57 protein-coding genes, 9 pseudogenes and 1 other annotated feature (1 of these 67 only partly in view) are annotated in these 55,596 nt (G+C 58.7%); of the genes and pseudogenes, 33 read left to right on the top strand and 33 right to left on the bottom strand.

The window, feature by feature from the left end; translation table 11 throughout:
- Together EO99_RS0117380 and EO99_RS0117375 are read left to right on the top strand one after the other, a co-directional pair.
- Positions 1-567, top strand: partial view of an aldehyde dehydrogenase family protein gene (locus EO99_RS0117380; RefSeq protein ID WP_029619879.1) — the 3' portion only. 873 nt of this gene lie to the left of the window's left edge; only the last 567 of its 1,440 coding nucleotides appear in the window; its start codon lies beyond the left edge, outside the window; the stop codon is at positions 565-567.
- 40 nt (positions 568-607) lie between these two features.
- Positions 608-2,200 (top strand): FAD-dependent monooxygenase, encoded by a 1,593-nt coding sequence (locus tag EO99_RS0117375; RefSeq protein WP_029619878.1) that lies wholly within the window; start codon positions 608-610, stop codon positions 2,198-2,200.
- Between the two features lie 208 nt (positions 2,201-2,408).
- Here the strand turns inward: EO99_RS0117375 and EO99_RS0117370 are convergent, their stop codons facing one another.
- Positions 2,409-2,963, bottom strand: a complete 555-nt coding sequence (locus tag EO99_RS0117370) for a hypothetical protein (RefSeq protein WP_029619877.1) — start codon at positions 2,961-2,963, stop codon at positions 2,409-2,411.
- Positions 2,964-3,008: 45 nt separating this feature from the next.
- On the opposite strand from EO99_RS0117370, the gene EO99_RS0117365 reads away from it, so the two are divergent.
- Complete coding sequence (locus EO99_RS0117365) at positions 3,009-3,551, top strand: dihydrofolate reductase family protein (RefSeq protein WP_029619876.1); 543 nt, start codon at positions 3,009-3,011, stop codon at positions 3,549-3,551.
- A 68-nt stretch (positions 3,552-3,619) separates the two neighbouring features.
- On the opposite strand, the pseudogene EO99_RS26380 reads toward EO99_RS0117365, so the two are convergent.
- The 8 genes and pseudogenes from EO99_RS26380 to EO99_RS0117320 form a co-directional block, all read right to left on the bottom strand.
- A pseudogene (locus EO99_RS26380) lies at positions 3,620-4,775 on the bottom strand (hypothetical protein).
- A 222-nt stretch (positions 4,776-4,997) separates the two neighbouring features.
- Positions 4,998-5,489, bottom strand: coding sequence for an MgtC/SapB family protein (locus EO99_RS0117350; RefSeq protein WP_029619873.1), 492 nt, complete (start codon positions 5,487-5,489; stop codon positions 4,998-5,000).
- A gap of 224 nt (positions 5,490-5,713) precedes the next feature.
- The gene (locus EO99_RS0117345) at positions 5,714-7,378 is read right to left on the bottom strand and encodes an ABC transporter ATP-binding protein (protein WP_029619872.1); all 1,665 of its coding nucleotides are present in this window, start codon (positions 7,376-7,378) and stop codon (positions 5,714-5,716) included.
- Positions 7,375-8,292, bottom strand: a complete 918-nt coding sequence (locus EO99_RS0117340; protein WP_029619871.1) for an ABC transporter permease — start codon at positions 8,290-8,292, stop codon at positions 7,375-7,377. Before EO99_RS0117340 ends, EO99_RS0117345 begins: the two co-directional genes overlap by 4 nt.
- Positions 8,293-8,304: 12 nt before the next feature.
- A complete protein-coding gene (locus EO99_RS0117335) occupies positions 8,305-9,219 on the bottom strand; it encodes an ABC transporter permease (RefSeq protein ID WP_029619870.1) in 915 nt (304 codons plus the stop codon).
- Positions 9,220-9,296: 77 nt separating this feature from the next.
- The gene (locus EO99_RS0117330) at positions 9,297-10,805 is read right to left on the bottom strand and encodes an ABC transporter substrate-binding protein (RefSeq protein ID WP_029619869.1); all 1,509 of its coding nucleotides are present in this window, start codon (positions 10,803-10,805) and stop codon (positions 9,297-9,299) included.
- 86 nt (positions 10,806-10,891) lie between these two features.
- Positions 10,892-11,797, bottom strand: coding sequence for a 5-dehydro-4-deoxyglucarate dehydratase (gene kdgD, locus EO99_RS0117325; RefSeq protein WP_029619868.1), 906 nt, complete (start codon positions 11,795-11,797; stop codon positions 10,892-10,894).
- A 62-nt stretch (positions 11,798-11,859) separates the two neighbouring features.
- Entirely contained in the window at positions 11,860-12,612 is a 753-nt protein-coding gene (locus EO99_RS0117320) for a FadR/GntR family transcriptional regulator (protein ID WP_029619867.1), read from the bottom strand.
- Positions 12,613-13,005: 393 nt separating this feature from the next.
- Here EO99_RS0117320 and EO99_RS25880 point away from each other — a divergent pair.
- The 4 genes and pseudogenes from EO99_RS25880 to EO99_RS25875 form a co-directional block, all read left to right on the top strand.
- A pseudogene (locus EO99_RS25880) lies at positions 13,006-13,269 on the top strand (IS21 family transposase); the annotation flags it as partial.
- A 755-nt stretch (positions 13,270-14,024) separates the two neighbouring features.
- On the top strand, positions 14,025-14,318 hold the full coding sequence (locus EO99_RS0117310) for an AbrB/MazE/SpoVT family DNA-binding domain-containing protein (RefSeq protein ID WP_051679932.1): 294 nt from the start codon (positions 14,025-14,027) through the stop codon (positions 14,316-14,318).
- Entirely contained in the window at positions 14,315-14,707 is a 393-nt protein-coding gene (locus tag EO99_RS28685) for a PIN domain-containing protein (RefSeq protein WP_029619865.1), read from the top strand. The genes EO99_RS0117310 and EO99_RS28685 overlap by 4 nt, the downstream gene beginning before the upstream one ends.
- A 71-nt stretch (positions 14,708-14,778) precedes the next feature.
- A pseudogene (locus EO99_RS25875) lies at positions 14,779-16,011 on the top strand (IS3 family transposase).
- Positions 15,064-15,180: a sequence feature (AL1L pseudoknot), on the top strand. It overlaps the preceding pseudogene by 117 nt.
- Before the next feature lie 37 nt (positions 16,012-16,048).
- Here the strand turns inward: EO99_RS25875 and EO99_RS0117295 are convergent.
- The 4 genes and pseudogenes from EO99_RS0117295 to EO99_RS0117285 all read right to left on the bottom strand — a co-directional run.
- A pseudogene (locus EO99_RS0117295) lies at positions 16,049-16,234 on the bottom strand (IS110 family transposase); the annotation flags it as partial.
- Positions 16,235-16,425: 191 nt separating this feature from the next.
- Positions 16,426-16,944, bottom strand: coding sequence for an RES family NAD+ phosphorylase (locus EO99_RS26795; RefSeq protein WP_077067109.1), 519 nt, complete (start codon positions 16,942-16,944; stop codon positions 16,426-16,428).
- Positions 16,941-17,327, bottom strand: coding sequence for an antitoxin Xre/MbcA/ParS toxin-binding domain-containing protein (locus EO99_RS0117290; RefSeq protein ID WP_051679930.1), 387 nt, complete (start codon positions 17,325-17,327; stop codon positions 16,941-16,943). Before EO99_RS0117290 ends, EO99_RS26795 begins: the two co-directional genes overlap by 4 nt.
- A gap of 334 nt (positions 17,328-17,661) precedes the next feature.
- Positions 17,662-18,018 carry a helix-turn-helix domain-containing protein gene (locus EO99_RS0117285; protein ID WP_408002880.1) on the bottom strand — a complete coding sequence of 119 codons (357 nt, stop codon included), beginning with the start codon at positions 18,016-18,018 and terminating at the stop codon, positions 17,662-17,664.
- A 135-nt stretch (positions 18,019-18,153) separates the two neighbouring features.
- Here EO99_RS0117285 and EO99_RS26790 point away from each other — a divergent pair.
- The 3 genes and pseudogenes from EO99_RS26790 to EO99_RS0117275 all read left to right on the top strand — a co-directional run.
- A pseudogene (locus EO99_RS26790) lies at positions 18,154-18,312 on the top strand (integrase core domain-containing protein); the annotation flags it as partial.
- 475 nt (positions 18,313-18,787) lie between these two features.
- On the top strand, positions 18,788-19,006 hold the full coding sequence (locus EO99_RS25870) for a BrnT family toxin (protein WP_328286608.1): 219 nt from the start codon (positions 18,788-18,790) through the stop codon (positions 19,004-19,006).
- The gene (locus EO99_RS0117275; protein WP_029619861.1) at positions 18,990-19,268 is read left to right on the top strand and encodes a BrnA antitoxin family protein; all 279 of its coding nucleotides are present in this window, start codon (positions 18,990-18,992) and stop codon (positions 19,266-19,268) included. The genes EO99_RS25870 and EO99_RS0117275 overlap by 17 nt, the downstream gene beginning before the upstream one ends.
- A 57-nt stretch (positions 19,269-19,325) precedes the next feature.
- Here the strand turns inward: EO99_RS0117275 and EO99_RS0117270 are convergent, their stop codons facing one another.
- On the bottom strand, positions 19,326-19,604 hold the full coding sequence (locus EO99_RS0117270) for a hypothetical protein (protein WP_029619860.1): 279 nt from the start codon (positions 19,602-19,604) through the stop codon (positions 19,326-19,328).
- Positions 19,605-19,877: 273 nt separating this feature from the next.
- On the opposite strand from EO99_RS0117270, the pseudogene EO99_RS25865 reads away from it, so the two are divergent.
- The 7 genes and pseudogenes from EO99_RS25865 to EO99_RS0117235 all read left to right on the top strand — a co-directional run.
- Positions 19,878-20,115 (top strand): annotated as a pseudogene (locus EO99_RS25865) (transposase); the annotation flags it as partial.
- A gap of 162 nt (positions 20,116-20,277) precedes the next feature.
- Positions 20,278-21,318, top strand: a complete 1,041-nt coding sequence (locus tag EO99_RS0117260) for a LacI family DNA-binding transcriptional regulator (protein WP_037112295.1) — start codon at positions 20,278-20,280, stop codon at positions 21,316-21,318.
- 84 nt (positions 21,319-21,402) lie between these two features.
- Positions 21,403-22,071 (top strand): amino acid ABC transporter permease, encoded by a 669-nt coding sequence (locus EO99_RS0117255; RefSeq protein WP_029619858.1) that lies wholly within the window; start codon positions 21,403-21,405, stop codon positions 22,069-22,071.
- Between the two features lie 9 nt (positions 22,072-22,080).
- Positions 22,081-22,737, top strand: coding sequence for an amino acid ABC transporter permease (locus EO99_RS0117250; protein WP_029619857.1), 657 nt, complete (start codon positions 22,081-22,083; stop codon positions 22,735-22,737).
- A gap of 54 nt (positions 22,738-22,791) precedes the next feature.
- Entirely contained in the window at positions 22,792-23,592 is an 801-nt protein-coding gene (locus EO99_RS0117245; RefSeq protein ID WP_029619856.1) for a transporter substrate-binding domain-containing protein, read from the top strand.
- A 60-nt stretch (positions 23,593-23,652) separates the two neighbouring features.
- Positions 23,653-24,396, top strand: coding sequence for an amino acid ABC transporter ATP-binding protein (locus EO99_RS0117240; RefSeq protein ID WP_029619855.1), 744 nt, complete (start codon positions 23,653-23,655; stop codon positions 24,394-24,396).
- Positions 24,397-24,466: 70 nt separating this feature from the next.
- Positions 24,467-24,805 carry an EthD domain-containing protein gene (locus tag EO99_RS0117235; protein ID WP_029619854.1) on the top strand — a complete coding sequence of 113 codons (339 nt, stop codon included), beginning with the start codon at positions 24,467-24,469 and terminating at the stop codon, positions 24,803-24,805.
- A gap of 182 nt (positions 24,806-24,987) precedes the next feature.
- On the opposite strand, the gene EO99_RS28290 is transcribed toward EO99_RS0117235, so the two are convergent.
- Positions 24,988-25,224 (bottom strand): hypothetical protein, encoded by a 237-nt coding sequence (locus EO99_RS28290; RefSeq protein ID WP_235776866.1) that lies wholly within the window; start codon positions 25,222-25,224, stop codon positions 24,988-24,990.
- On the opposite strand from EO99_RS28290, the gene EO99_RS0117230 reads away from it, so the two are divergent.
- Positions 25,135-25,569 carry a 2'-5' RNA ligase family protein gene (locus EO99_RS0117230; protein WP_235776865.1) on the top strand — a complete coding sequence of 145 codons (435 nt, stop codon included), beginning with the start codon at positions 25,135-25,137 and terminating at the stop codon, positions 25,567-25,569. The genes EO99_RS28290 and EO99_RS0117230 overlap by 90 nt on opposite strands.
- Before the next feature lie 13 nt (positions 25,570-25,582).
- Here the strand turns inward: EO99_RS0117230 and EO99_RS0117225 are convergent.
- The 4 genes and pseudogenes from EO99_RS0117225 to EO99_RS27860 form a co-directional block, all read right to left on the bottom strand.
- A pseudogene (locus EO99_RS0117225) lies at positions 25,583-25,774 on the bottom strand (3'-5' exonuclease); the annotation flags it as partial.
- 419 nt (positions 25,775-26,193) lie between these two features.
- The gene (locus EO99_RS0117220) at positions 26,194-26,751 is read right to left on the bottom strand and encodes a hypothetical protein (RefSeq protein WP_051679927.1); all 558 of its coding nucleotides are present in this window, start codon (positions 26,749-26,751) and stop codon (positions 26,194-26,196) included.
- A 138-nt stretch (positions 26,752-26,889) separates the two neighbouring features.
- Positions 26,890-27,585 carry a hypothetical protein gene (locus tag EO99_RS0117215; RefSeq protein WP_029619850.1) on the bottom strand — a complete coding sequence of 232 codons (696 nt, stop codon included), beginning with the start codon at positions 27,583-27,585 and terminating at the stop codon, positions 26,890-26,892.
- Positions 27,586-27,652: 67 nt separating this feature from the next.
- Positions 27,653-27,844: a hypothetical protein gene (locus tag EO99_RS27860; RefSeq protein ID WP_029619849.1), complete on the bottom strand. Its 192-nt coding sequence runs from the start codon at positions 27,842-27,844 to the stop codon at positions 27,653-27,655.
- 17 nt (positions 27,845-27,861) lie between these two features.
- Here EO99_RS27860 and EO99_RS0117205 point away from each other — a divergent pair, with 17 nt between their 5' ends.
- On the top strand, positions 27,862-28,485 hold the full coding sequence (locus EO99_RS0117205) for a plasmid pRiA4b ORF-3 family protein (protein ID WP_029619848.1): 624 nt from the start codon (positions 27,862-27,864) through the stop codon (positions 28,483-28,485).
- A gap of 75 nt (positions 28,486-28,560) precedes the next feature.
- Here EO99_RS0117205 and EO99_RS25860 read toward each other — a convergent pair.
- A pseudogene (locus EO99_RS25860) lies at positions 28,561-29,265 on the bottom strand (SDR family oxidoreductase).
- Positions 29,266-29,289: 24 nt separating this feature from the next.
- On the opposite strand from EO99_RS25860, the pseudogene EO99_RS28285 reads away from it, so the two are divergent.
- Both EO99_RS28285 and EO99_RS0117195 read left to right on the top strand, forming a co-directional pair.
- Positions 29,290-29,442: pseudogene (locus tag EO99_RS28285) on the top strand (Crp/Fnr family transcriptional regulator); the annotation flags it as partial.
- 540 nt (positions 29,443-29,982) lie between these two features.
- A complete protein-coding gene (locus tag EO99_RS0117195; RefSeq protein ID WP_029619847.1) occupies positions 29,983-30,591 on the top strand; it encodes a TetR/AcrR family transcriptional regulator in 609 nt (202 codons plus the stop codon).
- Positions 30,592-31,321: 730 nt separating this feature from the next.
- Here EO99_RS0117195 and EO99_RS28280 read toward each other — a convergent pair.
- Positions 31,322-31,606, bottom strand: a complete 285-nt coding sequence (locus EO99_RS28280) for a helix-turn-helix transcriptional regulator (RefSeq protein WP_029619846.1) — start codon at positions 31,604-31,606, stop codon at positions 31,322-31,324.
- 80 nt (positions 31,607-31,686) lie between these two features.
- Between EO99_RS28280 and EO99_RS0117185 the strand changes: the two genes are divergently transcribed.
- From EO99_RS0117185 to EO99_RS0117140, 8 genes are all read left to right on the top strand, one after another.
- The gene (locus EO99_RS0117185; protein WP_029619845.1) at positions 31,687-34,608 is read left to right on the top strand and encodes a monovalent cation/H+ antiporter subunit A; all 2,922 of its coding nucleotides are present in this window, start codon (positions 31,687-31,689) and stop codon (positions 34,606-34,608) included.
- A complete protein-coding gene (locus EO99_RS0117180; protein WP_029619844.1) occupies positions 34,608-34,946 on the top strand; it encodes a Na+/H+ antiporter subunit C in 339 nt (112 codons plus the stop codon). The genes EO99_RS0117185 and EO99_RS0117180 overlap by 1 nt, the downstream gene beginning before the upstream one ends.
- Entirely contained in the window at positions 34,943-36,571 is a 1,629-nt protein-coding gene (locus tag EO99_RS0117175; protein WP_029619843.1) for a monovalent cation/H+ antiporter subunit D, read from the top strand. The genes EO99_RS0117180 and EO99_RS0117175 overlap by 4 nt, the downstream gene beginning before the upstream one ends.
- Positions 36,571-37,047, top strand: a complete 477-nt coding sequence (locus EO99_RS0117170; protein ID WP_029619842.1) for a Na+/H+ antiporter subunit E — start codon at positions 36,571-36,573, stop codon at positions 37,045-37,047. The genes EO99_RS0117175 and EO99_RS0117170 overlap by 1 nt, the downstream gene beginning before the upstream one ends.
- Entirely contained in the window at positions 37,044-37,325 is a 282-nt protein-coding gene (locus EO99_RS0117165; protein WP_029619841.1) for a K+/H+ antiporter subunit F, read from the top strand. The genes EO99_RS0117170 and EO99_RS0117165 overlap by 4 nt, the downstream gene beginning before the upstream one ends.
- Complete coding sequence (gene mnhG / locus EO99_RS0117160; protein ID WP_029619840.1) at positions 37,322-37,702, top strand: monovalent cation/H(+) antiporter subunit G; 381 nt, start codon at positions 37,322-37,324, stop codon at positions 37,700-37,702. Before EO99_RS0117165 ends, mnhG begins: the two co-directional genes overlap by 4 nt.
- A gap of 327 nt (positions 37,703-38,029) precedes the next feature.
- A complete protein-coding gene (locus EO99_RS0117150; protein WP_029619838.1) occupies positions 38,030-38,272 on the top strand; it encodes a hypothetical protein in 243 nt (80 codons plus the stop codon).
- Between the two features lie 626 nt (positions 38,273-38,898).
- On the top strand, positions 38,899-39,762 hold the full coding sequence (locus EO99_RS0117140) for a universal stress protein (RefSeq protein ID WP_029619836.1): 864 nt from the start codon (positions 38,899-38,901) through the stop codon (positions 39,760-39,762).
- A gap of 169 nt (positions 39,763-39,931) precedes the next feature.
- Here EO99_RS0117140 and EO99_RS0117135 read toward each other — a convergent pair whose 3' ends face one another.
- Entirely contained in the window at positions 39,932-40,339 is a 408-nt protein-coding gene (locus EO99_RS0117135; RefSeq protein ID WP_051679925.1) for a trimeric intracellular cation channel family protein, read from the bottom strand.
- A 377-nt stretch (positions 40,340-40,716) separates the two neighbouring features.
- Between EO99_RS0117135 and EO99_RS25855 the strand changes: the two genes are divergently transcribed.
- Both EO99_RS25855 and EO99_RS26375 read left to right on the top strand, forming a co-directional pair.
- Positions 40,717-41,007, top strand: a complete 291-nt coding sequence (locus tag EO99_RS25855) for a DUF1127 domain-containing protein (RefSeq protein WP_029619834.1) — start codon at positions 40,717-40,719, stop codon at positions 41,005-41,007.
- Between the two features lie 446 nt (positions 41,008-41,453).
- The gene (locus EO99_RS26375; RefSeq protein ID WP_051679924.1) at positions 41,454-41,954 is read left to right on the top strand and encodes a PTS sugar transporter subunit IIA; all 501 of its coding nucleotides are present in this window, start codon (positions 41,454-41,456) and stop codon (positions 41,952-41,954) included.
- Between the two features lie 70 nt (positions 41,955-42,024).
- Here the strand turns inward: EO99_RS26375 and EO99_RS0117115 are convergent, their stop codons facing one another.
- From EO99_RS0117115 to gdhA, 5 genes are all read right to left on the bottom strand, one after another.
- Entirely contained in the window at positions 42,025-42,321 is a 297-nt protein-coding gene (locus EO99_RS0117115; protein WP_029619832.1) for a hypothetical protein, read from the bottom strand.
- Positions 42,322-42,661: 340 nt separating this feature from the next.
- Positions 42,662-42,934, bottom strand: coding sequence for a hypothetical protein (locus EO99_RS26775; protein ID WP_210165088.1), 273 nt, complete (start codon positions 42,932-42,934; stop codon positions 42,662-42,664).
- Positions 42,935-43,175: 241 nt separating this feature from the next.
- Positions 43,176-43,445, bottom strand: a complete 270-nt coding sequence (locus tag EO99_RS0117105) for a helix-turn-helix domain-containing protein (RefSeq protein WP_235776861.1) — start codon at positions 43,443-43,445, stop codon at positions 43,176-43,178.
- Between the two features lie 575 nt (positions 43,446-44,020).
- The gene (locus EO99_RS26770; RefSeq protein ID WP_235776860.1) at positions 44,021-44,338 is read right to left on the bottom strand and encodes a hypothetical protein; all 318 of its coding nucleotides are present in this window, start codon (positions 44,336-44,338) and stop codon (positions 44,021-44,023) included.
- A gap of 71 nt (positions 44,339-44,409) precedes the next feature.
- Positions 44,410-45,771, bottom strand: a complete 1,362-nt coding sequence (gene gdhA / locus EO99_RS0117095) for an NADP-specific glutamate dehydrogenase (RefSeq protein WP_029619829.1) — start codon at positions 45,769-45,771, stop codon at positions 44,410-44,412.
- A 399-nt stretch (positions 45,772-46,170) separates the two neighbouring features.
- On the opposite strand from gdhA, the gene EO99_RS28680 reads away from it, so the two are divergent.
- On the top strand, positions 46,171-46,494 hold the full coding sequence (locus EO99_RS28680; protein WP_051679922.1) for an HPP family protein: 324 nt from the start codon (positions 46,171-46,173) through the stop codon (positions 46,492-46,494).
- A gap of 382 nt (positions 46,495-46,876) precedes the next feature.
- On the opposite strand, the gene EO99_RS0117085 is transcribed toward EO99_RS28680, so the two are convergent.
- The 6 genes from EO99_RS0117085 to EO99_RS0117050 all read right to left on the bottom strand — a co-directional run bounded on the left by EO99_RS0117085 (position 46,877) and on the right by EO99_RS0117050 (position 54,324).
- Positions 46,877-48,055, bottom strand: coding sequence for an MFS transporter (locus tag EO99_RS0117085; RefSeq protein WP_408002879.1), 1,179 nt, complete (start codon positions 48,053-48,055; stop codon positions 46,877-46,879).
- Between the two features lie 1,412 nt (positions 48,056-49,467).
- On the bottom strand, positions 49,468-50,361 hold the full coding sequence (locus EO99_RS0117070) for a CehA/McbA family metallohydrolase (protein WP_029619825.1): 894 nt from the start codon (positions 50,359-50,361) through the stop codon (positions 49,468-49,470).
- 17 nt (positions 50,362-50,378) lie between these two features.
- Positions 50,379-51,467 carry an ABC transporter ATP-binding protein gene (locus EO99_RS0117065; RefSeq protein WP_051679921.1) on the bottom strand — a complete coding sequence of 363 codons (1,089 nt, stop codon included), beginning with the start codon at positions 51,465-51,467 and terminating at the stop codon, positions 50,379-50,381.
- 16 nt (positions 51,468-51,483) lie between these two features.
- Positions 51,484-52,308, bottom strand: a complete 825-nt coding sequence (locus EO99_RS0117060) for an ABC transporter permease (protein WP_029619823.1) — start codon at positions 52,306-52,308, stop codon at positions 51,484-51,486.
- A complete protein-coding gene (locus EO99_RS0117055) occupies positions 52,305-53,132 on the bottom strand; it encodes an ABC transporter permease (protein WP_408002878.1) in 828 nt (275 codons plus the stop codon). Before EO99_RS0117055 ends, EO99_RS0117060 begins: the two co-directional genes overlap by 4 nt.
- Before the next feature lie 55 nt (positions 53,133-53,187).
- On the bottom strand, positions 53,188-54,324 hold the full coding sequence (locus EO99_RS0117050) for an extracellular solute-binding protein (RefSeq protein WP_029619821.1): 1,137 nt from the start codon (positions 54,322-54,324) through the stop codon (positions 53,188-53,190).
- 31 nt (positions 54,325-54,355) lie between these two features.
- Between EO99_RS0117050 and phnF the strand changes: the two genes are divergently transcribed.
- Positions 54,356-55,276: a phosphonate metabolism transcriptional regulator PhnF gene (gene phnF, locus EO99_RS0117045; RefSeq protein ID WP_029619820.1), complete on the top strand. Its 921-nt coding sequence runs from the start codon at positions 54,356-54,358 to the stop codon at positions 55,274-55,276.
- The last annotated feature ends 320 nt before the right edge of the window (positions 55,277-55,596 follow it).

The following is a 55,596-nucleotide window of genomic DNA, read 5'->3' as shown; positions in this document are numbered from 1 at the left end:
CTCGTGCACCGCTCCATTGAGCGGGATTTCACCGCCCGGATGACGGCCGCCTTCTCCGCCGTCCGCACCGGGCCGGGGGCCGATCCGCAGAGCCAGATGGGCTCGCTCATCGATCTGACAAACCAGAGCCGCATCGCCCGAATCATCGAGCAGGCGGCCGACGAGGGCGAGCTTATCCTGCGCGGCAGGACGCTCGACCGGGGCGCCTTCATGACGCCGAGCCTCTTCCGGATCGACAATACGGCATCTGAACTGGTGCAGCAGGAACTCTTCGGGCCGATTGTCTCGATCGAGACCTTCGAGGACGAGAAAGAGGCGGTCACCAAGGCCAACGCCACCCGCTACGGTCTGGCCGCGAGCGTGTTCACGCACGACCTTTCGCGCGCGACGCGCGTTTCACGGGCGATCCGTGCTGGTACGATCTGGCTCAACTGCCATGGCCGGCTGTTTGCGGAGGGAGAGACCGGCGGCTACCGGCATTCCGGCCTCGGCCGGCTGCACGGACCGGAAGGCCTCAACGACTTTCTTGAAACCAAGCATGTCTACCTGGAAGCTGGCGTCGTCTGAGGCGCCCGCGCCCGGCAGTGACGCAAGACGGGAAACGACAATGGAAGAGAATACGGCAGACGTCGTCATCGTCGGCGGCGGACCGGTCGGCACCGGCCTGGCGATCGAGCTCGGGCAACGCGGCATCCGCACCGTCCTCGTGGAACGCTACCCCACGCCGCAGCAGGTGCCGAAGGGCCAGAACCTGACGCAGCGCAGCGTCGAGCATTTCCATGCCTGGGGCATCGAAAAGGAGCTTCGGGCGGCGCGAACCGTGCCGAAGGAATACGGTATCGGCGGGCTGACCGCCTATGGCACGCTGACCGGCGACTATCACTACGACTGGCTGCAGCGGGAGTTGGTGCGGCCCTACTACTTCACCGACAACGAACGCCTGCCGCAGTATCGCACCGAAGAGGTGCTGCGCGAGCGGGTCAAGACGCTGCCATCGGTGGAAGTCCTTTACGGCTGGACCGGAGAGGACGTGCAGCAGGACGAGGATGGCGTCACCGTCACCCTTGCCTGCCGCGACGGCGTCGGCGAGCGCCGCCTGCGGAGCGCCTATGCCGTGGGCTGCGACGGCAGCCGTTCCGTCATCCGCGAAAAGGCCGGCATCACCCAGACCCAGTCCGATCACGACCGGTTGATGGTGCTGCTCGTCTTCCGCTCCACCGGGCTGCACGAACTGCTGAAGCGCTTTCCCGGCAAGTCCTTCTACAATGTCCTGCATCCGGACCTGAAAGGCTATTGGCAGTTCTTCGGTCGCGTCGACCTCGGCAATACCTGGTTCTTCCATGCGCCGGTGCCGCCAGGAACCACCAGGGACAATTTTGATTTCAGCGGATATCTGCACCGTGCGGTTGGTGCCGAATTCGATATCGAGTTCGAGCATGTCGGCTTCTGGGACCTGCGGATCGCGACGGCCGACAGCTACCGCAAGGGGCGCATCTTCATTGCCGGCGACGCGGCGCACAGTCATCCCCCCTATGGCGGCTATGGGATCAACACCGGCTTCGAGGATGCCCGCAACCTGGGCTGGAAGCTTGCAGCGCGGCTGCAGGGCTGGGGCGGAGATAGCCTGCTCGACAGCTATGACGAGGAGCGCCGGCCGGTCTTCGTCTCGACGGCACGCGATTTCATCGAAAAGTCGATCGAAAGCGACCGGGCATTCCTGGAGAATTTTGATCCTGCCCGCGACCGGGTGGCGTTCGAAGCCGAATGGAAGGCGCGGGGAAGCGGCGCACGCGCGGAGGTGAACGCCTTTTCTCCAAACTACCGCGGCTCACCGATCGTCTGCGGGAAGAAGGGTGACAGCGTCAGTGCTGTTGGAACGCATGAATACCGGGCGGTGGCGGGCTGCCATCTGGCTCCGCAACTCCAGTCCGACGGTCGAAACATCTTCGAATGCCTCTCGTCCGGCTTCACACTTGTCGCTTACGACGGCGATGATGTGGTCCTGAAGGAGTTTGCCGCTGCCGCAGAACAGATGGGTGTGCCACTGGACATCGCTTTGGATGATGGCGGGAAAGCCCAAGATAACTATGAAGCGCGCTACATCCTCGTCCGTCCAGACCATTTCATCACCTGGGCATCTGAGGAACCTCCGCTGTCTGCCAGGCGAATTCTGGCGCAGGCAACCGGCTCATCGCAGTGACCGAGGTGGCTTGCGGCGCTTGCGGTTCCTGGGCTGCAATGCGACGTGCCAGATGAGGGGGTCATGTGCCTGTGAATGCGCAAAATTGCCGTAGTAGATGGGGACACTCCGATCGATCCTGCAGTCGCTTCTCGGAACGCTAGAGACGCGCTCCTAGTACTGAGATTTCAGGTTAGGGCCGATTCAAGCCACAATCGACTTCCAGTTTTCAACGCCGTTGCAGCCAAGCCTCTAGGGCCTGTCGGATCGCTCGATCTGCGGGCACCGTCTGATCGAACGCCCACCAGGTGTATGCACCTTGCCAAAGGGCGGCCATTTGCGAGCCTAGCAACTCCGCCTCCGGCGCGTCTGCCGACAGGCGCCGTCCTAAGGCCGAGACCAATGCGCCTCCCCACGCAGCGCCCCTTTCGCGAAGTCTTGGGTTTCGGATGTCTTCTCGCAGTAGAAGAAGACCATCAGTGGCATCACGTTCAGCCGTGTCGGGAGACATGAGGCGCAGCAGAAGCTTGATGGCGCCCTCAGGCGTTAGATCCTCCTCGTTGTCTGCCGCCTTTGTCTCCGCATCCAGGTGATCCCACGCCTGCATAAGGATCGCCTCGACCATGCGCTCACGGTTGCCGTAGCGCTGCACCAGAGTTGCCGCAGCCAAACCTGAGGCCTTCGCCGCACGCGCAAAGGTCAAACCGTCAGGTCCTGTCTTCATCATCAGCTCGAACAAGGTGCCGAGAACCTGTTCATCAGGGATTGTCTTGCGTCTCGTCATGAGCATATATAAACGTACATTCACTTATAAGTCAAGGAGGCATCGATGGCAAAGATCGTTGGTTACATTGCAGCAAGTCTAGATGGCTTCATTGCCGATGAGAACGACAACCTCGACTGGCTGTTCAAGTACGACGGAATGGATCTTGGTGAGCATGATTACCGCATCTTCGCGAAGGGCATACGCACAGTCGTCATGGGTCGCGGCACCTACGACTTCATAGCAAGAGATCCCGCACCTTGGGCTTATGGCGAGCAACGGGTCGTCGTCGTTACTTCCCGACCCATCGAAAATCCCAGAGGCTCGCCTGAGATCAGAGACAATGTGGACAACCTGATAGCTGAGCTTCGGAGACTCAATGATGGTGATGTGTGGATGCTGGGCGGAGGCATGCTGCAGATGGCATTCATGGAACGTGGCGCGCTCGATGAAATCGAGATCTACGTCATCCCCGAGCTGCTTGGCGGTGGTCGTCCTCTTTTTCCGCCGACTGGCTTCAGGTCGAGCCCGGAGTTGATCAGCTCCAAGACGCTCGACAAGGGATGCGTCCGGCTGCATTACCGGCTTTCCCACCATTTAGCCTCCTGAAGCCTTGCATCCGCTCCGGTTAAACCGTGTTCGGTGCGAGATGTTTGAGACCGGTAATCATACTGGGGTTAGGCGGCATTCAGGAGGGGTCGTTTTGGTTTGAATAGCGTTGGCCGGTTCGCTTCAGGCTGTCGGAAAGGTGTCCGCAACCGATCACGAAGCTCGCCATTTGCCTCCGCAGCTCGAACCTGCATGAGCATATTCGCGCCGTGGAGCGACCACCGCATCTGCTGCTTCTTCACCATTCGCTTGCCGACGAGGGAATTTACTGCCGACTCGGCGAGGGTCGTGGCAACGCGGAGCCCGGCTCGGTGGCGCTTTCCATAGTCGACAATCGTACCACGGTTCGAGCGGTTATAGGTCAGGAGTTGCACGCGGAGGCTGTGCAGCCGTGCGGTGCCGTCCGAAATCACCGTCACATCGCCAAAGCCGCGATATCTGACCCCTTCAAGCGCGTGGAGGGCGCGATCGCGAATTGCTTGCTGAGCGGTGCTACCGGTGACGAAATAGCGGCCACCTGGTTCGCCGCGGCCGCATCGGGCAGCGACGAGCTCGAAGCTTCGCGCTGCCTTTGGGTCGGCGCTGCGAACATGAGCGGTATCAATACTGATGACGAATTCCTTGCGGCGATCGCCGGGGAGCTGCATCTCAAGCTGGCCACGGTCATCCGCTTGAGCTCTCGCCTTCGATGTTTCCCGAACAATCTGGTCGTCGAGCCGTTCGACGATCCTGATGGTCCGCTTGCGCATGGTCGCGTACGTCTCGATGGGTTCAATTGGCAAGAACTCGGCCAGGACCTTGGCTGTCTGCCGGTAGGGCATCATGCTTCGCAGACGGGCAGTCAGCTCCAACACTCGGGCGTCGCGCGATCCGGCCAGACTTCTTCCAGCGGCCATGCCCCGATGGCAATCCCGACACAGCACCTAGCGAGGGTTACGGACCTGCACCGTGCCGAGACCGGTTAGGATCCGGCGTGAAGTAGTCCTTGACCGGCCGGAATGTGTGGCAATCCGGGCAGACCCGACGGAAGAGGCAGTAGGTCTCTGCCTCATGGGCTACGACTGCGCCTTGCAGCGCCGTAACAATCGTCTTGCCGTCCTCAATCGACGGGCCAATGCAGCCGTCAAACAGACGTTCCCAACTTTTGTCGATACGAGCGGCCTTTCGACAAATGTCGCCGAATTCGTTCTTCCCATCGATCGTGATCGTCCATTCCACCGCCATCGCTGCCTCTCCGAACAAAGCGATACTGATGGGCCGCACTGAGCTAACAACCCGTGTCCGACCCCAGAGAAATTACCGGTCTCCATCCGTGTGATCCGCGGATCACTCGATGCGATGCGGGCGCAAGTCGCTGCAGCGGCCGCCAAGTTCACCAGTTAAAACGACGTGCCGGAGCATCACGGCCAGCACCGGAAAAGGCATCTCAGATCTTCGCATCCTTCGTCAGGCCTGATCCTGGCCGTCTTGCGGGAGCTTTGGCAGAATGAGAGGAACCGCTGCCAGGATGACGAGGACGACGGCAGTGGACAGGACGGCGGTTGCTTCCAATCCCATCCCGGCAATCACACCAATCCCGGCTGTAGCCCAGATATTAGCCGCCGTGGTCAGCCCCTCCACCTGGCGCTGCCTCGAACGAACCATGATGGCACCGGCGCCAAGGAAACCAATCCCCTGCACGATGCCTTGCAGCACGCGCGATAGGTCGGCGACAGCCATGCCGCTTTGCAACGGCCCTAGAACGAACAGTGCTGCCCCCACAGCGACCAGCATGTGCGTGCGCACCCCGGCACTTCTCCCCTTGCGCTCGCGTTCGTAGCCAAGAACTCCGCCCAGCACCGCCGCGATCACGAGGCGCACCGTAATGCGGGTGATGGTAGATGCGTCTGGAACGTCTGAAAACTCGTGGATCAGTGCCGACCAAATTTCCTCTCCCATGACACGTCCTCACATTGCTTGCATAGTTGGCGTTCCAAGGGACTGCCATACAAGAACTGCACTGGCAAATGAAGGTCCAGAGAGAGAGAGAGGCCTGCCTTGCATCTCGAGACGCCGCAGAATTCTACTTCGTCTGCAGCCTTGGGGCCACAATCCTCTCACGGCAAAGGTGCGTGCAGTTGCCGGGACGAGTCCGGAACAGAAGTCGGGACGGCAGCGGAACGTTAGCCGCGCGGCGACGATAACCCGGTGAGTTGGCTGCTATGCCATTTCGGCCGCGGCACGCAGTCCAGAAGTAACTTCGTATAGGCATGCTTCGGGCTGTTGAAGAGCATCTCCGTAGCGCATTCCTCCACGATCTTGCCCTGCTGCATCACCAGGATCCGGTCGGCAAATTCTCGAACGATCGGCAGGTCGTGCGTGATGAAGACGTAGGACAGCCCCAGCCTGCGGCGCAGTTCAGCCAGGAGCCCGATGACCTGCATCTGGATTGACACATCAAGCGCCGATACAGCCTCGTCGCACACGATCAGCTCCGGCTCACTGGCCAGCGCGCGCGCAATCGCGATGCGCTGCCGTTGGCCACCGGAAAACTGGTGGGGATGCCGCTGAGCATGTTCGGCCTTCAGGCCGACAAGTTCCAGAAGCTCAACAACACGGTCGTTCCAGCGCGCCTTAGGCAGGATATCGCCATGGATTACCCATGGCTCGGAAATGATCGAGCGAACGTTCATCCGTGGGTTCATCGAGCCAAAGGGGTCCTGGAACACCATCTGGACGCGCCGTCGGAAGCCGTTCAGTTCCCTGCCCTCCAGCGCGAAAATATCCTGTCCGGCAAACAACGCCTTGCCTGAGGTCGGCTCGTTGAGCCTGAGCAGCATGCGCGCGATGCTCGATTTCCCCGAGCCGGACTCGCCCACGATTCCGACCGTTTCACCGCGATGGACCGTGAAGCTGACGTCATCAACCGCCCTGAACTCGCGCTTCGGCAAAAATGGACCAGCGCCGAGAACGTAGTGCTTGCTCAGGTGTTGAACCTGCAACAGCGCGTCGCCCTTGGCCTCGGTGCGTGGCCGCTCCGGCCCTGCGCCTCCGACAGGTGCAGCCGACATCAAACGGCGGGTATAGGCATGGACCGGATTGGTGAAGACATCCCGCGCCTTGCCGCTCTCGACCACCTTGCCGCCATTCATGACGATGATGCGATCCGCCATGGCAGCGGCGACTTCCAGATCATGCGTGATCATAATCAGCGCCATGCCGGTTTCCCGTTGCAGATCGCCGAGCAGCTCCAGGATCTGCGACTGAACGCTGACGTCGAGCGCCGTCGTCGGTTCGTCGGCGATGAGAATGTCCGGCTTCAACGCGATCGCCATGGCGATCATGACCCGTTGACGCTGTCCTCCTGAGAACTGATGCGGATAGTAGTCGATCCGCCTTTCCGCATCAGGAATGCCGACACGTTCCAACAGTGTGACGACCCTGTCCCTCACAGAGCCGGCCTCACCGTCGTGATGGGATTCGAAAACCTCTGCAATCTGCCGGCCGACGGTATAGACCGGATTGAGATAGGCCAGCGGGTCCTGGAATATCATCGCGATGCGGCGCCCGTTCAGCGCGCGCCGTCCCTCCTCACCAAGGCGCGACAGATCTGTCCCGTCGAAGATCAGCGAGCCGGCAACGACATCGCCCGGCGGGCAGTCAATCAGGCCCATCACGGTTCCGGTGCTGACGCTTTTCCCCGAACCACTTTCGCCGAGAATGACCAGCGTCTCGCCAGGGCAGACGCTGAAGGACACGTTGTCGACCGCACGGACCGGATCGCCTTCAGAGAGGAAATCGACCGTCAGGTTTTCGACTGTGAGGATGGGATTGTCCGGCGTGGTCATCGCGGGGCCTTTCGCAGCGATTGCAGACGCCAGCGCTGCAGCGGATCGGCAACCGTCCGTGCCCAGCTGGCGAGAATGTTCAGGGAAAGGGTCGTCAGCAGGATCGCCAGTCCCGGCCAGAATGCGATCCACCACGCGGACGAAAGATAGCCACGCCCATTTGCCACCATCGCCCCCCAGGTGAAGTCGGGGGGCTGGATGCCGAGGCCGAGAAAGCTGAGCGAGGATTCCGCCAGGATGACGGTGGCGAAGTCGATCGCCGCGATCGTTCCCAGCGTTGGCAGCACGAGCGGAGCGATGTGCCGGAACAGGATGCGGCCGGAACTCGCGCCCATGGAGCGGGCAGCGCTCACGAACATGCGCTCGCGCAATTCCAGAACCTCTGCGCGCGCCGTGCGGATAAAGATCGGCATGCGGGTGATCGCCAGAACGATCACGAGGTTCGTTATGCTGGGGCCTAGCGTGTAAAGCACGATCAGCGCCAGGAGCAACGACGGAAAACTCATGATCACATCCGCAAGACGCAGGATGACGTGACTGTACCAGCGTTCCGAATAGCCGGCGATCAGGCCAAGCATTCCGCCTGTCGCCATGGAGCAGAGGACGGCGGCGGCGGCGATGCCGAGCGTGTTCTGCGCACCGACGATCAGCCGGGCGAGAATGGGGCGCCCCAGCGTATCCGCACCGAGAACATACATGAAACCCTGTTCGGCGGAAAATGGTGCCAGATTGCGGTGCCGTAGTCCGAGCTTGCTGGCCAGATCGCCCGCCAGCAGAGGCCCGAAGAGAACGCAGGCGAGGAGCACGATAAGGAAGAGTGCCGCGCAGAGTGCCAGTTTGTCGCGAACCAGGTAGATCGCCAGTTGCCGCGCGTTTCCGGGCAACTTCGCGGATTGAACCAACACGTCGGCCATGGTCGTCCTCCCTCAGTAGCGAATGCGCGGATCAAGCGTGACGTACAGCAGATCGATCGCGATGTTGACGATGAAGATGGCGACGGCAGTCACAAGGATGGTTGATTGCACGACAGCGAAATCCCGCTGGATGATGGAATCGATCATCAACTTGCCTATGCCAGGCCACCCAAAAATGGTTTCCACGACAACGGCACCATTGATCAGCCCGGTGGCCAGATCGCCCGCAACCGTGATGACAGGAAGGAGCGAGTTTCTCAGAGCATGACCGAAGATGATCTTGCGACGCTTCATGCCCTTCGCTTGAGCCGTCTTGATGTAGGGCGCGGCGAGCGCCGAGATCATCGTTCCGCGCACCACCTGCACGAGAAGACCGAAGGGGCGCAGCATCAGTACGGCGATCGGCATGATCCAGTGCAGACCGGTGCCCGTGCCGGAAGTAGGCAAAAGCCCAAAGCCCACAGCGAAGACCAGAATGCCGACGATCGCAATCCAGAAGTCAGGCATGCTCGCCCCTGCCAGCGACACGAGGCCGGCGATGCGGTCAAACAGGCTGCGGGGACGAGCCGCGGCCAAGGCCCCGACAATGATCGCGAGCACCGTGGCCAACGTCATGGCGACGGCGGCGAGCTTCAACGTGGCTGGAAAGGCTTCAAGCGCTACGTCGATGGCGGACCGGTTCTGACGCAGCGATTGACCGAAATCCAGCGACAGCAAGTTCTGCAGGTACTGAAAGAACTGAACATAAATGGGCTGGTCAAGACCGTTCAGTCGCGCGAAGGCTTCTCTCGCCTCGATGCTGGAATCAAGTGGCAGATAAAGAGCTGAGGGATCACCCGTCAGACGTGTCAGGAAGAAGACCAGTGTCAGCAGACCGATCAGCGATATTATGCTGTGATACGCCCGCCGGCCGATATAGCCGAGCATCATGCGGAACCTCTGATTGCTTGGAGTTCAGGCGAGCGCGGGAGATCGGATTCCGCGCTCGTCCGGTCTATCTCGACCTAGTTCTTGAGGCCGATATTGGCGAGCGGGATCTCGCTGTTGGTCGTGATGTCCGGCTTCCAGTCCAGACGCGTGCCGACGCGGGTGTAGCCGATCATGTGGAACATCGGGATGTCCAGAGCCAGTTCGTCATGCACCTTGTTGAAGATTGCCTTGAACTTGCTGGTGCGATCCTCTCCGGTGGCCGCCAGGGCATCGGCGACTTCCTGATCCAGCACAGGGTCGCTGACCGTGGAATAGCTGCCTTCCGAGGTGTAGAAGATCGGAATGGTGAAGGCGGCGTCGCCCTTGTTGTTGTCGTGCATCATCTGCAATAGGTTCGGACCACGGCCTTCCGGGAACGGTTTCTGCAGGTAGCGCAGCCAGTCGTTCACATCCAGCATCGTGAGCTTGACGTTGAGGCCGACATCCTGCCACATGGCCATCATCGCTTCCATCGCTTCGGTGCCGTTTGGATAGATGCCGTTGCGACCGATCAACTCGATTTGCGTGTTAACGGGAACGCCCGCTGCCTCTGCCTCCGCAATCAGCGCGCGCGCCTGCTCGGCGTCGAACGTCCAGGGCGCCAGCTCCTCGTCGTGGCCGTTGATCCCCACGACGGCCATTTGCGAGGCCCGCTGGGCATCGTCTCCAAAAAGCTGAGCAAGTCCTTCCCAGTCGACCGCAAGGTTAAGCGCTTTGCGAATACGCACATCATCTAACGGAGCGAACCCGGCATCGATGCGCATCGCGGTCGTTTCGGAGTTGAGATAGGCAAAATCCGTTTCCGGATTGGTTGCATCTTGAATTGCGATAGACGGCGTGAGATCGGCTTCACCGGTCTGCACCATGGCGGCGCGGATCGAGGATTCCGGGCGCCACACATAAGTGGCCTTGGTCACCGCCGGCTTGTCGCCCCAGTAGCCGTCGTAGCTTTCCAGGACCACTGTCTGCTGCGTGAACTCTGCAAGCCTGAACGGGCCGGTACCGACCGGATTGTTGACCGCTTCGTCCATCGGCGTGTTCGGAGAGACGATCATGACCACACTGAGCAGCGTCGGCAGGATCGGCTGCGGCGTATCCGATTTGATCTCGACCGTCAGGTCGTCGACCGCTGTCACTGTGAGCTTGGCAGCGCCGAACTTAGCGATATTGCTGCATGTTACCTGACCGCCGGTCATGCGCTCGATGGAGAACTTGACGGCTTCGGCATTGAAGGGGGCACCATCCTGGAACGTCACGCCTTTGCGCAGCTTCAGCTGCCATGTATTCGGATCTGTCTGCGTCCACTCGGTGGCGAGGCCGGGCACCGCCTGCCCGCTGTTGGGATCAATGATTGTCAGCGGCTCGACGACATTGCGGCTGAGAATCTGGCCGACGTTGGTGATGATGGTGCCGCAGGGCTCGAGGTTTGCCGGCTGCTCCGGCAGTACAATATTGATTTCCGACGCGTCTTGCGCCGTGGCATGGCCGGCGAGACTCGCCGCGATCATCGCGCCTGCGATGAAACGAATAGAGTTGATGGTCATTTTGCACTCCTCCCAAAAGTGAAACATTGATTTGGCATTGCCTCGTGGGTGGGCGCCACTCTCCCGGCACCCGTCCACCGTTCTTCTCAGCCTCGCGCTGCGTTGATCAGACCTTGCAGCATGTCCCGTTCCTCATCCGTGAGATCGACCAGCGGGGGACGAACTGGACCCGGGCCGTAGCCGACCAGGTCGACGCCCGCCTTGATGATCGAGACGGGATAACCCGCCTTGCGGTCGCGAAGTGCTGCAAAGGGGAAGAAGAAGGTGTGAAGAATGGTCTCCATCGCCGCCCGGTCGCCGGCACGCATGGCGCGATAGAAGCGCTGAGCAAGCTCTGGTACGAAGTTGAAGACGGCCGAGGAATAGGTGGTCACGCCTACTCCGTTGAAACCTTCGGCATAGAGTTCGTGGGTCGGCATCCCACCGATATAGCAGAGCCGGTCGCCAAGCTTGGCCGTCACGTGCCGCACGAGGTCTACCCTGCCCGTGCCATCCTTGAAGCCGATCAAGTTAGGGCAGGCATCCGCCAAGCGCGCCACGGTATCGGCACTGGCAACGGAATTGGCTCGATTATAGAGAATAACGCCGAGGCTCGTGGAATCGCAGACGGCCTTCACGTGCGCGTAAATGCCATCTTGCGGCGCCTCCGTCAGATAGTGCGGGAGAAGGAGAATTCCGTCGGCACCCGCCTTTTCCACGATCGCTGCCGTCTCGACGGCCAGGGCGGCGCCATAACCACACCCCGCAATGATAGGCACATCGCCGGAGACGTCCTTGGCGGCTTTCGTCACCTCACCCACTTCGGATGGCGAGAGGGAAAAGAACTCACCCGTACCGCCAGCGGCAAACAGAGCAGCAGCGTCAAAACCCGATAGCCACCCTACGTGGCGACGATAGCTATCGAGATTGAGTTTGTAATCCGAGGTGAAGTGCGTAACCGGAAAGGACAGCAGTCCCGAGCTTATACGCGATTTGATTTCTTCAGGCGACAACGCTTTTCCTCCACGTCATAAGCTTGCGACGGGAGAATTCATATGATGACTTTTAAGATGAGTCAACCAGCATCGTCTTTTTTCAGCCCCTGCCCCCAAGACGTCAGAGAGCGGTAGCGCTTGATACCCGTCACCAGGTGTCGCCGCATCGCCTCGCGTGCCCGATCAGGGTCGCGGGCCATGATGGACTCCGCAATATCCCGATGCTCCTCGAGTATCGGAGCGTCCCGGCTTGGCAAGGGATCAACGCCACCCATGACGGTGCGAAACTTTACGCGTGGGATCATGCGACGCCCGACATGTTCGAGAAATGTGCGAAAACGCGCGTTATTGGTCGCCGTCGCAATGGCCATATGGAAGTGAAAGTCCGCCTCATCGGTCGGCCTTCCCTCGGCCACAAGCCGCGAAAAACGCTCGACCTGCGACTGTATCTCGGCCTCCTGCGCAGGCGAGCTTCTTGCAGCCGCCAGCCCGGCTGCCTCGACCTCTATGCCAATTCGCAATTCTAACTCCTCGATGATATCGGATATCTTGTCAGTCTCGCCGGTAAACAGCCGAAGCCCCGTATCGCCCTGCTGGGGACCGGTGACAAAGACACCCGAGCCCTGCCGCGATTCCACCAGACCGTCTGCCCTCAGGGCGGCGATGGCTTCACGGACGACCGTTCGGCTGACCCCGAACTTTTCGATCAAAGCGGGTTCAGTTGGCAACTTGTCTCTCGGCGCATAATAGCCAGCCTCAATCTGCGCCCGAAGCGCGTCCACAACCCCTGCCGATAAAGATCTGCGACCAAGCGAGCGTTTCGGCTCAGACATTACCACCTCTGCATCCTAATTCATTCCATACTCATAGCACACATACCGGCGGATTACGATCAATTAAGACGAGTCCTAAGGCTTTCGTTGGAGACGCAGGCCAGGCCAGCGTCAAGATCCGGACAGGCCGTCACTGGGGAAATTACATTTTCTTGCCTGACGAACTTCATGGGACCACGACTTTCTTTAGTTTGGAGGCTGCGGTGAGAAGCCTCCTCTCAGAGGGCGGAACACTCTCCTGAGCCAAAGGTGATCAAGTCCATCGCCTTGATAAAATTCGAACCGCGTACCACCTTGGCTGGCAAGCCGACGCGAAAGAGACGGATGGCGGGGGAGTTGAAGCGAGTGGATAGGATTGCGCGTGTTCGCCGGGCCTTCCACGTGCAGGGCTGATTGGTCAAGAAGATCGTCCGGGAACTGCATGTGTCGCGCAACACCGTCCGCAAAATACCGCGTTCCGACGAAACCGACTTCTCCTATGAGCGAGAACGGCAGCCTTTGCCGAAGACCGGAGCCTGGAAGGTCGAGATCGAAGGCTTCCTGGCGGCCAACGAAGGCAAGCCTTCTCGCGAGCGGCTGACATTGATCCGGATTTACGAGGAGCTTCGGGCCCTCGGTTACGACGGCAGCTATGATGCGATCCGGCGCTATGGGAAGGGTAATCGTCAAACAGGATGGTGCTGTTGTCGCTGAGCACCGACGCAGCTTCGGCCGCGGCGACACGGTCTATGATTCCCGGCCATGTGAGAGACCTCCGTACGAAGCGGGCCGATCCCGCTCGATGGCTCCTCAAGGGGTCGCGATCACCGCGAAGGCGAAGCCAAGCGGCCGCAGCTTGCTAGCGGACCCTCAACGGGTTGATCGACGGAGATCCGGACCTGGTCCAGGACGCCATCGATGAGAGCGGGATTGGGTTGCTTCGGAGGTCACGTGGTGTTCGGCACAGGCCTTCACCTGCACCACAGCTACAGCGTCAATTAGACATGTTTTCCGTCAAGCACCGGGCATGTGTTCAGCGGCGACCGGCACGTTCCTCGTCGGCAATCGCCTTGGCGACCTCGAAGTCCATCTCGGCACGCGGTTCAATGCGGGCGACTTCGCTGGCAACCTAGGCCCAATACCAGTATTCACCGGCATTCCCTTGAGCTCAGCTGCGGGCGGCTCTTCGCTGTGCCTCGTAATAGGCACCAACCGGGTCCGTTGCGGCAAGCGCCTGGCATCTGCCCGCCAACGGCGGCGGATAGCTCGCCGATGTTCGATCCATTGCCGTAAGAATTAAATCACCACCAGCTCAACTCATCATCAAAACGTTTATTGGGTCACCAAAAATAACCTAGTTATGTCGGTGTAGTCATTTATCAAGCCATGGGCTAAAATGGTGGGCAAAGACCCCTTTGAGTGGAGTTGACCGTATGCGCTACACGATACCCTTGCAAGAGAATGGCCGCATGATACTGCCGTCAGACCTCCGTCAAGCGTTGAGGTTGAAGAAGGGAGATAAGGTAATCATCGAGACTCAAGGCGATCGAATCGAACTGACCACGCCACAAAGGGAACGTCGGCGAGCTCAGGAGATGTTTAGGAGGTTCGTTCCAGCAGGTCAGGATCTGGTGGACCAACTTATTGCAGACCGACGCCAAGAGGCGCAGCTTGAGGAGATAGAAGCCTTCGCTCCTGAGGAACAATCGCGCGGCTTGAAGCGATGAGCGCCTGTGTCATCGATACCTCGGCAATTATGGCTTACCTTAATGAGGAGAATGGAGCAGATACGAGTGAGAGCTGGCTTGATCGGGGAGCGTCTATTTCGGCCCTTTGCGTGCAGGAAACAATGGCGAATCTTGTTCGAAGAGGTGTTGATCAAGAATCGGCGCTGGAGATGATTAATGCTCTCGGTCTTGAAACCCACTCCTTGGACTTTGCTCTGGCGATTGACGGTGGAGCGCTTATTCCCCTAACGCAACCGAAGGGCTTGAGTCACGGGGACAGAGCCTGTCTCTCTCTTGCGCGACGGCTTGGTTTGCCAGCAGTGACCGCGGATCGGGTATGGGCCGAGATTGCTGATGACGTTGGTGTCGAAGTGATCCTAGTTCGGTAAACTACCTTCTCGTAAAGGGTGTGAACCGCGCCGGCTTTGCCGGGGACCCTAACTCGTGAGAAGTAGGGTCTATGACAAGCAAAACGACGAACAAATTTCCCCCTGAAGTCCGCGCCCGCGCCGTTCGAATGGTGGCGGAACACGAGGCCGAGCATCCGTCCCGCTGGGCTGCGGTATCTTCCATAGCCTCCAAGATAGGCTGCTCGGCGCATACGCTCCACGAATGGGTTAAGAAGGCCGAGGTCGACAGCGGCAAGCGGGCAGGTCTGCCAAGCGATGTGGCTGAGAAGATGAAGGCTCTGGAACGGGAGAACCGGGAGCTTCGTCAGGCCAACGAGATTTTTGCGCAAGGCGTCGGCATATTTTGCCCAGGCGGAGCTCGACCGCCCACTGAAGCGATGATTTCCTTCATCGACGAACACCGCTCGATGGTCGGGGTCGAGCCGATCTGCAGGCTGCTGCCGATTGCACCGTCCACCTATTATGAAGTCGTCGCCAAGCGCACGGACGTGGGTCGTCTATCAGACCGCGAACGGAATGATATTGCCATGAAAGCCGTGATACGCCGGGTGTTCAACGAGAACTTCCAGGTCTATGGCGTGCGGAAAGTCTGGCGGCAGTTGCAGCGAGAAGGTTACGACGTCGCGCGCTGCACCGTCGCAAGGCTCATGAGAATGATGGGCCTTCAAGGCATCAATCGTGGTAAGCCTGTCAAAACCACCGTGTCGGACAAGTCTGCCCCATGTCCGCTCGACCGCGTCAATCGCCACTTCAAGGCTCCCGCGCCGAACATGCTCTGGCTTTCTGATTTCACCTATGTCGCGACCTGGCAGGGCTTCGTGTACGTGGCCTTTGTCATCGATGACTTCGCCCGCCGTATCGTCGGTTGGCGGGCAAGTCGGACTGCTCATGCCGGCTTTGTGCTCGACGCCCTCGACCAGGCACTCCATGATCGGCGGCCCGTCAAACGTGGCGGGTTGGTTCATCATTCCGACCGCGGCTCGCAATATGTGTCCATTCGCTATTCCGAACGGCTGGCCGAGGCGGGCATCGAGCCGTCTGTCCGAAGCGTTGGCGACAGTTACGACAATGCTTTCGCCTAAACGATCAACGGTCTTTACAAGGCCGAGGTAATCCATCCGCGAAGACCATGGCGCCACTTCGAAGCCGTGGAGTTCGCCACGCTCGAATGGGTTGACTGGTTCAATTATCGGCGTCTTCTGGAGCCCATCGGGAATATCCCGCCGGTCGAAGCCGAAGAACGATACTACGCCATGCTGGACGCGCCAGCCATGGCCGCATAGCTTAAACCAAACGGTCGCCGGCAAACCCGGCGCGGTTCAACCCCTGGGGCGCGACATAGCCGAACTCATACAGGTACGCGCGCAAGGCGTTGACCAACTCGGTGCGCTGATTGACCAGTTGCTCCCGGCTTCGGAACATTATGGCACGGGACTGTTGCTCCTCGGTTTTCGGCTCGACAAAGCGCATGGTCGGCCGCTGCGCCGCCTCCACGATAGCCTCACTGAACCGTCTGCGTCTATCGGAGGTTCGTTGAGTCCATGTGCCTTAAGAGGAAGCGTTTGATTCCTCATTCCAGATAGCTGCGCTGCCCCCGATTGCAGAAAACAAAAGGAGCGCTGTGACGCGAGTGCTGTAAGCGGCTATCCAGAAAAGCACTCCGGTTTTGCAGGGGCTCAGGAAATGCTCTCGGTGGTTCAACGCCAGGACAATTGATCCCTAGGCAATCGACCGCTCGGATCAAACACCGTAACCTGGTGCGGTAGGTCCGGTCCCCAATCCCAAAGAACCAGATTCACATCATCCTGTTTGGAACCGGGCGCAAAACTCGGCACAAGAATTCCAGCTATGCCCTTGGACACGAGCCGATCGTATATCGCCCAGGATGCAGGCCGCAGCCCTTGCGTTAGAGACAACGCCCAGGCGCAACTTATCTCGCTAAACTCGACCGCATATTCTGCCCTCCCCTCCTCCGTCGTCAGGTCTGCCAGATCACAGCAATCAACCTCGTAGGAGCAAAGCACACATGGGTCTATCCGGTGGGCAAATCCCTGGTTGGCTTCTTTCACAGCAGTCATGATGCTGGCCGCCAGATAGAGAGCGGGGACACCCTTCGGATTAAAACGCGCTCCCCTTATCGCCGCGCCGTCACCCGATATCGGTTTGAAAGCCCATCGCGGGTCATGCGCACGGTAGCAAGTGCCGATAAACCTCACGCAAATCCGCCAAGTGCCATGTGGTCAAGATAATCACGCACTGCAGCCGCTTTGCCTTCCTTCACAAGTGCCTCCGGAGTCCGCCCTCCAAAAGCAGGCAAAGGCTGAGCTCTGTACCAAGCCATGGCCTGCTCCTTGCCCCCGGCCCATTCTGTGACTCGACTAATGATCTCCAGCATTTCACGCAGGCGAAGCTGCGTCCTGGGAGCACCACTTCGCTCTCCGCGATAGAGCGTCTCCCGTGCCAGTCCGGCGGTTTCTGCGAGCTGAGTTTTCGACATTCCAAATCCGTCCGCAAGTCGATTGATGGCGATTTTCCCAGCACTATCCATGTAGGACAAAACCAGAGACTGGTTGCGCATCGACGTGTTCGCCAATTCCATCACCAAAGCCCTTCGTCACTTTCACTGCCGCAAACACTAGGCATAACATATGACATTGGAACGTAGGATACAATGCGCAGCCTCACCAGCTGCGCGATTTTGCCCTAGCGGCGAACGTTTTAGGACGCACCCTCGGCCTCGGCGCCTGAAGCTCGCAGCAGCGCTATTAGCATCACGGCGGCGATCTGGCGCTAGCCGCACGTGACATGGATGAATCCGCAATAGCAGAGGCCGGCAATGCCCTCGGCTAGGCCATCACCGATGTCCTGCTTGAGGTGTTCGACGGACTTCTGGCCGAATAGTCGGCGGGCAAATCAAACATCGGGATGCCGCGTCAGCAATCGAGCGATCTAATCGCGCCGGGCGGCGTCTCGAAACGAACCTCGTGTCCTTGGTGTGCAGCGGGTCGCACATCGCGAGGAAAATCCGTGACCGTCGTGTAGCCGCCCGTATAGCCTCGCTCCTTGAGCTCTCGTAGCAGCCGACTGCCGGTCAGGCCTGGATAGGTCTTCACCCGCTCCCGCAGGTAAGAAGCAAACGGATCGATCACCGTTGCCCGCGGCTTCCTGGGACCATAGGCCGGAGCCTCAAGGCCTCGCTCTATATATTTGCGCACCGTCTTGCGATCGATGCCCGTTTCTCTGGAAATGGCCGATACCGTCAGCCCCTGCTGATGCAGATCCAGGATCATGATTGTCTCCCTCAGCTTGATCACCAAAATCCCCCTTCCGACCATCGGAAGGAGTATCGGCGATGACGCGCCGCCGGAGCACCTGGGGAAGATTCAAACGGCACTATTGGCGAGTATTGCTTCGGTACTGACACCCATTGCGCCATTGCGGAATGGGCCGACGATTACAACAATTTCCGGCCACACTCATCGCTCGGATACCAGACCCCGGCGGATTATGCCGGGATCATCGCCGCAACCGGCTCCAACGCTACGCAATGTGGAAGCTTCGCGTTTTCGCCAACTATGTCGACCGGCTCTACGTCAACCACTCTGAAACCACCCAGGATGACTTGCCAAGCTTCAGGACTCGCAGGATTTCTGGCTGACGAACTCCCGCTAAGGCGGCGTCGCCCCACGCTGTCCTCGACGGGGTGGGGCAATCTTCCAATGAAAAAACTATTACCAGACCGAGGTACGACCAGTTCCTACGCAGCCCGGGTTCCTTTTCCGTCTTCTTCTCGAAGCCCCCCCCGACCCGCGGAGCGGACGGGCCGGAGCACCCTGCGGACGAGCATCCCTGCTCGGCAGGCGAGCGGCGCGGCTGAGCGGCCCGCCCGATCTGAGATCAGGTCTTTTCCTATTCTCCTCCTCCCAGCTTTGTCACCCTCTCTTGCAATGCTTGTATATCCTGAAAACATACGGGTATGATCGCCTGGGACAAAATTCTCGGCCTCGACTGGGACGACGGAAACGCGCGCAAGAGCGCGATAAGCAGTTTGTCAGCCAGATGGAAGCCGAGCAGGTGTTCTTCAATGAACCCCTGCTGACGGTTCCGGACGTGAAGCACAGCAGTGCCGAGCGGCGCATCCATGTCCTCGGACGCACCGATGACGGGTGGCTGCTGCACATCACCTTCACGCTTCGGGACGATGGGAAGAAACCGCGGGTGATTTCAGCCCGCGATATGAGCGGCAAGGAGCGGAGCTGTTATGAACAGGGCATCTGACACGATACCGACATTCACGAGCGAGGCTGAAGAACGGGCTTTCTGGGAAAGCCATGAATCCAGCGAGCACATCGATTGGAGCAAAGCCGAAAAGGTGCGGTTGCCCAATCTGAAGCCTTCGTCGACTTCAATTTCGCTGCGACTGCCCAATACCCTTCTGGAGCGGATCAAGGTTGCGGCTGGCAAATGGGATGTCCCGTATCAGTCGCTTATCAAGGTCTGGCTTGCCGAGAAGCTCGATACGGCCGGTCCGCAACGCTGATCGCAACCACACGGAACTCGTCATCAGCATAATACCGCTCATATTCGCAGCGCCGTCCTAAATGCAGCGCGAAACTTCGAGCTCGTCGTTGCCCGATGCGGCCGCGGAGGACGAGGCGAACCAGGTGGCCGCTATTTCGTCTCCGGTAGCACCGCTCAGCAGGCAATCCGCGATCGCGCCCTCCACGCGCTTGAAGGAGTCGGATATCGCGGCTTTGGCGATGTGGCGGTGATTTCGGACGGCGCAGAAGTTCTCAAGCAGATGCCCCGGGCCATGCCGAAGCCGACAGCTCACATCAGCGACTGGCTCCAGCGGAGGCCCGATGGAAGGAGCCATGGCCCTGCTTCTGCCGATACTGCTCAATGTCAGCGTCGGATCACGCCCAGTAACGCCATGTCGATCACTCCAGAGCCCCCGCTGAAAACATGCGAGGGACAGTTGAAACATGGGCCAATTCTCAATGAAAATATCAGGCTACGCCGGGTAAGCTCTGTGGAAATCAACATCCAGCGCCATCAGCTTCTGTTGCGCACGCTTGTTTCAAGGATCGAGCTGGTCCCGGATGGCGAGGAACTAGCGATCGTGCAGCGCAGCGACCTGGCCGCGATCCTGACCTTCGCCTGCGGCAAGAAGAACCCGACCTTCCGCTGCCAGTATAAGCTTGAAGCGGTTAAGCTGGTCAGGGAACGTGGGGGCACCGTCGCCCAGGCGGCCCGTGATCTTGATGTCCACGAGAATATGTTGCGCAAGTGGGTTCGGAATAAGGCGACGATTCCCCCAGTCCTATCCTGGAGAAGGGCAGATGAAGCTGGAGCAGCTTGAGATCGAGCGGCTCCGTCGTCAAGTCGCATGATCCGGCTAAAGCCCAATGGAGCGGCAAGGAGATCGACCAGCTCGCCGATAAATTCGCGGCGTAGATAATAGCGGCTACAAATTATCCACACGAAGCCGCCGGTTGCGGTTCTCGCCGCTCGCCGATATCGCTGACAGCTAGGATTGCTGGAACTCAATCGTGAAAAACGATCACAAGCGCACCAAGGTCACGTTACTGGACGTCGCACGACAGGCAAACGTCTCGCGCGCTACCGCGTCCCTGGTGATCCGCAAGAGCCCGCTGGTCGGGGCGGCCACCCGCAAACGGGTGGAAGAGGCGATGCACGCCCTTGGCTATGTCTACAACATGGGCGCGGCGCGGCTGCGCGCGAAGCGCAGCCACACCATCGGCGTGATCATACCGAACCTGACCAATCCTTTTTTTGCCGAGCTCCTCGGCGGCATCGAAGCGGCTATCGATGACGCGGGCCTGGTGATGATCATTGCCAACAGCGGCGACCTCGTCTCCCGACAATCGGCTGTCATGCAGCGGATGCGAGAGCATGGCGTCGATGGCATCATACTGTGCCCCGCCGCCGGCACAGGGCACGACCTCCCGTTACTGATCGCATCCTGGACCCTGCCCGTGGTGCAGGTGCTACGCCATGTGACGTCGGACCTGGACTACGCCGGGGCCGACTATGCTGCCGGCATGCATCAGGCCGTCGACCATCTTGCCTCGCTGGGCCACCGGTCTGTGGCATTGGCCGTACACGGGCCGCTTCACTCCGCCTATCAGGAACGCGTCGAGAGCTTTCGCCAGGCCATGACGGATCAAGGGCTGCAAATGGCGATTATCCGCGTCCCGGACGAGCTTGCTCAGATCGCTGATGCGATGCACCTCTTCGTTGATCGTCCGGAGCGCTTCACCGCGATCGTCTGCTTCAACGATCTTGTGGCACTTGGCATGGCCGCCGGCATCCACGACTGCGGTCTGGTTGTCGGCCGCGACATCTCGCTCGTCGGGTTCGATGACGTCAGCGACGCGGAAGCAATGCGCCCTCGCCTGACATCGGTTTCCACAGCACCGGTGACGATCGGCAGGAACGCCGCAACCTTGCTGGTGGAGCGGATAGAACGACCGGCTCTGCCCCCTCGCCGCATCATCAGCCCGACCTATCTTAAAGAGCGTCAGTCGTGCCAAGCTGTCTCGCCTTTGGCAACAAAGACTGGATGACTGCGGGTTGACGGAGGTCCGCAATGCTTTTAGATCGATCTAAACGGCTGTGCGGTGGCACGCCGGGACTGGGAGGGTCCGCCCGTGTACGCTTTCAACTTCGCGCCAGTGTTTGCGTCCTTCGATGAACTGCTGGTCGGCGCCTGGCTGACGGTACAGCTGTCCTGCGCTGCCATGCTGCTGGGCCTGATCGTCTCGATCGTCTGCGCCTGGGGCAAGACCGCCGGGCCATTTCCGATCCGCTTCGTGATCAACGCCTACATTGAGATCATCCGCAACACCCCGTTCCTGATCCAGATCTTCTTCATCTTTTTCGGATTGCCGTCGCTCGGCCTTCGGTTCTCGCCCAATAGCGCAGCCCTGCTGGCATTGGTGATCAATTTCGGGGCCTATGGTACCGAAATCATCCGCGCCGGCATCGAATCGATCCAGAAGGGGCAGATCGAGGCGGGTACAGCGCTTGGTCTTTCGAAGCTGCAAATCTTCCGCTACGTCATCATGAAACCGGCCCTGCGGACGGTCTATCCGGCGCTCACCAGCCAGTTCATCTACCTGATGCTGACATCCAGCGTCGTCTCGGCGATCTCGGCCGACGATCTCGCCGCAGCGGGCAACGACCTGCAGTCCGCGACGTTTGCAAGCTTTGAGGTCTATATCGTCATCACCCTGATGTATCTGGCGCTGTCGATCGGATTCTCCGCCATTTTTGCGGCGGTGGAGAAGATGGCCTTCAAATATCCTTTGAGCCGATAGGGATGCATCATGATTAGACCCTTCGGCTGGAATGAATTCCTGATCATCGTCATGGCGGCGCAGTGGACGATTGCGCTTTCGGCAATTGCCTTTGCGGGTGGCGGTATCGGCGGCCTTCTTGTCGCCCTGGCGCGCGTTTCGGATATCCGACCACTGCGCATCCTTGCTGTCGGCTTTATCCGTGTCTTCCAGGGCACGCCGCTGCTGATGCAGTTGTTCCTGGTCTTCTTCGGCATGAACATCTTCGGACTGGCCATCAATCCCTGGGTCGCCGCCAGCATTGCGCTGACGCTGCACGCCAGCGCCTTCCTCGGCGAGATCTGGCGCGGCTGTGTCGAAGCGGTGCCGCCCGGTCAGCGCGAGGCGGCGACCGCGCTCGGGCTGAAATATTTCAACCGCATGCGCTACATCATCCTGCCGCAGGCGACGCGTATTGCCGTGGCGCCGACCGTCGGCTTCCTCGTGCAGCTCATCAAGGGGACCTCCCTTGCGGCCATCATCGGCTTCACCGAGCTGACGCGCCAGGGGCAGATCATCAACAATGCCACCTTCAGTCCCTTCATGGTCTTTGGAACCGTGGCAGCCATCTACTTCGTGCTGTGCTGGCCGCTATCGCTTCTGGCCCGCCGTATGGAAGTGAGATTTTCGCGCTCCACGCAGCGCTGACGTAATCCCAGCCGGCGGGAGGCCGGTTCAACCGAAAGGGTAGGAAACATGACCATCAACATCACCAGGAGAGTTGCACTGGCACTCGTCGGCGCCGGCTTCATGGCGGCGACGGCGTCGATGCCGGCCACGGCGCAGACGGTCGAGAGCATCAAGTCTGCAGGAACCGTGAAGATCGGCATGCTGGTCGACTTCCCGCCGTTCGGGATCATGAATGAAAGCAACCAGCCGGACGGCTACGACGCCGATGTTGCCAAGCTTCTCGCAAAGGAGTTCGGCGTCGAGGCGCAGATCGTGCCGGTGACCGGCCCCAACCGCATTCCCTATCTGCAGAGCAACCAGGTGGATCTGCTCGTCGCATCACTCGGCATCACCGAGGAACGCGCCAAGAGCGTCGACTTCTCCGATCCCTATGCCGGCATTTCGATCGGGATCTTTGGCGCCGAGGACGTGGACATGTCCAAGCCTGAGGATCTCTCCGGAAAGACCATCGGCGTGGCGCGCGCCAGCACGCAGGACACGGCTGTCACCGCCATTGCGCCGCAGGACGCCACGATCCAGCGTTTCGATGACGATGCCAGTGCCGTTCAGGCCCTTCTCTCCGGCCAGGTGGAATTGATCGGCGTCTCCAACGTCGTTGCCGCCCAGATCGAAGCCGCGGCCCCCGGCCGCTTCAACCAGAAGCTTGAGCTCACCCAGCAGGTGCAGGGCATTGCCGTGCGCAAGGGGTCTTCGGAGCTTCTCGAGGCTGTGAACGCCTTCCTCGACAAGGTGAAGGAAAACGGCGAGCTCAGCGCCATCCACGAGAAATGGCTGGGCGCTCCGCTGCCGAGCTTCATCGCCGACGCCAACTAAGACCGAATGAAAGGAGTTCCTGGCATGACCGAGGTCACCACAACTGCATCGACAGCGGGCATGCCGGGAACATCCGATCTCGCCGTAACGATGAACGGCGTCAACAAGTGGTACGGACAGTTCCACGCCTTGAAGGACATCACCCTGACGGTCGCGCGCGGCGAGCGGATCGTCATCTGCGGCCCATCGGGGTCGGGAAAATCCACGCTCATCCGATGCATCAACAGGCTTGAAAGCATCCAGAAGGGGCAGATCGTGGTCGATGGCCATGATCTGGGCGCCGGTGCCAAGAGCGTCGGCATCGTGCGCCAGGAAACGGGCATGGTGTTCCAGAGCTTCAATCTCTTTCCCCATATGACTGTCCTCGAGAACTGCACCCTCGCGCCCATCAAGGTGCGCGGTGTCTCCAGGGCCGAAGCCGAAGCGACGGCGCGCAAATTCCTGGAACGCGTGCGCATCCCGGAACAGGCGGACAAATATCCCGCGCAGCTGTCTGGCGGGCAGCAGCAGCGCGTTGCCATCGCCCGAGCGCTCTGCATGAACCCGAAGATCATGCTGTTCGACGAACCGACCTCGGCGCTCGATCCGGAGATGGTCAAGGAGGTTCTCGACACGATGATTGATCTGGCCAGCGAAGGCATGACGATGCTGTGCGTGACCCACGAGATGGGCTTTGCCCGCCAGGTCGCCGACCGCGTCATCTTCATGGACCAGGGCGAGATTGTCGAAGAGGGTGCGCCAGAGGCGTTTTTCTCCAGCCCCAAGCACGAGCGTACGCGCAACTTCCTGGGCCAGATCTCCTGAACCGACGGGCACCCGGTTCCGGCGTCTCCCGTCGACATCCAACCGCAAGCACCAAACCATTGGACATATCATGATTGTTCGGCAGGCCTTCTTCGACGGCAGCATCCACCCCGGCAAGGAAGCCGAGTTCAAGGCCTATGTCAGGGATCACCTGATCCCGATGTGGCTGCAGCTTCCGGGCGTGAAGGAAGTGCGCGTGCTTTATGCGATCGAGCGCGACGACGGCGCGCCGGCCTATCCTATGGTCCTGTCGACAATGTACGACAGCCGCGAAGCGCTCGCGGCGGCGCTGGATTCACCCATTCGCTTCGCGAGCCGGGAGACGACGCAGGGCTTGCTCTCCATGTTCGAAGGCCGGATCCACCATCACGTCTTCGATCTTGCGGAGCCGGAGACACGTGACGCCTGAGCAAGGGACCTCTTTCTGCGCGCAAAAAGGCCCGGTCCATGCTGCGTGGCTTGGTTTTTCTCGCAAACGAGCGGAGCCAGCGTTGGCCACCTATGGGGGGTGAAAAACGCCACCGAAACCCATAGGCTGATTATCTTCAGATCTCGGCGGCATAGACAGTCGGATCCGGTTTCCCATCCCGCTCACGGTTTGGCCCGACACCGGACCAAAGCCAGGAATTCAGTGTGAAAACCCGTCACCCGCTCATTTTGACTGCAAGGGTCGCAGACAAGGACATTGAGCCGTTCGATCGCCTCCGAGAGGCGCATTTCCCGCCGGATCGCAATGTTCTGTGCGCTCACCTGACGATGTTTCACCGACTTCCGGGCGAATATTCGGAAAGGATTATCGAACGCCTTGAGCGGGTCGCCGATGGACATGGTGTGGTCGCAGCCGAAGTCAGTGGGCTGCGGCACCTCGGCGGCGGGGTTGCCTACTCGGTCTTGAGCCCGCCGCTGCAGGAAATCCACGCCAGGCTGACGGCGGAGTTCCTGACATGGCTTGGCCCGCAGGACAGGCAGACATGGCAGCCACACATCACGATCCAGAACAAGGTGTCGAAATCGAAAGCGGACGCGCTCTACCATGAGCTCAGCCAGAGCTTTCAGGCCCATTCGATCCAGATCCTCGGGCTCGACCTGTGGGACTATCTGGGCGGACCCTGGCGACATGCGAAATTCGCCCCGTTCCATGGCATCGATCAACCCGCGGCAGCGACACCGTAACGCGGGAACGGGCTCAGGCCCTGAAGCGTTCGACGGCCGTCAGATACCGGGTTGGCGGATCAGCTTCCGGATACTGATAGATCTCGGTGCGCAGATAGCAGAGCTCTCCCTCCAGGTCCGGCTCGTCTACCTCGATCCACCAGGACTTCGGCCGACCTTCGCTTCCGTCGGACCAGCGATAGCCGCGTGCCTTGAGATGGTGTCGCGGCGACCCGTCTAGGCGATCGCACACCGCCTCGATCATTCGCATCAACCCAAGGCTAGCTGCAGGTCTAGACATAGATCCTCACATTCAGAGAACTCGTATGCCCGAATTATCCCACCCACCATCAGCAGCGCCAGATGGGGTCTCCTTGCCGCTTACGGTATACCGCATTAGATTTTGCGGCTAAGCATGGTGCCAGCCTGACCCCGACCCACTGTGGTACGGCTTCTTGCAGGCTGCGACCGTTCGCTTGTTACAAGGTTGCAGCCTGAAAGCCTGTCCAGTTCCACCGCCTTGATGGCATACGAACCTACGGCCACCAGCAGCCCGCAGAAGTCCTTCGTTCCCGCAGTGATCTCCCCGAGGCTCTGTAAATAAGGTACTGCGTTAGGAAGGTTCAGGCGAACAAGAAGAAGACGCTACCGTTCGAACCTTTCGAGCCTCTTCTTCAGTTGCGCGTTTTGGATCTTAAGCCTCTCCGCCAGTTTCCCCCTGAGCGCCTTGATCTCCTCGTCGAGGCTTATCGTCTCATCCGAAGGAGTACGTTGCCCTTGAGAGACTTCGGCAGGCACGGCGAGCGATCGGGTGCTGTTGCTCTGACCCTGCTGCTTGCGCGTTACGCCCGCGACAGCCGGCTCGAGTACCGTAGCTTCGTGTGCAACGTTTACAACTATGCCGGTTTCATTGGCGGATGCCGAACCACCAGCTGTAGGGATCCTGAGGCGCACTCCGTCAGCCTTGTCGTCTGTCTCGGTGTCCGCCTCTTTCACCGGCGCAGTCTCAGCGGAGACAGCGTCTGATGGATCCTGATGGGGTGCGTCAAGACTCGCGGGGCGAGCCGCGTCCTCCAAGCCCTCCTCCGCAACCGTCTCTGTTTGGTCGGCAATTACCAAGGCATCTGGTTTCGCGCCGCCCACCTTATCGGCGTCGGCATCCCGCTCGCCTCGACGTGACACCAGTCGGCGAAGAAATTCCAATGGAGATGCCATCATTCAACCTCGGACTTTAGCCCAATGGACGCTACGAGCTCCCCTGCTCCGACGACGGAATGACAGGTTCGCGAACGTCTTGTTCGTGCGCGAGAGGTGCTACTGGATTTGAAGGCCCGGCCTAGCTCAATCGAGCTTGAGCTTCTTCCGCAGGTCGGCGTTTTCCGCACGCAGCTTTCCAGCCAGCAGGTTGCGCAGTTTCTGGTTCTCCTCCTCCAACTGCAGAAGATCAGCCATCTCGTCGCCAGCGGAAGTCGTCGCCACGGCTGCCGCCTGATCATCCTTGGGTGCACGTTTTACTGGCTCGTTCTTGGCGGCTGCCACCCCTCCGAGCGCCTTCGGCTTGCGACCACGGTTCTTCTGCCCATTACCGCCGTCCAGTCCAACGGCAGTGTCAGCCGCCGCCATTTCAGGCGAGACCTTCTTCATGCGAGGTTTGCGCTGCTTCTTGGGCGCAGGCACCGCTTCGACAGCAGTTGGAGCACCGGCATTCGGACCCGCATCGGAATTCGCCATCGTATCAGCGTTGGCAGTCGTATCGTTGTCGTCAGCCATAGAGATCTCCCTAGTATCTGCGACAGCTTTCAAGATCGCGGCCGGCGCTGTCAATGTCGGCAGTATACGATTTGCTTTGGGCGGAGAGACTTTGACATCAGATTCAGCAACTGAGGGGTTATCCGGGGCCATCGGCATCACCGATTTCTCTACATCACGTGCGACAGACTTCAGGTCCAAATTGCCCCAGATGGAGTTCGGTTTGGCGTCTGTCTTACGGCGACCGGGTTTGTATTCGACGGCAAAACTGCGTTGGGTCTTTTTCACTCAGGGCCTTTGATGTTTCTGGAAATGTCCGCGAGGCGCCAGGCACTCACAAGCCGGTAACTAAGGGTTACTCCGCTTTCCGTCCAGTCCCGCCGAACATTTGGTTCTGTAAGCCTTCATCGGGAGAAGACGTCATGCCGATCAGGAGCAGCCCAATGGCATAGGCGTAACCCCACCGCGTTTTTAAAATCGAGCGCAAGAACATCGCAAAGGTCCTGGCCATGCGGCGCAAACCACGGTCTTGACGATCCTGCGCCAACCTTGTTTCGTTCGGTAATGTTCAAGGCCGCAAACGCTGTGCAGATGAAGATTTCCATCGACGAGATCGAGCCAGCCATCTGGCGCCGTCTGGTCCTTCCAGCCTATTGGAACCTGGAGCATCTGCATCTCGGCATTCAGGCAGCATTCAACTGGTGGAATTATCATCTCTATGAGTTCCGCATCGGTGGCCTGCGGTATGGGGAAGTTGACATCCTAATGGAGGATGCGAGTGATGACGATCCCCGCGTCTTCGATCAAAGAGAAGTTCGCTTGCTGGATTTCGAGGAAGGTGCTGTCTTCAGCTACCACTACGATTTCGGGGATGGCTGGCGGCACACCGTCGCGATCGAGAAGTTCTTGACGCTCAGTGCTAATCCCAAACACGGGACCTGTGTCGCTGGCGAGAGGGCCCGACCGCCCGAGGATGTCGGCGGCGTGTCGGGTTATGAGCGATTTCTAGAGATCATCGCCGACCCGGAAGATCCAGAATACGCCGAGACCATTCGGTGGTGCGGTGGCTATTTTAATCCCGAATGGTTCGACCTTTCCACTGCGGACAAGGATCTCCGTAACGCTCTGCGCTCGAACGCCAAACGGCGCCTGTATCAACCAAAGCCGAAAGCCGTACCGAAGGAATGAGCAGGTGAACCGCCCTGAAGGGATCGAACCACGACCCTCCCCTGCGACGGCGACGAGGCGGGCTTCTTCACCAGATCACACCGAGCGGGTGACGCCGCCATCGACGCGGATGTTCTGGCCCGTGATGTAGGTAGCACCCTCGGAGGCAAGGAAGGCAACCGTCGCGGCGATCTCGGTACTCGTGCCATAGCGTTTCATCGGCACGCCCACGCGGCGTTCATCCGCCGCTGGCAGGCTGTCGATCCATCCGGGCAGGACGTTATTCATACGGATATTGTCGGCGGCGTAGGTGTCCGCGAAGATTTTCGTGAACGATGCGAGCCCTGCCCGAGCAACGGCTGACGTCGGAAACATGGAAGACGGTTCGAAGGCCGAGGCGGTGGAAATGTTGATGATGGCGCCCGATTTCTGCTCCTGCATGATTGGTGTCACCAGCCGCGCTGGTCGCACGACGTTGAGGAAGTAGACGTCGATGCCTGTGTGCCAATCCTCATCCGTTAGTTCTAGAATCTGCTTTCGGGGACCATGGCCCGCGCTGTTCACGAGCGCATCGATACGACCTCATTTTTCTACCGTCGCATCGACTAGGCGTTTCAGGTCATCTGCTGACTGATTGGAGCCCGTGACACCGAGGCCGCCAAGTTCCTGGGCCAGTGCCTCGCCCTTGCCGGACGAAGACAGGACCGCAACCTTGAAGCCATCGGCAGCAAGACGGCGGACGCTTGCTGCACCCATGCCACTGCCACCAGCCATTATGATTGCTACTTTCTTTTCCGTCATGTGCGTTTCCTGCTTTCTTGGCCGACGGCGCTGCACGTCCTGGAAGGAAGTCGTTTCATACGGTCCGAACGCGGCCTGGTAACTATCCGTGACCGCAAGGCCATGGATAAACTTGCGGGTGAAGCCTACGGCAAGCCGGAGAAACAGTACCGCCAATTGATGGGAACCGATTTGTAACCCTTTTGCCAGCAACTGCCGCTGTGCCGTAAGACGGTTCTTTTCCCACCGAGAACGGATCCGATTATCAATTTTTCAGCATGTAGAGACGAGGTCACTAAGCCGAGTCCGCCGAAGTCGCGTAGTGACGCAGCGGATGTGACGTTTCATATCATGATGTACGGGGTATACGGCAGCCCAAAAGGGGTGGAGTAAGGGATGCGGATTGGTCCCACCGCGTCACGCGCAGCACGCGAGTGGTTGCTCGTTCAACTGAGCCGGAGGGTATCCGCGAGTTGAGGATGTGGCCAAGGCTCGTGAGTTATGTCTCGTCAAGGTCCGCGCGGCCGCGGTCATCTCGTCTCGGAAAGCTGTCTTTGACCATCCATCGGCAGCGGCGACGGATAGGATCAGCGGGTCCGAGAGGATTTCGCTCAGTGTCAGTTCGTGTAGGATCGGCATCTTCGCCTCCTTTGTCTCGATATTGCCGAAACTCTTGACTCCGGTGCAGAAGGGTGTTACCGGTCAGTAACGAAACAACGTTACCGACCGGTCACACCCATGTCAAGTTCGAAATCCACAGAAATTAACGACGCTCCTTTGGATCAGACCCAGGTTCCGCCGCGTGAGCGAATTGTGTCGTCGGCTGCCGAACTGTTTCGAAAGCACGGTATTCGCGGGATCGGTGTCGATGCCATCGTTGAGGCCGCTCACACCAACAAAATGACCCTCTACCGAAAGTTCGGCTCCAAGGACGAGCTTTTATGCGAGACGCTGCGGCATGTGACACAGCGTGCTTGTTCGCTTTGGGAGGATCTCGAAAGGCACCATCCAAACGACGCCGCGGCTCAGCTCAGGGGATGGCTCGACTTCCAGGTCGAACGACTTGAGCAGGAGCCGGGCGGGTGCGACATGGCCAATGCGGCCGTCGAACTTCGCGATAGCAATCACCCGGCGCACGCTGTGGTTCAGAAGTTTAAGAACTCGCAGAGGAACCGTCTTGCTGCCGTGTGCGAGGCTGTGGGGGTTTCCGATCCGCAGCTGCTCGCAGACACGCTGTCGCTTCTTCTGGAAGGCGCAAGGGTCAGCCAGCAAGCATGCGGTGCTGAAGGTTCATCAAGGCGATTCCGGGAGTCGTGTGAGGCGACGGTCGCTGCGTTCTCGAAATAGTCGTCATATGCTGCAGACGGCCCAGCGAACTTCAAGCGAAGCCCATGGAGCCTTGGGAACATCCATCCTCAGCAGCTTTCGACTCAGTTCCTATTTTCGGAGATTTCCGTCTTTGTCTGGAGCTGGGGTCCCAGGCGCCCGGCGGCCATTCTTGCTCACGTCCTTCCCTCCCAGGGAGGTGTCTCTGTCTCTCCCCTTTTCTCTTTTCTTCAGTAGCGTCCTCGGCACCTCTATGTGGGCAATCCCCCATAGAGCCGCAGCGAGAAAGGCAATTAAAAAGAAGCCGAAGAACAACGTGGAGACCACGGTCGCATCCTTCTATCTAGGCCAACTTCTCCTCCGGAAGCAGTACCAACTCAGATCATTTCTCGCTCCGCCCATGCCCCAAGCCGGTCCGCGCCTACAATTTTCTGCTAGGCCCGCGGTAACCGTGCGAAGCCACTTGCTCTGACAACGCAGTTTCGGTCAAATAGAAGCGGGCAGTTCGCGCCGCAATCCTTGGAACGGTTGGCGGGCGACGAGCCAGCCTTTCCAGCACGTCGAGCTACCGCGAGAGGATCTTCAGCCTCAAGCTTCGTCCGATGCGTCCTACGCGACTGCGTCGCTCGCCGATCACCGCTCCGATGGCGAAGCCTGTGACTATTCCAACAGCGAGACTGATGACGACCTCTGCGCTCGCAAGATGATGAATTTCCATGCTGCGTCCTCGCATTGATCGCAGGTCGTTCCGTCACACCGCTTCGTGCGTAGGAGAAGAGGGTGTTGAAGCCGCGCTGCAGAGGCCGGGGCCACATCCTTCTATCGATGTGAATATTACACCGGCATCCTCGAAAGTGCGACGCAATTGCGCCGCTGTCGATTTATGCATGCCATGCCGGGCGCCTTCGAAGTCTCGGATGGTGCTTCGCGACACAGAAGATGCATCGGAGAGCTGCTGCTGCGTCCAGTCGAGCAGTCCCCTGGCCGCTCGGCACAGAGCCGGCGTCAAGATTGTATCTTTAGCAGCTTGACCCATTGCAGCTCCACATCCAATGTAGGATATAAACCAAATTGGGTGATTTGCGAAGCCCCCCTGAAAGGACTCATGACATTGGGATAACCACCGAACCTGACCTCCTTGCATTGGTGATCCTTCTCCCCTTCGTCGGCAGCGTCGTTGTCGGCCTGTCGCTACGTACGGACTCAAAGCTTTTTCCCGCTTCAGTTTCTGCATTTGTGGCCGCAACAGTGCTGATTGCCACTGCGGCTCTCTATCCTCACGTTACACAGGGGGGCGTGGTTCGCTTCGAGCTGGATTGGCTGCCTCAGTTGGGCGTCAATCTAACTCTGCGGATGGACGGCCTGGCCTGGCTGTTCACCATGCTGGTGGCCGGCATCGGCCTGCTGGTGGTACTGTATGCGCGGTACTACATGTCCACCAACGATCCTATCCCGCGCTTTTTCTCGTTCTTCCTGGCGTTTATGGGCTCAATGCTCGGGATCATCCTTTCCGGCAATGTCATCTTGCTCTCGATCTTTTGGGAACTGACAAGTCTGTCGTCGTTCCTGTTGATCAGCTACTGGCACCATAATTCGGCGGCCCGCGATGGGGCCAGGATGGCCCTCACGATCACTGCGGCAGGAGGCTTCAGCCTGCTGGTCGGATTGTTGATCCTCGGCTCCATCGTCGGTAGCTACGACCTCGACGCAATCCTGGCAGCGAGCGACAAGATCAAGGCGCATCCGCTTTACCTAACAAGTCTGGTCTTGATCCTTATCGGTGCCCTCACCAAGAGCGCCCAGTTTCCCTTCCACTTCTGGCTTCCAGCGGCCATGGCTGCGCCGACGCCGGTCTCGGCCTACCTCCATTCCGCGACGATGGTGAAAGCCGGGGTCTTTCTCCTGGTGCGCCTTTCACCTGCCCTGTCGGGCACCTACGAGTGGTTCATGCTGGTTGGGCTTGCCGGGATCTCAACCATGGTTCTGGGTGCCTATTTCGCGATGTTTCAGCGGGATCTGAAGGGCCTGCTGGCCTATTCCACCATCAGCCACCTTGGTCTCATCACCACGCTCTTGAGCTTGGGGAGCCCCTTGGCGACCGTCGCGGCAATTTTTCACATGGTGAACCATGCGACGTTCAAAGCTTCCTTGTTCATGGCCGCAGGTATCATCGACCATGAAACGGGCACGCGTGACATGCGCCGGCTGAGTGGCCTTCTAAGGTTTCTACCGATCACCGGACGACTCGCCATGGTGGCCAGTGCGGCCATGGCCGGCGTACCGCTTCTGAATGGCTTTTTGTCGAAGGAGATGTTCTTCGCTGAGGCGGTGGAAATGCATGCCTACTCCTGGCTGGATACCGCCCTCCCCTACATGGCTGTCCTCGCGAGTGCCTTCAGCGTCACCTATTCCTTGCGCTTCATCCACTCTGTTTTCTTCGGACCGCCACCTGTGGACCTGCCAAAGGCCGCGCCACATGAACCACCGCGTTGGATGCGCTTCCCTATTGAGTTCCTCGTCCTTGCGTGCCTGGTGATAGGCATCGTGCCCAACCTGACGATCGGTCCGTTCCTGCGGGTGGCGGCGTTGAGCGTTCTGGGCCAGTCGATGCCCGACTACAGCCTGTCTGTCTGGCATGGGTTCAACACACCGCTGCTGATGAGCCTTCTGGCGCTGGTGCTTGGGTGCGCCATCTACTTTGTGTTTCGCCAAACCTTCATCAGATACCAGGATGGCCCCCCTATATTCAGGCATCTGCGTGGCCAGCGCTTATTCGAACGTTTCCTTGTAACCGTTTCCTGGCGCTGGGCGCGGTATCTGGAGTCTCGGTTTGGCACCAGGAATCTCCAGCCTCAGCTGCGATGGGTTGTTTTCTTGGGTTTCTGCGCAGCACTCGGACCCTTGTACGCATCTGGGTTTCAACCCCGAATGGTGGCTCCCTCTGGTGTAGATATTCCTTTTTCAGGGATGTGGATACTTGGATCCTGCCTGGCCGTCGGCACTGCCTATCTCGCCAAATACCATCGACTGGCTGCGCTGGTGATGCTGGGCGGCGTGGGACTAATCGTATGTGCAACCTTCCTATGGCTATCTGCGCCGGATCTGGCTCTTACCCAGTTGTTGGTTGAGGTGGTGACAACCGTGCTCATTCTGCTCGGACTGCGCTGGCTGCCGAAGCGGACGGAGGAACTCAAGGACGATTTGACATTTCGCGCGAGGTTTCGGCGGTTCCGGGATTTTGTCTTGGCAGGAGCATGCGGCGTCGGCATGGCTTTTGTGGCCTACGCTGTCATGACGATGACGGTGCCCGATGCCATTGCCGCGTACTTCGTGCAAAACGCCTATACGCTGGGCGGCGGCCGCAACATCGTCAATGTCATCCTCGTCGACTTTCGCGGTTTCGACACGCTGGGAGAAATCACGGTTCTCGGTATCGTGGCGATAACGGTCTATGCGTTGCTGCGTCGTTTTCGTCCAGCCCCTGACAGCATAGAACCGCCTCAACAGCAGACCGTGCAGAGCGTGTTCGATCAACAGCAGCCAGATCGTTCGGTGGGCGACACAGCGCGAGACTATCTGCGCGTACCGTCAGTGATTATGCAGTGGCTGTTTCCCGTGGTGGTCACCTTCGCCATCTATATCTTCATCCGCGGTCATGACCTTCCTGGCGGGGGCTTCTCAGCGGGGCTCACCATGTCCCTAGCGTTTTTGCTCCAGTATCTCGCTGGTGGGACAAAGTGGGCGGAGGAGCGTGTGCGTATACTTCCTCTCCGCTGGATGGGATCCGGCTTGATTGTCGCAGCGCTCACGGGAATTGGCGCATGGCTTCTCGGATATCCCTTCCTGACATCGCACTCCCGCTATCTGGACTTGCCACTGATCGGCAAGGTGCCAGCGGCGACCGCAATGCTCTTTGACTTGGGTGTTTTTCTTCTGGTGGTCGGATCCACTGTGCTGATCTTGATCGCTCTCGCCCACCAGTCCATCCGGATCAGGCGGCAGCGGCCGCTCGATCCGACACACGAGGCAGATGGCTAATGGAACTGGTCTTGTCCATCGCGATCGGAATTATGACGGGATGCGGCGTCTGGCTGCTTCTTCGCCCGAGAACCTACCAGGTCATCATCGGCCTTTCATTGCTTTCCTACGCGGTAAACCTCTTCATATTTGGGGTCGGCGGCGTGAAATCGGACGAGCCGCCGCTGCTGGTCGATGGCACCTGGAACTTCAGCATCAGTGACCCGGTTCCGCAGGCGCTGGTTCTCACAGCCATTGTGATAGGGTTTGCGACGACTGCTTTGTTCCTAGTGGTCCTTCTGGCCGCCCGCGGGATGACCGGTAGTGACCATGTTGACGGCAGGAACGATTCAAGATGATCGCCTGGTCGCAACACCTCATCATCCTGCCGATCCTTCTTCCGCTCCTCACGGGCGCAGCTTTGTTGTTCATTGCGGAGCGACAGCGCGTCGTCAAAGCAATGGTCAGCCTGGCGAGCACAATCGCTCTTGCAACCCTTTCGCTGCTGCTGCTCGGGATCTCTGCGAACGAGGGGAACTTTGACGGGGTCTACCTCGTGGGCAACTGGGCGGCCCCGTTCGGTATCGTTCTTGTCCTCGACAGGCTATCGGCTCTGATGGTCGCTTTAGCGGCAGTGCTGTCGGTTCCGGTCCTGGCGTTCACTCTTGCACGCTGGCATTCAGCTGGTGCCCATTTCCACAGCCTCTATCAGTTCCTTCTCATGGGGTTGAACGGCGCCTTCCTGACCGGCGATCTGTTCAATCTGTTTGTCTTTTTCGAAGTCATGCTCGCGGCTTCGTACGGGCTGCTGTTGCATGGCTCCGGCCCGCTTCGCGTCAAGGCTGGCCTCCATTACATCGCAGTAAACCTGGCAGCCGCGCTGCTTTTTCTGATTGGCGTGAGCCTGATTTATGGCACGGCAGGGACGCTGAATATGGCAGACCTTGCAGACCGGATTCCAACGATCGAACCAGACCGCCGCATGCTGATGGAGGCTGGTGTCGCCGTTCTCGGCGTCGCATTTCTGGTCAAGGCCGGCATGTGGCCTCTCTGCTTCTGGTTGCCGAGTGCCTACAGCGTCGCCGTCGCTCCCGTGGCTGCTATTTTCACTTTGATGAGCAAGGTCGGGATCTACATTATACTGAGACTGACGATGCTGCTGTTTTCCGACGGTCCGTCCGTTAGCTTCGGCTTGAACGTCCTGCTCTACGGCGGAATGGCTACAATCGCGTTCGGCACCATCGGGGTTTTGGCTTCGCAGGCTCTTGCTCGGATTGGATCATATTCCGTGCTGGTTTCTACCGGCACATTGCTCGCTGTCATTGGATTGAATGATGCCGCGGCCACCTCCGGCGCTTTGCTCTACCTGGTCAGCTCGACACTGGCGCTGGCTGCTTTCTTTCTGCTCGTGGAACTGGTCGAACGATGTCAGGTCGCCGGTGCTACTGTTCTGGCAGTGACCATGGAGGCTTACGGAGATGCAGATGAGGACGCTGAAGAGGAACTAGAGGGCGTCACCATGCCCGCGACCTTGGCCATGCTCGGCGTCTGCTTCGCCGCCTCCACATTGCTGCTGTCGGGCCTGCCCCCGCTTTCAGGTTTTGTAGCCAAATTCGCTATGTTGTCGGCAATGATCGGGACGGGTTCCATCGGCGTTCCACCGACAGGCGCTACTCTGGCTGTGGCGGCCCTTGTCATTCTGGGCGGCTTGGCAACCCTTGTTGCGCTGACGCGAGCCGGCATCAGGACGTTCTGGAGCGCGATTGAGATCACGGTTCCACGCGTACTTGTGGTCGAGGTGGTTCCAGTGATGGTGATCCTGGTATTGCTTGCCGGCCTCAGCGTCTACGCAGGACCGGCTCTCAACTACATGGAGGCTACGGTCCGCGCTGCAGGCAAACCGCAAACCTATATTGATAACGTGATCAACAAGGAGCCCTTGGCGTCGCAGGCGCATGGCGCTCTTGAGGAGGGTGGAGGCTAGTGTTTCCCTATCCAGTTCTCACCGCTTCTCTGCTAATCATGTGGCTGCTGCTCAGTGGGTGGAGCCTGGGACAGTTCCTGCTCGGAGGAACTGTGGCTGTTTTCGCGTCATGGACGATGGCCTCTCTGAGGCCGGACAAGCCGAAACTACGCAAGTGGTACCTGCTGCCGAAACTTTTCGGCATAGTGATGTTGGACGTCGTCAGGTCCAATCTCGCCGTCAGTTGGATCATCTTGAGGGGACGTGCCAGCGGCCATCGATCGGCCTTTATCAATCTGCCCCTAGAGATCGATGATCCAACGGCTCTTGCGCTTCTGGCCATCATCCTGACGAGCACCCCAGGCTCCGCCTGGCTTGAATACGACTCCCGTCAACGCTCTGTCCTTATTCATGTTCTCGACATGGTCGATGAGGATGAGTGGCGCCATCTCATCAAAGACCGCTACGAAAAGCTGCTGCTGGAGATCTTCTCATGAGCGCCATTATCATTTTCACGGCCGTCAGCCTCGCTCAAATCATGCTGATGATCGCAATGGCTATTGCGTCGGGACGGATGTTTTACGGACCGCGGGCGCAGGACCGGATCATTGGGCTTGACGCCCTCTACGTCAACGCAATGCTGCTTTTGGTTACTTTCGGGATTGGGACAGGCCGGACGGTGTACTTTGAAGCCTCGCTCATAATCGGGCTGCTAGGCTTCGTCGCGACCGTCTCGCTTGCCAAGTTCCTTATGCGGGGTGAGGTCATCGAATGATTTATTCCGCCACCGATATTCCCGTGTGGGCCGCACTTGTGATCGCATTCTTCCTGCTTGGCGGGGCGGCGCTGGTATTGATTGGGGCCGTCGGCTTTCTACGTTTGCCAGATTTCTACGAACGGCTGCACCCGCCCACTCTGTCCACCAGTTGGGGCACGGGCGGGATCATGATTGCCTCAATCCTCTTTTTCAGCATCAGCGGAGGACGACTCGTCGCGCATGAAATCCTGGTCGGCATTTTCATCACCATGACAACACCTGTGACGTTCATGCTTCTGGCGCGCGCCGCATTGCACCGTGACCGGTACGAGAAGAACCCGAAAGTACCCAGCAAGCAACTGGCTGACGCTGACGCTGACGGACCCGAGAGCTAAAGACATCGGCCATCGTGTGCATGGTCAGCTGACGCCGCGCTATTTCGACCGGAGGGCCATACCTGCCATAAGAAATCCAGTACCAATAAGGATGTAGAACGGTGATCCATTCTTATACACCAGGTAACTTCCCCAAATCGCGATAACAATCCCGACAAACACAATTGCCAGGGTTAGGATCTGGCGTGTGACAATCAATGTTCGCAGCTGGTTCCATATCATGCTTAAATCCTAACTCTTTTGAAGCGGATGTCCACCTTCTGGGGAACTTGCAGATCAGAAGTACGGAGCACTACGACCTCAAGGAAACGCTCAAGAGGAATTAGGATGACGAGACTGTCGCAGAAGCAACTGAAAATCGGAATCGCGCTTACTGCGTGTATGGGCCTGTTTTTCCTAATCCGGCTGACGCAGGCGATCACATCGGGTAAAGTCATCGCGGGACCGAGTGTTTTAGCGACGGTGCCCGCAGAGATTTTCTTTCCAGCGACAACGGAGTTTGTGCGGCTTACTGGCTGCATAATCCTCCTGCTTGTCCTGCTGATGCGGCTGCGCCAGCACCGGCAATAGGTTGGCCCGGAGAATGCCTCCGAAGCATCGCGGTGGGACACGATCGGAGTCGATCGGAGACAGTCCTCGTGCTTTACACGCAAGGCTTCCTCTGGCCCGCAGCAGCAAAGCTGGTCTTAGTGAATTCGCATCGTGTTGACCGTGATTTCCTGCAGGCCTCTGGGGTGGGCCAGCTCCGCCGAACAATAGCGATCGCGGAGATACAGGCCAACTTGACAGAGCTGACAGCGCCCGCCACGGCGAACAGATTTTAGAGTGGGCGGCAAAGCTGCCTGAGGGTCCCCCCTTGGCCGCGAAAGACCCATCTCATTTATGCAGCATGCGGCGGTCGATCAGACGCTTTCCGTCTGAAGAGGGCGTGGCTAGTTTAATGCGCGCCGGCAGAGGCCTCTACGTTAACTCGGTCAGAGCCGGTTTGGGCCGTGCCATGAACCAAAGCCTGCTTGGATCCGTGGCAGTACAGACCGGCGAAGACCATCGTTGCGATTGCGGCTGCTTCTCTAACAGGCTCGGTGACGGCAGGATGTCTTGAGGTAGTTGCTGGCGCTGGCTAGATATTCCAGTTCCAAGGGTACCGCTGATATCGGCCATTGCCTATGTAGGAACAAGATGAACAGGAGCAGTCAATGAAACGGATCATGGTAGCCACAGACTTTTCAGAGCGCTCCGACCGCGCCATCCGGCGCGCTACTTTACTTGCCAGACAGAATGCCGCAGCGGTGACACTTCTAACCGCTGTGGATGACGATCTTCCTAAGCGGATAGTCGATGAAGACAAACGGCAGGCCGAAATGCTTTTGCGGGAAATGAGCGCGACGCTGCAAAGGGTGGACGGCGTCGAGTGCGATACCACCGTCATTCTCGCTGAAGCTTCTCAGGCTATTATTCGGGGTGCATACGAACTCGCCCCAGACCTAGTCGTCATAGGACCCCACCGGCGCCAGTTGTTTCGCGATGTCTTTATTGGAACCACCGCTGAACGCACCGTTCGAAAGGCGCCGTGCCCAATCCTCATGGTGAACGCGACACCTGCTGCATCATACCGGCATATAATGATGACCACCGACCTCAGCGAAGTTTCTCAAGACGCAATCGTGTCATTGGTCGGGCTGAACCTGGCAGGATCGGCGAACCAGTCAATCCTGCATGTTTATGACGCGCCCATTCTGCGGCTAGCGCTGTCAAATGAGCTGCCAGAGGATGAACAACATGAATATGCCCAAGCCCAGAAGGCAAGCGCCTACACCTCGCTTAGACAGTTTATTGCTTCTATCCCCGCCTCCTATTTCGCGCCAGTTGTACGCCCGGAAGCAAACAAGACCAGCCATGAAATCCTTGCGTGCGCAGCAGAGACCAATGCAGATCTAATTGTTCTGGCGACACATCAAAAGCCCGGCCTCGAAAGGATGCTGCTCGGCAGCGTTGCCGAACAGGTTTTACGTGACTCGCCTGTCGACGTTCTGGTGATCCCCCCAGTCGGTCGCGATTAATATCGACCGACCTCAGTTGAAGAAACCGTTTTACGGAGGTACTCAGGTTTCGTCGGCGTGAGTTCAGCTCGAACTGAAGGGCAGCTCATGGGTCACTTCCCTTCAGCCGTAGAATTCTCTTTGCCATCGGGACAGGAGCTTCCGACCACGACTCTGTCTCTGGGTTAACCTAGCGACTATTCCGCAAACGCCGGTACCTTGGTAGCGTCCATTGCCAGTGCAGCGCCGCTAGACGCACCCATAAGGTTGTCGTAAGTCCGCAGAACGAGGCGGTGGTTGGATCGACGTCCATGTTGACAAGTCCGACGTAACCAGTCGCCCCCAGCAAAGCTGCGGTCACATAGATTTCCTTCCGGAGAACGACAGGGCTTTCTCCCCCCAGAACGTCGCGGATGATCCCGCCAAAGGTTGCGGTGATCACACCCATGGCCACCGCAGCGACCGGTTCTGCGGCCGCGAGAAGAGCCGTCTCAGCTCCAACGACCGCAAAGATTGCCAGCCCAATCGCAACAAGACGCAGGACCAGCGCATGCCTTGATTGCGGGATATGAGCCAAGAAAAACGTTGCGCTCAACACTACGCAGGATGAAATTTCTATTTATTGCGCGCATCATCACCAAGCTTAGATTGAATCCAACCTAGTGAGCACGCACCATATAGCGACGTAAGGCCGCACTTATGGCTTGCGGCTTGAAAACACCTTCTAATATAGCTATGTTTCTCTTATGTTAAACTTTATTCAGAAAAATAACTGGTTCGCTTTTATTGCGCCGCCCCTGAACCGCTCCTAGCCCCGAGCGGCTCGAACGCACGCGTTCGCCGCCTCGGGGATCTCAACACGACAGTCATGGACACGCGATGGCGCTTCCCTCGGGAACGCACCAGACGCAGTGCACGCCGCCGGCGCATCCTTGCGCGCGCGGCTCAATCATCATCGTGAATGGAGCGACAATCATGTCCGAATTCAAACAATCAGGAACCCGTCCCACATCAAGCCCGCGATCCGGTTTTCGCGCGAGACTAGCGGGTGTCTTCTCCCGAGCGGTAGAGCGCTGGCACCGCAACAGGGCGGCCGCTGCGCTTCACCGCCTCGACGACAGACTGCTGGAAGACATCGGCATTACTCGCAACGACATTCCCCGCGTCGTCGCAGGCCTCTTCCCTTCGAACATCGAGACCTCAACAGAGGGTTCCCGGATCTCGGCCGATGCCGCCAGGCTCCTGGGGGCCGCACGCTACCAGTGAAGGAGACCAAGATGGATATTGTGGCCAGGACGGTCGTGGCCGTTGGCCTCCTCAGCATGATGATCATCGCTTTTCTGTTGATCTGATCAAAGTGCCGACCCGGCTGGGCAAGGCAGACGCCATCATGAGCATCGGACGTTCATGCAGATTTCGAGGCTTGCCTGGAAAGGCCGAATCCTTTCCCGGAGCAGGCACCCGCCCGTTACCCGGATGTGAACGCCGCTCCGGGACTGTCTGAACAATGTGTTTTATCCCGCAGTGCCCGCGCGCCGCGTCAATGGAGGTGACATGAGAAAATCCCGGTCGAGGCGCGTTTGCCTTTCCTGCAGTCGTCCGTGGGCTCGAATAGGGTCCCGTTGCCCGTGGGGCATCGATTGCATCATCGTGCCGGCGGCGCTGCTCGGTCAGCCCGCCTTGCGTGGCCGCAACATGACGCCGAGGCAATCATGAGACTCAGCGAACTCCTCGGAGTGGACGGTTTCTTGCTGGGTTTACCGTTCGGAGACAAGCGTTCCGCCCTCAAAGCGATTACAGCTAATCTCGCCGTTAGAAGGGGACAGAGCGAAGGAGCGATTCTAAACGCGCTCCTTCGCCGTGAGCGCCTTGGGTCGACGGCGACGGGTGACGGTGTTGCGGTGCCCCACGCACTACTAGAAGGTATATCGGAGCCGGCAGCCGTCCTCGCAACACTGCAGCACTCCATCTCGTTCGACGCGCCCGACGGCAGGAACGTGGATCTGCTCCTCGGCCTCCTATGGCCTTGCGACAGCAGGGAAGGATTCTTTTTCGCGCTCGCGCAATCCATCCGGCTGCTTCACCAGTCTAGCTGTCGGGAATGCCTTTACAACGCGACGTCGTCGGCCGAAGCCCATGCCGGGATCGAAGCCCTTGAGAAGATGAGTGGCGGTTCCCTTCACTACGTCCCTTCCATGGGGCGGAAGGCATGAGGCGATAGAGCCTCCGCGCAGGACGCTGGAATCCGGACGGGAGGGCGGATACGCGTCCGCGTTCGAGAGATCACTGCACTCGGTCGTTTGCGACGATTCCCCCTTCGCCCTCCATGCGAGCAATCCTTTTGGCTTCCGATCCCGTGAACTTGCGCCGCACGCCGATGCCGCCGCCATTCTCCTCGATGAACACCGCGCCGAGTTCTTCCAGGACAGACTGGAGCACCGCGATCGTCTTCTCGTTAGGCTTGTCGAGCTTGTGCTCGAAGTCGCGGATGACGGCTTCATCGATGCCAGAGCGGAGGCTCAGCTTGCCGCGGGTTATTTCGACGAGGGCCCTGGCCGCTCGGCATTGCGAGCCAATCATTCTTTCCTCCTTCAATTCTCGCTGGCGGGCAAGGCTTCTCCTGCAGCCGTCCGGATGCAAGAGCGGCACGGCCGGGTTGCGGCGGGCACCATTGTTACTGACGGAGTTACTCGATTGCACCATCAGTAACCGCACTGGCTTCGAAGTTGACTGGTTGTTATGGTGCTGCCGTCTGCCATGGCAGCGTCTCCTGTCTCGGTGGCACAAGAGAAAGCGCCGCGAAGCCCGCATCGGCCAACCAATCCGGGCTGTGCAAGTACTGGAGGCGGAAAACAATTCCGCATTTGGGAAGCCTTCGGCGAACTCGCCGCAAGCATCCGCAAAAGCCTGACGCAACCCCTCATGTCAGCATCGCCCGCCGCTCCGCCATTACCGGACGGTAGTTGGAAAACAGAATGAAACCGCCACCGAGGAAGACCCAGAGGTCTATGGCCTCGGCGTAGGCGTAGTACCCTACGACCGCCGCCATCGGTACGCGAAGGAAGTCGATAGGCATTACAACGGATGCATCGAAGCGTTTCAGCGCATCGACAGCGACTTCGGCCGCACGGATCAGTGCGATCCTCGTTATGAAGGCACCGGGGCCGTCGAGCAAGGGCAGGACGCCGCTCAAGTCGTCCTGCTGCTCCGAACGGAAAGCGAAAGCCTTCCCAAGGTCGTTGACTCGCTTGCCCTCACCACCTGGTTGGCGCTTCGCGCCTCGAGCGACGGTGGCTTGAAATGACCAGCACCGCAATCGTCGAGGCTATCGACAGAGCCAGGACCTTGAACACCTGGATCAAAATCTTCTGCGCCGCGTGCTGCAACGCTCCCAGCTCTTGCAGATCTCATAGTCTTGGCCGTCGCGAAGGCGATTAGGGCACGTCATCTGGAGCAACGACCCCGCCCTCCCCTTCAAGAACTGCTATCCTTCTGGTGGAGGACCTGTCGAACTTGAGGCGCACACCTGCACCCTCACCGGCCCGGTTCTCGTAGAGGAACGTTGCTCCTGTATCCTCAAGCGCTCTCTGTAGCCGCGCGATGATCTCGTCGTTCGGTTTTCCCAGCCCGTTCTCGAAAGCCTCTATCACGGAAACCTCCGTGCCGGCGAGCTTGGCCAGGACGTCCGGGGATATTTCGACCATGGCTCGCGCGGCGCGACATTGAGCTGCAGAAATCATGGACATTTATGTTCAACCCTTCCTCAGTGGACAAACAAGCATAGCCGAGTGCTGCTTCCCTTGCGGCCTTGCGGACATCTGCTCACGATACTTGCTGCAATTCGGGTGGGCAAGTCTCTTCCGCTCAGGCATACGGAGGACGACCAAACCGGGCGCAATCGATGCAGCGCGCAGGGGATAGAACCGGCAAGATGGAGGCGCAACCGCTTGTTCAGAGTTGTAATTTGATCACCGAAAAATACTCACCTTTGATCTACCCTCAGAGGCACTACCCTCACTGGGGTTTGAGACGCTGAGGGGCTATCAAGTTTGGTTGAGCTTGACGCCGGCCGTGAAGACAGTCCGTTCGTAACTGGATCCAGAAACGATCCGAATTGCGAAAACGCTGATTCAGCTGTCGAACAATGCGTCATCGATGTTGAAGAAAGGGTGGCCCAAGACAGATGCCAAAATTTGGCGGTGCTTGCGTCGACCAGAACGTCGGCGGACTTACAGGATTCGATCGTTTTGCAACCTGCGCAGCGACGACCATAGGCACCTCACATCATGGCCAACCGGCGCTCCATCATCACTGCTTGGTAGTTGGAAAACACGATTATCCAGCCGCCCAGGAATACCCACAGATCGACCGTTTCGGCATAGGCGTAGTGGCCGACGATCGCGGCCATCGGCACGCGCAGGAAGTCCATCGGCATGACGACGGAGGCGTCGAGGCGTTTGAGTGTCTGTGCCCGGCAGTAATGGCGGCGAGCGCGCCGAGGCCGGCGAGCAGCATCCAGGGAGCGCACTGATCTTAGCGCTGCATATTCATGGGGGGCGGCGGAGTGTGCTGCTCTGGCGGTGAGATCGGAACGCATGGCGCCGGTCCTGTTAGTTCCGCCCGAAAATATGGAGGCTTGAAAGGGCACTGGCTAATCTCTCGGCTGCTTCATATCACTCCGAGTGCATCCATAGCCTGAGCAACGTGAACGAAGCCCGCGATGTTCGCCCCGAGCACATAATCACCGGGTGCGCCGTATTCCTCGGCTGTCCCGGCGCACGTGTCGTGAATGTTGCGCATAATGTTTGCAAGCCGGGCCTCAGTTGCCTCAAAGGTCCAACTGTCGCGGGAGGCATTCTGCTGCATTTCGAGAGCAGAAGTCGCCACACCTCCGGCATTGGCAGCCTTGCCTGGCGCAAAGAGGACGGCCGCCTCCTGGAAGAGGCGGATCGCGTCAGGCGTGGAGGGCATGTTTGCACCTTCGCCGACAGCAATCACGCCGTTCTCAACGAGCGTCTTGGCATCCTTCCCTGTCAGCTCGTTCTGGGTAGCCGATGGCATAGCAACGTCACATGCGACATCCCAAATCGATCCTGCGTCCGCATTGACAAAATAGACACCCTTGCCCTCCCCCTTGGCGCGGAGGTAATCGGAAATACGGGCGCGACGAACTTCTTTGATCTCCTTGAGGAGCTTCAGGTCGATACCATTCTCGTCCACTACGTACCCGGAACTGTCGGAGACGGCCAAAACTTTTCCGCCAAACGACTGCACCTTTTCAATAGTATACACTGCGACATTGCCTGAGCCTGAAACGACGACCCGCTTGCCGTCGAAGCTCTGCCCCTTTGTCGCCAGCATGGACTGAACGAAATAGGTGTTGCCGTAGCCCGTCGCTTCCGTTCGGGCGCGTGAGCCGCCGTAGAATAGCGCCTTGCCTGTCAGGACGCCCGCCTCATATCGATTGGTCAGCCGCTTGTACTGGCCAAACATGTATCCGATTTCACGCCCGCCCACGCCGATGTCGCCGGCCGGGACGTCCGTATATTCCCCAATATGACGATGAAGTTCCGTCATAAAGGACTGGCAGAAGCGCATGATTTCACCATCTGAGCGGCCCCGCGGATTGAAGTCGGAGCCACCCTTACCGCCGCCGATCGGCAGACCGGTCAACGCATTCTTGAAGGTCTGCTCGAAGCCGAGAAATTTGATGATACCGACATTGACGGACGGATGAAACCGGATGCCGCCCTTATATGGGCCAAGCGCCGAGTTGAACTGCACCCGGAAGCCGCGGTTGATCTGGACCTGCCCCTGGTCGTCGACCCATGGGACCCGGAAAATGATCTGCCGTTCCGGCTCGCAGATACGTTCGATGAGAGCGTTCTCAAGGTAGCGAGGATGCTTGGCAATGACCCGCCCCAGGCTCTCCAGAACCTCTCGCACCGCTTGGTGAAATTCGTGCTCTCCCGCATTTCGCCTCAGGACCTCCTGAAGGATCGGCTCGAGCTTTTCATCTACGTTGACCATTACTTGCACCACCTCTTTGCCGCCAGCTGATCCCAATGCTAACCACGACGACCATCAGATCCGGCCTTCTTGGTACCTTCAGGAAGAATCGATCAGCTCATCTTCCTGCCTCATACAGTGCATCTGCCGCTAGCGAAATCACAAAGCGGACCGATCGTTAGGAATGATTACCGGCTTGTTGTTCGGTGACGGCTCCGACCATCTGCCTTTGCTTGTCGCCCGGATTGGCGCCTTGACACGGAACCCGTGGTTTGCCTGGCACCCGGTTCTAGTCGCTGGTGACGGGATCTTCTGGCTGGAGCTAATGCTGTTGTTTGCAGTTCCGTCAGGTCCGTTGGCCCAACCGCGGCCGATCGTCGGAGGAAACACGATTTCGCTTTAGTCGGAGTTAATTCAGGGGTGCTAATCGACGACCCCGTCGTGGCAACGGGCGTCGACGTCTCTCTCGCCATCGTCGCCACGTCGTTTACCCGCTGCCTTCATCCCCGAGGAGGTGCGGCGGCGTTGACTGCCGTTATCGGCGATTCGACTGTCGCCAATTGGGGCCTTCTGTTTCCGTTGGTTCCAGTGGCCCCAAAGTCCTGCATCTTCATTGTGTTGTGCGTCCTCTCCACAAGCTTTCTCGTCACAACTATCCGCATGTTGCCGCGCCCGTCGTCAATGTTCATCAAACCAAGGACGTGCCTTCGGCTCAACGGCCCGGGTTCGGCGAAACGGATATAGATGCCGCCTTGAACAAGATGAACGAGGCATTCGACATCGACAGGTGCAACTCGAGGCCATGTCCAGATCGAACGACCACATCCGGTGTGAAGACATTATTCGAGTGACACTACTTCCGTCAGAATAGATCGCACCGCTGATCACGCCCTCTGGCAGCTGCTAAACCACAACATCCGAACATTCTGGAGGTCGTCGGGACGACCTATCTGCAAAAGTCAGAACAGTTTAACCAAGCTGACGTCCACCCTGATCATGGGGCTGTGCTACGGAGGCGCTTCTTACCTGCTGTCTCACGCGCTAAAGACCATGCCTGTCAGCACTGCGCCACTCCGGCTTTCGAAGATGGTGCTGCCCATGTTTGCCGACGTCGCTGCTGCGACGTCTACTTTCGCGCCGGGTCATCGTCCTCAATTCTAGGGAGGAACCAGGCAAGAAGCCCTGCGAGCGGCAGGAACGAGCAGATGCGATAGACGGTTTCAATATCATAGCTATCCGCCAACCCTCCCAGGATGGCCGCAGCAATTCCACCGAGCCCGAAATTTAACCCATAGAAAAGGCCGCCAATCAGGCCCACACGGTTTGGCAACAGGTCCATCGCATAGATCAAGATCGAGGCGAAGGCGCTGGCCATGATCAGGTTGATGAGAACCGTGAGAATTCCCGTCCAGAAAAGATCTGCATAGGGCAAGAGCAGGGTCAGTGGCAGCGGGCCCAGGACCGATATCCAAATGATCCGGTAGCGACCGATCCTGTCACCCAAGACGCCCCCGATCAGCACCCCGGCTGCTGCGGCAATGAGAAAGATAAACAACATCATCTGGGACTCTGGAATCGACAGATGGAAGCGGTCCATCAGGTAGAAGGTGTAGAAGGACCGAAAGCTCTCACTGTAGGCGTTCTTGGAAAACATAAGAAGCGTAAGGACCAACAGGCCAAGCCCGATGGTGGTTGGAGCCAACGGGCGAGCGCCACGAGCTCCGGCAGCGGATGATGCCCTCAAAGCAGCAAATTGTTGACTAATTACGTTATGCTGCGCCCCAATCCAAATCATCAACGACATCGCGGCAAGGGCTGCCACAGTGAACCAGGCAAGGCTTGATTGCCCAAATGGCACAATGATAATTGCAGCAAACACAGGTCCAAGTGCGCCGCCTGCTTGCCCTCCCACTTGGAAAACACCTTGTGCCAGCCCCTGCCGTCCGCCCGATGCGTAGCGTGCCATTCGGGTCGCCTCAGGATGAAAGATCGACGATCCGATCCCGATCAGCGCAACGGAAACAAGTATCAGCGCGTAACTTGAGGCGAAGGCAAGACTGAGCAAGCCTGAGAGCGTGAAAACCATCCCCAAGACCGGCGAATAAGGGGACGGAGTTCGGTCCGTGTAAAAGCCGACAACCGGCTGCAGGAGAGAGCCGGCGATTTGAAATGTGAGCGTGATCAGACCAATTTGCACGAAGTCGAGGGCGTAAGCGTCTTTGATGATGGGATAAACGGCCGGGATCAGCGACTGGATCAGATCGTTTAAGAAATGTGTTGAGCCAAGAGCGAGAAGAACAGCCATGTGGGTCTTTGGTCTACTGGCTATCAAAGACATTATTAAACCATTTCAACGACGAGGGAATTTGATGGGTCATCATAGTTATACTCGCTCTGTCAAGCAGTCCATCCTCTGACGCAACGACCGAAGGAACAGGCTGCGATGGTGTAGCTTACTTGCTTCGCCGTCCTCGAACACCTAAAGCACCTCAACACATGGAACACCGGCATTCATGGACTTCCCAGAGCAATAAAGCCCGCCCCTCCATCCGATTCGAATGAATGCCGCTCAACTGAAGTCGCTCTAAGCGTTATCGTCAGCTCTCCTGAGCTTGCCATCTTGCAATGGAGCCCATCTCCCACGCATCGAGGAGAAGTGCATCATGAACAAGAACTTTATCACCGCGTCAACTCTCACTCTTGTCTGCTTTATAGCAACTGGCTGCGTCAGCGATGGTGGTTCGTACGTCGCCCGCAATTCGGGGCCGCGCTTTGATCGTGTTGACAGGAACGATCCAGGCGACAGGAGCCGGACCGCGATGCCCGTCGTGACCGAGATGACGGCCGTGAACACTCGGCGGGGACGACAGGCGCGGTGGTGATGGTGGGACGGACGTCGCGATGGTAATGATAGCCGAAATCGGGACAACGAGCGGGATCACGGCGCCGGCTCCCGCAACGACCGCGACCTCGATGGCCGCTGGTTGATGCGCGACGGGCAACGGGTCTGGGAGCGCGGCTAGGAGCGGCGCCTTTACTGCGGGGCCTCAGTCCGAAACCTATTGGCAAGCGGCGTCTGGCCCGGTTGAGGCAATTCCTCGACCTCTCGCGCATCTCTGCACGGCTCATGATGCTTCTCCTGATGTGACGGACTCGACTCATGCCTTGCCCCGTGTTTCTCTTGTCGCACCGACAACGGGGGCAAGCGAATGCCGGCTAGGATAGGAAAGGTTGAATTCGCGCAGGCGGATTCCGCTGATGCTCTGATTTCTCCGGAGGGAGATTTATTGGTCCTGGAATTCAACATAGGGGCAGAAGAGCCACTAAGGTTCGGACTACCTTTCGCAGCGGCCAAAGAGCTTTTTGCGAAGATGAGTTATCTCACCAGTGAACCGCGCCGGGTTTGCCGGAGGCTCCAACTTCTGAGAAAGTGGAGCCAACATTGCGCTATTGGACGCCTGGCGACGACCCTCCTCGGGCGACGAAACTGCGACGGGACCAGATCGAACAGCAGAACGATTGAGACGGTTCATCTGCTCATCGCGGCGCCGGGCCACTTACTCGCGATCTGCGACTGTCGGGGCCTAGTTGGCGATGCGTGCATAGCCATCTCTCGAGAGGCCCACCTGCTTTAGTCGACAAGTCCACAGAGAGCTTGCCCGGCCCCTCCCCTGTCGGTTATTTTGCATTCTGCCAGCATACTTATGATGGTGAATACTATTTCGCCAGATGAAGAGGGTTACTCCAGGCGCGGCTGCCGTTTTCCTCGGCAATGACGAGACGCGCCCATCCGCCCGCGAACTTCTCCAACGGCAGACGGGCATGGGTGATGTCCTGCCCCATGATGACTTTCGAGCTTGCGGCATGGCCGACCAGCCAGACGCTACTCACCGGGGAGGTCTCGACATTGAGGAAATCTCCATCGATCTCCACGTGCAGGAATTCTGGTCCTTGCGATGCGTAGTAAGCGCCCGCCTTCAGCCCTTCCAGAATGGCTTCAGGCGTATTGGCCTCGGCCCTCACCATGACCCATCCGCGGCACACCTCGCCCTGATAACGATGAGCATCGTCGGTGGCAATGACGCCGGTGTGGCGCCCGCTGTTCAGAAGCTGGTCTATCAGGTAACCGCCATCGCCGCGGCTGGTTTCCCAATCGCAGATCGAATTATACACCTCGACCGCATGCACTTGCGGCAGTTCGAGCGCATCTTCGAGCGTGAGACCATACCAAGCCGGATGTGCTAAGGAGACGAACGCGCCGACATCAAGCGCTCGCTGAGTGAGTTGCGCGGCCGTCTCATTGAGCTGGGGCGCAAAATCGAGTGGCAGACCGTTGGCTATCACATGCCAGATCTCACCGTTGCCAATGCCAGGCGCGTGAAGCTCGGAACCAATGAGCGTCGTGAACTCCTTGGTGCGGTAGGCAGAGGTATCGACGACAGGATAGCCGTATTGCTCCATAAAATGGTCCGTGAGGCTGATGAAATCGTAGCCTGACTGTTCGTAAAAGGCGCAAACTCGTTCGGGTGTCGGATCGCCGTCGGAGAGCGACGAATGGCAATGTAGGTTGCCGCGCAGGAGACGTCCGGAGGACTGGAAGGCAGTAAGCATGCGTTGCTCTCTTTGGATCAAGCGGGTTCAAGTTGCTGAGATTTGGCCGGCAGTTCTATGCCGGATGTTTGAGCCGTCAGAGCGCAAAGACGCCCGTCGCGGTAAACGCTGAATTTGCGGGGATGTACGGAGGCATACATGCCCGCCACCCAACCTTGGGCAGGCTCCGTCATAGCTTTAAGCCTTAAGCCCTGAAGGGTCCGAAGTTCCACAGACAGGTGTGTCCCAAAGTCCGTCACCCGATGGACGACTGCGCCATCCTCGCCGATTGCCTTTTGAAGGCTTATGTCCTCGGGACGGATTGCCAGCGTGGCAAGGCCTTCATCCAGCGAGACAGGCAAGCTAATACCACTCGCCGCCAGAGTCCCTTGACGAACTTCGCCAGCAAGCAGATTCATCTGACCGATAAAGCCCGCGACAAATTCCGTCTTAGGCTGCCGGTATATGGTATCTGGGCGGCCTATCTGCTCCAGCCGACCATCGCGCATGATCGCTATGCGATCGGCGAGAGCAAGCGCTTCGTCTTGACCATGGGTGACAAATACCATTGTGATGCCCGCGCGGTGTTGAATGTCGCGCACCTCTTCGCGTAGACGTTCGCGCAGGTGTTGGTCGAGGCTTGCGAAGGGTTCATCCAAGAGAAGGATCTTCGGCTCCAGAACCAGCGAGCGCGCCAGGGCGACGCGCTGCTGCTGCCCGCCGGACAATTCATTAGGCCGGCGCTTGCCGTAGCCCGCGAGTCCTACCATTTCTAGGGCCGCTTCCGCCCGACGCTGGATCTCGTGGCGCGCCTGCCGTCTGAGTTTGAGACCGAAGGCGACGTTGCCGAAAACATCCATATGCGTCCAAAGCGCGTGGCTCTGAAACACCATTCCGGTGGGGCGGCGTTCGGGTGGAATCTCGGTGACGTCCTGACCGTCGATAAAAATGGAACCGGCGCTTGGTCGTTCAAAGCCTCCCATCATCCTCAAAAGCGTGGATTTTCCTGAGCCGGAAGGGCCAAGCAAGCAGACAAGCTCACCGTCGGCGACCGTCAAGGACACGTCATCGACTGCTCGCGTGGAGCCAAACGCCCGGCTGAGGTTTCTGATTTCAAGCTTTGCCACGGGAATTGCTCCTTCTTTACGCGCCCAGCGCCCGGCCCAAAGCCTGGGCACCAAGAAAACGGCGAACTGCGATCAGCAGCGCAACGGATGGGACCCACATGATGAGGGACAAAATGGCGCCGTACTGGACGACCAACTCGGAGTTGATGAAGCGGATCATCAGCAGCGGTACAGTGCGCACTTCCGGTGCTCCGATGAGCCAAGAGACTTCCGTTTCATAAAATGTGTTGACGAAAGTCAGGAGGACTGCCGCCGATATCGCCGGCATCACCTGCGGCAAAGTGATTGACCAAAAGACGCGCAGAGGAGACGCACCGACATCCCTTGCAGCATCCTCCTGCCGACCGTCCACATTCTGGAATGCCGACACGGGAATCCAGACCATGAACATGAGCGTAGAGACGAGCTGGATCAGCACGACGCCCCAGAAGTTGCCGATCAGGCCCAGCCCAATGAAAATGGCTGCGATGGTGATGTATAGGCCGAATTTTGGAAACGCATAGACGGTCAGAAACGACATGAAGAAGAGGTTGCGGCCGGGGAAGTTCATCCTGGCGAATGCGTAGGAAGCGGGCAAACAGATCACTGCTGAAAGGGCCGTCACGATAGCCGCGAGCGAAAGCGAAGTGCTCATCGCGTCCCAGACATCGTTGCGTGCAAGTACGTCGCGCCAAAAACGAAATCCGAACTTCTGCGGTATCACAGCGGGATAGCGCCATACTTCGGTAAATGCCCAAATGGCGACATTTACCAGCGGCAGCAGGATGACGATCGATAGCAGAGCGGCGATCACGAACCCACTCCAATCCGGCTTCCAAGGCGGGCGGGACATCGTGTTCATGACGCACGCTCTCGACGGGTGCGCGCTATCGAGTGCACGTAAAACATGGCAAAGGCAGCGCAGATAACGAACGTCACAACCGCCTGGGTCCGCGCTTGCAACGGGTCGTCGACGTCGATGATCGTGCGACGCATGAACGGCCCCATCATCTCCGGCACGGCAGGTCCGAGCAAATATGGAAGCGTAAAGGCGGAAAATAGCCCGAGGATGACAAACGATGCTGCCACAAGCAGGGTGCTGCTGATCCTTGGCAGGATGATGTGCCACAACACGGTCAGAGAGCCGGCACCCGCATCTCGTGCGGCCTCGATCGAGGCGCGCGAAACATTCCCAAGGCCAGCAAGAATGATCAGCAGCGTCAAGGGGAGGTTGTCCCAGACGAGGCCGATGATCGGCCCCCAGGGGGTCAGGTACGGTGAAGGTATCTTGGGCAACCCGACAGCTGACAGGATTGTATCGACCGTTCCATTCGGGCCCAGCGTACGAATCAAGGCATAGGCCAACAGAATGGATGGGACGAAGAGCGGGAACAGCGCTAGAGCCTGGACGTAGCTCGCCAGTCGTGTGTCGGCAAAACGAAGATAGAGCGCAATTGGCAAGCTGATCAACAGCAGCAGTACCGTGCAGATCACAGCGACCTGTACGGTAATCCATAGGCTGAGCAGACTGAATTCATCAGTAAAAAAGAAGCGGTATGCGTCGAGACTGAACGCAAGTCCCTCAGGGGTTTCCACGGTCAATGTGTCGATGACCGAAAGCCCAACCGGCCATATGATCAAGCCCACGATCAGCGTAACGGGAGCCGCGATCAGGAGGAGGCCCAAGAGCCCCCTCCCAAAGACGCCGGCTGATGCCGCATCTGTCTGGTGTTGCAACCTATCAGCGATTGACATGCGGCGCTACGCTACGGAACCAGCCGTCGCTGATGGCGGAAACCCACGGGCCGCCGGGGAAGGTCGGGATGGACGCCGGCTGCATTGCGGCATATTTCGCAGAAAGCTCCTTCGGCAGGTGCTCCCAGCCGATCGCCGGGAAAGCGCCGATCTCGGTCACCACCTTGGCCTGCACTTCCGCAGAAAGAACCACGTCTGCGAGCTTCATCGTCGCTTCCAGGTTTCCAGCGTTGGTCGGTACCGTCATGTCTGCAAAGCCGCCGGCGAAAGCGAGATCGCCGAGCTGCGTGAAACCGATCGTGTCCGGCAGGACGCCCTTGTTGACGGCATCGAGCGCCATATCGGACCAGACTGGCGCCATGGTTACAACGCCCTGTGCGAGAAGCTGGATCGACTGCATGTTATCTGCGGTGTATGACCCCGGACCGTAGGTGAAGGGTGCGATTTCTTTGAGGATATCAAAGCCTTTGGCCAGAAGAGCGTCGCTTTCGCCCTTGACGTAATTGTCAATGCGAAAGATCGACGGGTCACGGCCATTGGCCTCGTGAATGGCGCGGCGAACGAAATTGCCGCCTGAGCCACCGGTATCTGGACGATTGTAGACGAACTGACCTGGGTTGTTCTTCATCCATACGACGAGTTCTTCCCAGCTTTTGGGGGCATCCTTAGGGTCAAGCTTTGTCTTGTCGTAGGCGAGAACAACCTGGGTGCCGCGGTAGGGTAGGCCGTAGTTGGTTTCCAGCGTCACCGGGTTCAGCTTGGCGTAGTTTACGAGATTGGCCTTCTTAAAATCGACCCAGAGCCCCTTTTCGATCGCGCCTTTGGGCAGATTCGGATCGTTCTCATCGAAGAGATCGACCTGCGGATCCGTGTCGGTACCAAGTGCTGCCAAAGTACGCTCCACGATAGGCGCAATGGCGTTGCGGGCGCTGACCACGTTGAGTTCGTAAGCGGGATGAGCCTTCTCGTAGGCCGGCTTGATGACGTTGTTCCAGAAATTGATGATGTTGGAATCGCCGGTAATATAGACGTCGATGCGGTTGGCTTCGGCAAGGGCCGCGCCGGGTGCAGCCATAAACGCCGCGACCGCAAAAACAGAGCCAGTAAACTGTCTACGTTTCATCTTCTTCTCCAGATTCAGGGCATCAAGCAGCATGATGGCGCGTCGCACCCTGATGCCCGCTATCGCGATTGAGAATGTCTGTTTGGCCAACCCGCAGACCGAAGAACTGCTAGATGGACAGGATCAATGTCCTGCACCACCATTACCGAGGCATTATGTAGACCAGATGACGGCTGTAGGTACAGCTATAGAAATCGTGTTAAGTCCATCTGTGGTTCGGGAAAAGGCCGCCGAGACTGGAGCCCAGATGAAATCGCAGTGGGAGGCACTTTACGAAAGCCTCAGAGCAGATATCGAGCTAGGTACTCTGGCGCCTGGAGAAAGACTTCCGACAGAGCATCAACTGGCGTCGCGCGCAGGAGTCAGTCGTAATACCGTGAGGCGGGCCTATCTGGCGCTCTCGCAGGACGGTGCGATCCGGAGCATCAATGGACACGGTAGCTATGTCATGCGGACCGGCGTCACCTATGAAATAGAAGCCGGGTCTCGCTTCCGCGATGTTCTTGAGCAGCAGGGCGTCACAAGCGCATCGCGCCTTGTTGAAAGCTATGTAGCGCCCGCGGATGCCGAACTTGCCAACCGGCTTTTCATCAAGGTCGGGGAGCCGGTTCTTTCCCACACGGCGATTATTACAGGTGACGGCATACCGTTTATTCTAACGACGCGATATTTCCCCGCTGATCTGGTGGATGATTTTCAGCAGAAACTTCTTCAGACGGGATCGTTCACCGAAATCCTCAGAAAAGCAGCTTTGGGTGAGCTTCGTCGGAAATCTACGACAGTTGGCGCGCGGCTGGCGGATGAACGCGAGGCCGCATTGCTCGTATGCCCTAAGAACTCGCCAGTGCTGGACGTTGTCGCGAGTGGGGCGCTCACAGGCGGAAGGATCGTTGAATGGCAGCAAGCAGTTATGAACGGCCGTCTGATAAGACTTTCATTCCAGAGCGCGTGAATGGAGCAGGTCCATGCAGCTTAGCAAAGGCGCGAAGCCTAAAACCTGCCGACAAAAAACCGTCAGTCGCAGGCGGGCAGCAGAAGCGTATGACGGTTGCCAGCGCCCTTTGCATAATGCTGAAGATTATCTTTTTTTGACGAGCCCACTTCGGCTCTAGATCCGGAGATCGTGAAAGAGGCTCTCAGCCATTGTCTTGCATGCCAAAGACGAATCCGGAGTTCACCAGCCCGACCAACAGCCACGAATAGCAGAGGGACGGACAGCTATTAGAGCTGCAGCGTGCAACTGCTTGGGTAATCCCCCCGCCAATTAACGGG

The sequence above is a fragment of the Pseudorhizobium marinum genome, from assembly GCF_000705355.1.
Lineage (GTDB): Bacteria > Pseudomonadota > Alphaproteobacteria > Rhizobiales > Rhizobiaceae > Neorhizobium > Neorhizobium pelagicum.
This window is presented reverse-complemented; position numbering and strand designations above follow the sequence as displayed.

Bases quoted from the DNA above. Each gene is read 5' to 3' on its own strand.
- EO99_RS0117375 (WP_029619878.1), top strand. From the start codon at position 608: ATGGAAGAGAATACGGCAGACGTCGTCATCGTCGGCGGCGGACCGGTC.
- EO99_RS0117370 (WP_029619877.1), bottom strand. From the start codon at position 2,963: ATGACGAGACGCAAGACAATCCCTGATGAACAGGTTCTCGGCACCTTG.
- EO99_RS0117365 (WP_029619876.1), top strand. From the start codon at position 3,009: ATGGCAAAGATCGTTGGTTACATTGCAGCAAGTCTAGATGGCTTCATT.
- EO99_RS0117350 (WP_029619873.1), bottom strand. From the start codon at position 5,489: ATGGGAGAGGAAATTTGGTCGGCACTGATCCACGAGTTTTCAGACGTT.
- EO99_RS0117345 (WP_029619872.1), bottom strand. From the start codon at position 7,378: ATGACCACGCCGGACAATCCCATCCTCACAGTCGAAAACCTGACGGTC.
- EO99_RS0117340 (WP_029619871.1), bottom strand. From the start codon at position 8,292: ATGGCCGACGTGTTGGTTCAATCCGCGAAGTTGCCCGGAAACGCGCGG.
- EO99_RS0117335 (WP_029619870.1), bottom strand. From the start codon at position 9,219: ATGCTCGGCTATATCGGCCGGCGGGCGTATCACAGCATAATATCGCTG.
- EO99_RS0117330 (WP_029619869.1), bottom strand. From the start codon at position 10,805: ATGACCATCAACTCTATTCGTTTCATCGCAGGCGCGATGATCGCGGCG.
- EO99_RS0117320 (WP_029619867.1), bottom strand. From the start codon at position 12,612: ATGTCTGAGCCGAAACGCTCGCTTGGTCGCAGATCTTTATCGGCAGGG.
- EO99_RS0117310 (WP_051679932.1), top strand. From the start codon at position 14,025: ATGCGCTACACGATACCCTTGCAAGAGAATGGCCGCATGATACTGCCG.
- EO99_RS28685 (WP_029619865.1), top strand. From the start codon at position 14,315: ATGAGCGCCTGTGTCATCGATACCTCGGCAATTATGGCTTACCTTAAT.
- EO99_RS0117290 (WP_051679930.1), bottom strand. From the start codon at position 17,327: ATGGAATTGGCGAACACGTCGATGCGCAACCAGTCTCTGGTTTTGTCC.
- EO99_RS0117285 (WP_408002880.1), bottom strand. From the start codon at position 18,018: ATGATCCTGGATCTGCATCAGCAGGGGCTGACGGTATCGGCCATTTCC.
- EO99_RS25870 (WP_328286608.1), top strand. From the start codon at position 18,788: ATGGAAGCCGAGCAGGTGTTCTTCAATGAACCCCTGCTGACGGTTCCG.
- EO99_RS0117275 (WP_029619861.1), top strand. From the start codon at position 18,990: ATGAACAGGGCATCTGACACGATACCGACATTCACGAGCGAGGCTGAA.
- EO99_RS0117270 (WP_029619860.1), bottom strand. From the start codon at position 19,604: ATGGCTCCTTCCATCGGGCCTCCGCTGGAGCCAGTCGCTGATGTGAGC.
- EO99_RS0117250 (WP_029619857.1), top strand. From the start codon at position 22,081: ATGATTAGACCCTTCGGCTGGAATGAATTCCTGATCATCGTCATGGCG.
- EO99_RS0117240 (WP_029619855.1), top strand. From the start codon at position 23,653: ATGCCGGGAACATCCGATCTCGCCGTAACGATGAACGGCGTCAACAAG.
- EO99_RS0117235 (WP_029619854.1), top strand. From the start codon at position 24,467: ATGATTGTTCGGCAGGCCTTCTTCGACGGCAGCATCCACCCCGGCAAG.
- EO99_RS28290 (WP_235776866.1), bottom strand. From the start codon at position 25,224: ATGTCCATCGGCGACCCGCTCAAGGCGTTCGATAATCCTTTCCGAATA.
- EO99_RS0117205 (WP_029619848.1), top strand. From the start codon at position 27,862: ATGTTCAAGGCCGCAAACGCTGTGCAGATGAAGATTTCCATCGACGAG.
- EO99_RS0117195 (WP_029619847.1), top strand. From the start codon at position 29,983: ATGTCAAGTTCGAAATCCACAGAAATTAACGACGCTCCTTTGGATCAG.
- EO99_RS28280 (WP_029619846.1), bottom strand. From the start codon at position 31,606: ATGGGTCAAGCTGCTAAAGATACAATCTTGACGCCGGCTCTGTGCCGA.
- EO99_RS0117180 (WP_029619844.1), top strand. From the start codon at position 34,608: ATGGAACTGGTCTTGTCCATCGCGATCGGAATTATGACGGGATGCGGC.
- EO99_RS0117175 (WP_029619843.1), top strand. From the start codon at position 34,943: ATGATCGCCTGGTCGCAACACCTCATCATCCTGCCGATCCTTCTTCCG.
- EO99_RS0117165 (WP_029619841.1), top strand. From the start codon at position 37,044: ATGAGCGCCATTATCATTTTCACGGCCGTCAGCCTCGCTCAAATCATG.
- mnhG (WP_029619840.1), top strand. From the start codon at position 37,322: ATGATTTATTCCGCCACCGATATTCCCGTGTGGGCCGCACTTGTGATC.
- EO99_RS0117150 (WP_029619838.1), top strand. From the start codon at position 38,030: ATGACGAGACTGTCGCAGAAGCAACTGAAAATCGGAATCGCGCTTACT.
- EO99_RS0117140 (WP_029619836.1), top strand. From the start codon at position 38,899: ATGAAACGGATCATGGTAGCCACAGACTTTTCAGAGCGCTCCGACCGC.
- EO99_RS25855 (WP_029619834.1), top strand. From the start codon at position 40,717: ATGTCCGAATTCAAACAATCAGGAACCCGTCCCACATCAAGCCCGCGA.
- EO99_RS26375 (WP_051679924.1), top strand. From the start codon at position 41,454: ATGAGACTCAGCGAACTCCTCGGAGTGGACGGTTTCTTGCTGGGTTTA.
- EO99_RS0117115 (WP_029619832.1), bottom strand. From the start codon at position 42,321: ATGATTGGCTCGCAATGCCGAGCGGCCAGGGCCCTCGTCGAAATAACC.
- EO99_RS0117105 (WP_235776861.1), bottom strand. From the start codon at position 43,445: ATGGTCGAAATATCCCCGGACGTCCTGGCCAAGCTCGCCGGCACGGAG.
- EO99_RS26770 (WP_235776860.1), bottom strand. From the start codon at position 44,338: ATGCGTTCCGATCTCACCGCCAGAGCAGCACACTCCGCCGCCCCCCAT.
- gdhA (WP_029619829.1), bottom strand. From the start codon at position 45,771: ATGGTCAACGTAGATGAAAAGCTCGAGCCGATCCTTCAGGAGGTCCTG.
- EO99_RS0117085 (WP_408002879.1), bottom strand. From the start codon at position 48,055: ATGGCTGTTCTTCTCGCTCTTGGCTCAACACATTTCTTAAACGATCTG.
- EO99_RS0117070 (WP_029619825.1), bottom strand. From the start codon at position 50,361: ATGCTTACTGCCTTCCAGTCCTCCGGACGTCTCCTGCGCGGCAACCTA.
- EO99_RS0117060 (WP_029619823.1), bottom strand. From the start codon at position 52,308: ATGAACACGATGTCCCGCCCGCCTTGGAAGCCGGATTGGAGTGGGTTC.
- EO99_RS0117050 (WP_029619821.1), bottom strand. From the start codon at position 54,324: ATGAAACGTAGACAGTTTACTGGCTCTGTTTTTGCGGTCGCGGCGTTT.
- phnF (WP_029619820.1), top strand. From the start codon at position 54,356: ATGATGGCGCGTCGCACCCTGATGCCCGCTATCGCGATTGAGAATGTC.